Raw genomic sequence first — 57,392 nt, 5'->3', positions numbered from 1 at the left:
TTCATCAGGGACAGGCGCCAGGCCGAATCCGGGTCCTTGCGTGCGTCGCCGCCCTGCTTGAGATGCCGGTGGACGTAGCCGACGACCTTCTTCATCGCGGCGTAGTCGTCGTCGGTCAGGTCGGACTTCTTCTTGTCCTTGATCTCCAGGATGCGCCGGCCCATCGCGTGTCCGGTGGATTCGCCGCCCCCCTTCTTCTGGCCGACCTCCTTGCTCTCCTCGCTGTCGAGGTGCTTGCGGAGGGCTGCCGGGGTCATGTTGACCGCGTCCTTGAACTCGTCCCAGATCGTCGCGTGATCGTCCGCCATATGGCCCTGCCTGCCTGCTGGAGTGTGAAATCCAGCGGGCAACGTCCGACCCGCCCGGCGGTCCCCGCGATGCGCCGCCGCAGGGTCGGGCCGCGGGGTTAGGCTACCAAGTCAGACTGCCAAGACACGCTGCCAAGTCACGCTGCCTTGCGGCGCTCTGGATAGAGGCCGAGCAACCCCTCGGCACTGGCCTCGCAGACACCTCGTTCGGTGATGATCCCCGTCACCAGCCGGGCCGGCGTCACGTCGAAGGCCGGGTTGGCGACCGGGCTGCCGGGAGAGACCACCTGCACCGTGGCGAAGCCGCCATCCTCGGTGCGGCCGGTGAGGTGGGTCACCTCCCGGGCGTCGCGCTCCTCGATGGGGATCTCGGCGACGCCGTCGCGCAAAGTCCAGTCGATCGTCGAGAAGGGCAGGGCGGCGTAGAAGGGCACGCCGGTATCCCGGGCCGCCAGGGCCTTCAGGTAGGTGCCGATCTTGTTGCAGACGTCGCCCTCGGCCGTGGTGCGGTCCGAGCCGACGATGCAGAGGTCGACCTTGCCGTGCTGCATCAGGTGGCCGCCGGCATTGTCGGCGATGACCGTGTGCGGCACCCCGTGGCCGTGGAGTTCGAAGGCGGTGAGCGCCGCACCTTGGTTGCGCGGGCGGGTTTCGTCCACCAGCACATGCACCGGCACGCCGTTCTCGTGGGCATCGTAGACGGGGGCCAGGGCCGTGCCCCAATCGACGGTGGCGAGCCAGCCGGCGTTGCAATGGGTCAGCACGGTGATCGGGTGGCCCTTCGCCCGGTGCAGGTCGGCGATGAGCCGTCCGCCATGGGCGCCGATGGCCCGGCAACTCGCCACGTCCTCCTCGGCGATCCGCCCGGCTTCGGCGAAGGCGCGGGCGAATCGCTCGTGGGGCTCGCTCAGCCGGAGGTTGGCCGACACCCGGTCGAGCGCCCAGCGCAGGTTGATGGCGGTGGGCCGCGTGGCGGCGAGAGTGGTGCAGGCCCGGTCGATCCCCTCCAGGGAGGGATCCTCGCGCATGGCCAGTGCCAGCCCATAGGCGGCGGTGACGCCGATCAGCGGCGCCCCGCGGACGATCATGGTGCGGATCGCCACGGCGGCGTCGTCGAGGGTGGCAAGCCGTCGTAACTCGAAGGCGAAGGGCAGCCGCGTCTGGTCGATGACCTGGACGCTCACCCCGTCGGCATCGGGGAAAATGGTACGGTAGGGTCGGCCGTCGATCTTCATGGGTCGGGATGTGCCACAACGGCGGCGGGTTTGCACGCGGAGGCGGAGCCGGCGCCCGGATGCGGCATCCCCGCAAGCCTTCCTCAACCTTAGCCGCTCGTTAAGCCCTCTCTGCCAGCGTTCACGGCGAGTCCTTCGTTTCGCGTCCGGTCCCGCATGCGCTCGCTTCGCCGTCCCGCGTCGCCCTACGAGACCTTCGTCGATGGTGTCCGCCCGTTCCTGGGCAAGCGCCTGACGGAGCTCGGTGGGCTCGTGCTGTTCACGGGTGCCGTCGCCATGACGGTGGCCCTCGCGACGTGGTCGATCGACGACCCGAGCCTCAACCACGCCACCGAACAGGCGGCCCATAACGTCCTCGGCCAGCCGGGGGCGGTGGTCTCCGACCTCGCCATGCAGCTTCTCGGGCTCGGCTCCCTCGCCTTCGTTCTGCCGCCGGCCCTCTGGGGCGTGCGGCTGATGCGCGAGCGCACCCTGCCCGATGGCGGGGCGCGGCTCGTCCTCTGGATCATCGGCTTCTGCGCGGCGAGCGCGGTGGCGAGCGCCCTGCCGCCCACCGCCCGCTGGCCCCTGCCCACGGGCCTCGGCGGCGTCGCCGGCGACGGGATGCTGAACATCGCCCGCCGCATCCTCGGCACCGTCTTCTCCGGCCTCATGCCGCTGGCGGGCTTCGGCTTCGCGGCGGCGGCGATCATCAGCCTCACGGCCGCCTGCCGGTTCGCCCCGGTCGAGGAGGAGGTCCCGGACGAGCCCTACCCGGTCCGCCGGGCGCCCGAGCGGAGCCGGGAGCGCCACGAGGACGATTCCGACGAGCCCGGCCTCGGTCTCGTGGGAATCGGTGCCCTGGCCCAGGGTCTGATGCGGGCCCGTGCGTCCGTGGCCGGGCGGGTCGAGACCTGGCGCGGCGGCCGGGGCGAGGATCTCGACGGCGCCTCCCCGACGCTCGCCGCCCGCCGGGCCTTCTCCGATGCCGACCTGCCCTGGGCGGATCAACTCCCGGAGGCCGAGCGTGCTGCGCCCCGGCGGCGCGAGCCCGTCTTCGATGCCGGCTCCCGCCCCGAGCCGGAGCACCCGGCACCGGCGTTCCACGACGAGGACGCCTACGAGGAGCCGGAACAGGACATGGCTCCGGCGCCCGCCCGGCCGGTGGCCGCGCCCGCGCCGGTGGCGGTGCCCTCGCGGGTGGCCGCGCCCCCGGCGGCGCCGGCACCCGCCCGGCGTCCTGCCCCGCCCCGGCAGCCGCAGGATTACGAACTGCCCGCCCTCGACCTCCTCGCCGAGCCGAAGGGGCCGTCGCAGGCGAGCCTCGTCTCCGCGGATGCCCTGGAGCAGAACGCGACCCTGCTGGAAGCCACCCTGGGTGACTTCGGGGTGCGCGGCGACATCCTGGCCGTGCGTCCGGGCCCTGTCGTGACCCTCTACGAACTGGAGCCGGCGCCCGGCACCAAGTCGAGCCGGGTCATCGCGCTGGCGGACGACATCGCCCGGTCGATGTCCGCCGTCTCGGCCCGCGTCGCGGTCGTCCCCGGCCGCAACGCCATCGGCATCGAGCTGCCCAATACCCGCCGGGAAATGGTGTTCCTGCGCGAACTCCTCGCCTCCGAGGATTTCGTGGAGACAAAGCACAAGCTCGCCCTGTGCCTGGGCAAGAATATCGGCGGCGAGCCGATCATCGCCGACCTCGCCCGGATGCCCCACCTCTTGGTGGCCGGCACCACCGGCTCGGGCAAGTCGGTGGCCATCAACACGATGATCCTGTCGCTGCTCTACCGGATGAAGCCGGAAGAGTGCCGGCTGATCATGGTCGATCCCAAGATGCTGGAACTGTCGGTCTACGACGGCATCCCGCACCTGCTCTCCCCCGTCGTCACCGACCCGAAGAAGGCGGTGATCGCCCTCAAGTGGGCGGTGCGCGAGATGGAGGAGCGCTACAAGAAGATGGCCAAGATCGCCGTCCGCAACATCGACGGCTACAACGCCCGCGTCGCGGAGGCGGCCGCCCGTGGCGAGGTTCTGACCCGCACCGTCCAGACCGGGTTCGACCGGCAGACGGGGGAGGCGGTCTACGAGGACGAGGAGATGGACCTCGCCCCCCTGCCCTACATCGTGATCGTGGTCGACGAGATGGCCGACCTGATGATGGTGGCGGGCAAGGACATCGAAGGGGCGATTCAGCGCCTCGCGCAGATGGCCCGTGCGGCGGGCATCCACCTGATCATGGCGACGCAGCGTCCGTCGGTGGACGTGATCACCGGCACGATCAAGGCGAACTTCCCGACCCGGATCAGCTTCCAGGTGACGAGCAAGATCGACTCGCGGACGATTCTCGGCGAGATGGGCGCGGAGCAGTTGCTCGGCCAGGGCGACATGCTGTTCATGGCCGGCGGGGGTCGCACGACCCGCGTCCACGGGCCGTTCTGCTCGGATGCGGAGGTGGAGAGCGTCGTGGCGCACCTGAAGCGCCAGGGCCGCCCGAGCTACCTCGACGCCGTCACCGCCGACGACGAGGAGCCCGCTTCCGAGAAGGGCGGCAAGGGCAAGGGGGGCGCGTCGGCCGACCTGGAGATCGACGGCGCCGTGTTCGATGCGGGGGCCTTCGGCGAGGCCGGCGGCGATCTCTACGACCAAGCGGTGCAGGTCGTGCTGCGGGACGGCAAGGCCTCCACCAGCTACATCCAGCGCCGGCTGCAGATTGGCTACAACCGCGCCGCCTCCATCATGGAGCGCATGGAGACGGAAGGCCTCGTGGGCCCGGCCAACCATGCGGGCAAGCGCGAGATCCTGGTGGAGGGGGCATCGGCCTGAGGGCGCGGGCCCTCCCGGTTTGCACCGTCCTGGCCCCTCCCGCTCCGTCCTTGCGAGCGCAGCGAAGCAACCCAGAGCAGCGGGCCCTCTCAGGACGCGGCGCATCCCTGGATTGCTTCGCTCCGCTCGCAAAGACGGTGGTGGGGGTGGCCGCAGGCCGTTTGCCGGCTGGCCTCCTTCCCCTATGTGAGCACGACCACCGGAGCCGGATTCCATGCGGCGGCTGCTCAAGTTCCTGCACACGATGGGCTCCATCGGCCTGATGGGCGCCATGGCTGCCATGCTGGTGCTGTTTTCCGTGGCGCCGCCGCCGTCGTCCCTTGCCGGCTACGCTCTCATCCGCGGGGCCATGGGCGCGGTGGCGACCTGGATCTTCCTGCCCTCCCTCGCCCTGGTGCTCGTCGCCGGCCTCCTGGCCATGGCCCTCCACCCCGTCTACCGGGTCGCGGGCTGGGCGTGGCTGAAACTCGCCACGGGCGTGCTGATGTTCGAGGGCGGGTTCGTCTACATCCAGGGCCCGATGCAACGGGAGGCCGCCATGAGCGCCGCCGCGCTGGCCGGAAAGCTCGATCCGGCGGCCCTCGCGGTCACCCTTGGGCCGGAGCGCAACACCCTCTGGGTGCTGCTGGCCGTGGCGACGGCCAACGTGGCCCTGGGGATCTGGCGCCCCCGGGTGCTGCGCCTGCCCGCGACCTGAGGCGTCAGCGCCCGAGGACGGCGGTGAGACGCCGCACGGCCTCCTGCGCGAGCTCGGGGCTGATCGCGTAGCAGATCCGCACGAAGCCCTCGCCTTCCGGGCCGAAGGCGGTGCCCGGCGCGACCCCGACCTTCGCCTCCTCGAGGAGCCGGAAGGCGAGGGGAAGGCTCGCCTCGTCCTCCACCAGCCGGGCCATCAGGTAGAAGGCCCCGTCCGGCGGGGCGACGGCCGCGCCGGGCAACCGCGACAGGCCCTCGATGAGGATCGTCCTGGCCACGCCGCAACGCTCCACCATGGTGCGGATGAATCCGTCCCCCTCGTCGAGGGCGGTGACGGCGGCGTGCTGCACGAAGGTCGGGATCGACGTGGTGTTGTACTGGCCGAGCTTGGCGAAGGTCCCGTCGAGGCCCTTCGGATAGATCAGCCAGCCGGCCCGCCAGCCGGTCATGGCCCAGTTCTTCGAGAAGGTGTTGGCGACGATCAGCCGGTCGTGCTCCGTGCAGATCTGCAGGAAGGACGGGGCGATGGCTCCCCCATAGGTGAAATGCGCGTAGACCTCGTCGGCGAGGATCCACAGGCCCCGCGCCCGGGCGAGGTCGCGCAGGGCCACCATCTCGTCCGGGGGCATGATCCAGCCCGTGGGGTTGGAGGGCGAGTTCACCATGATCACCCGCGTCCGCGGGGTGAGGGCCGCCTCGATGTCGGCCAGCGGCAGGGAAAACCGACCCTGCGCATCCACCCGGTAGGGCACGCTCACGGGCACCCCGCCCGTCACCCGCACCGCCTCGGCGAGGTTCGGCCAGGCGGGGGAGGGGATGACGATCTCGTCGCCCGGCTCCAGGAGGGCCTGCGCCGCTTGCATGATCGCGTTCATGCCCCCCGCCGTGACCGTGAAGCGGTCGGGCGGGATCTCCACACCCCAATGGCGCGCGTGGTAGGCCCCCAGCGCCTCCCGCAGGCGCGGCAGGCCGAGGGACGTGGCGTAGCGGGTGTGCCCCGCCTGCATGGCCCGGTGGGCGGCCTCGATGATGAAGGGCGGCGTCGGAAGGTCGCCCTCGCCGATCCACAGCTTCACCACCCCCGGATCGTCCCGGCCGCGGTCGGCGACGAGGCCGATCTGGCTCGCGCGGATGCCGCGCATCCGCGGGGACAGGAGGGTGGAGACGTCGAGAGCCCCGGGCGAGCAGGCCGGTCGATCCATCAGCGAGGGGCTCCCGTTCGTCACGGGCGAACCTTCCCCGCGCACGGGCAGGGCGTGCCGGGTTTTGTCCCGGACCGCAACCGGGCCGTCATCCGCCGGCCCGGTCAGGGGAGCTTTCCTACCAGCAGGCCCGGGGGAGCCTGGCCTTCCAGCGCTGGCCGGCGGGGAGCGCGGCCCGGCCCGTGCGGTCGGCCCGCAGTGGCATGCGAAGGGAGGGCGCCGCGGCGATCTCGGTCTTGCGCTCGATGGGGGCGGGCGGTCGGGGCGGGGCTGCGGCCGGGGGCTCCGGGGGAGCGGCAGGACGGGACGCGGCGGGACGGGACGCGACGACCTTGGCCTTCACCCGGCGGACCCGGGGCAACGGTTCCTCCCGGGCGGGGGCCTCGGTTTCCGGCTCTGTGGACGGCTCGGGCGGTGTCATGATGTTGGGGAGGATCCGCCGGGCTGCTGCTGCCGGCTCCGGCGGTGCCGTGACGGCGGCCCAGGGGTCGAAGAGGGGGCGGGCGGCCTTGGCGGCTGCCAGGGGCTGAGACTGCGGCGAGGGCGGAACCCGCTTCGGGATCGCGATGGAGCCGCTTTCGCGGTTGCTTCCACGGGATTCGACGCTGAACGGACGCCGCACGCGAGGGTGGCGCATGGACAGAATGGTCTCGATGATTGGAGGTTGAGATCCGCGCCTTTGCAGCGCGGGACGCCGCTTAACCGGAATGGTGTCAGGACAAAGCTTGCAAAAAAACTTTGATGAAATCAAGCCATGAGCCTGAGTCGAGATCCAATTAACTCAATTATCAACGTTCAAATGGGTCGCTGAGGATATTCAGGCGCCGCCTGCTTCAAGTTCGGGCAGGGCGCATGCATTGCCGGTGGCGCCGCCGCGCCCATTCCGCTCGCCATCGCCGCATGACCAGTGATGCACCGCGGCGTTTCGCCCGGCCTCTGTCTTCCAACGGCACAAGTGGCGACTTCTACTGCAATGGATGCAGTGGCTGTCTATGGTGCGGTGTGGGTGATGGTGCATCGACTGCCGGCCGGCCCCCGGCGCGGTGGCGTCGCGCATCCCCGCCGCGTCCGACCGTGACTGACACGGCGACACGAGCTCGGATTGTCTGGAACGATCACTGGGGCAAGCCGCACTCGGCCTCGCCACCGTCATGCACCGACTGTTGCTCGAAGAACAGTTGGTGCGGCCAAGAGGACTCGAACCTCCACCCCTCGCGGGACTAGCACCTCAAGCTAGCGCGTCTACCAATTCCGCCATGGCCGCATCGGACAGGACCGAAATCCGTCCGGAACACCGTCGTCGCGCGCCCCGGAGGGCGCCGTTTCGTCCGGCGCGGCAGGCGATAACAGATCGGTCCCGCCCCGACAAGCGAATGTTGTCCCGCCCCGTCAGCTCGTCAGCGCGGTCTCGTCGAGGAATGGCGCCGCCCCGTCGCCGATGGTCACGGTCGGGTCGACGATCGCGACTTCCTTCCGGATCAGCTCCGTCACCTCCACGGAGATCTTGTCGCCGGTCACGACGATCTGGCCGCGGGCCACGGGATGGTCGTTGGCCAGGATCTCGACCATGTCGGATTCCGAGGCATCCAGGGCGATGACCGCCCCGCGTCCCATGCGCAGCAGCATGTGCAGCGGCATTCGCGCCCGGCCGAGCACGACGGTAAGATCGACCTTGAGGGTCTCGAACACGCCCACGCCCAAACTGACCTTGCCACCGTTAACCGGAATGATCATGAGATCCTTCCTGAATGAAGGTGAAGTCTTGGTAAACGCCGCCCGTCTTGCGGTCGCTCCGGCCGCATTTCTTCCCTCGCCGGGCTCGCCCCCCGTCGCATGGCGGGTGAGCGAGGCACGTGTCGGCTACGACGAGGCGGTGGCCTGGATGGAGGCGCGGGCGGCCGCCATCGCGGCGGGGCGCGAGGCGGAATGCGTCTGGCTCCTCGAGCACCCGCCGCTCTACACGGCGGGCACCTCGGCCCGGCCGGAGGACCTCGTCGGCCCCGGGCGCTTTCCGGTCCATCCCAGCGGGCGGGGCGGGCAATACACGTATCATGGCCCCGGCCAGCGGGTCGCCTACGTGATGCTCGATCTCACCCGCCGCCGTCCGGATCTGCGCGCCTACGTGGCGAGCCTGGAAGCGTGGCTGATCGCGACCCTGGAGGCGTTCAACGTCCGCGCCGAACGGCGGGAGGACCGGGTGGGCGTCTGGGTGCGGCGCCCGGAGAAGGGCGAGGGCGTCGAGGACAAGATCGCGGCCATCGGCATCCGGGTGCGCCGCTGGGTGAGCTTCCACGGGGTCAGCCTCAACGTCGAGCCCGACCTCGGCCATTTTGCCGGCATCGTGCCCTGCGGCGTGCGCGAGCATGGGGTCACGAGCCTCATGGACCTCGGCCTGCCCGTGAGCATGGCGGAGGTCGACATGCAGCTGCGCGCGGCCTTCGAGGCGGTGTTCGGGGAGACGATGGCGGAGGCGTGACGGGGCGGCGCTCAGCGCACCAGCTCGATCCTCACCTCCGTCTCGGCCGGCGGGCGGGCCCCGGCCCTGTCGGCGGTGAGGGCCGGCACCCCGCACAGGCGCGCCGTGGCAAGGCAGACTCGATCTCCCAGGGAGAGGCCGGCGGGGCGCGTCAACGGGCGCAGACGGGCGCTGTCTTCAGCAAGGGCGGCCTCGAAGGGCAGGATCGTGAGTTGAAGGCCTTCGACGATCGCCGCAATCGTGGTGTCCGGCATGCCGAGGTCGCGGAGCTTCGCCAGCACTTCGGCAAGGTTGACGGCCGAGATCGCTGCGCCCGGAAGATGCGCCGCCACGGGGTCGGAGCCGGCCTCGTCGAAGTTCGCAGCCAGTACTGCCGAGGCGTCGAGCACGGGGCCGGGCACCGTGGCGTCCTCAGTCCTCGCCACTGTCGGCACGGCGCTCGGCGATGAACTCATCCACGACCGAGCCGGAGCCCCGGCGGAACGGGGCGGCCAGCTCGCGGACGCGCCGCAGGGAATCCGCGGCCGTCGTCAGATGGATCCCGTCTTCGTCCTGCATCAGGATGATCCGGCCGGCGCCGCTCAGGCCCAGGACGCGACGGATGTCGGCCGGGAGGTTCATCCTCCCGTCCTCCGCCACCTGGATCGTCCGGCGTTGCGGCATCGTGGCCCTCGCAATGCGGATTGCTCAATCGCTCGAGTATAATGGCAGTCAAACCGCCTTCTGTCACGGCGGCGATCACTCCGCTCAGAAATCCGCGTGCAATCGCGAGGCGAAGAAGTGCGCCGGGCCGCGGTCGCGGTTGTATCCGGGGTTGTCGATGAACTGGTAATCGAAGGTCAGGGTCACGAACTTCGTGAGGTTCATGGCGTAATAGGTCTCGAGCGCCCGCTCGGTGCCGTAGCGGAGCTGGCCGTCGCCGATCAGCAGGCCGTAATAGCCGTTGGCGAAGGCGGCCCGGTGGGAGGGCGAGAGGCCGTTCATCGCGGCGCCGAGGCCGATCGTGTCGTCCGGACGGTCCCAGGCTTTGCCCTTCAGGGAGAGGCCGCCGGAAAAGCTCTGGTCGATGTCGGTGAAAGAGATGTTCTCGTTGCGCCCGTCCCCGAGGCTCGCCCGGGCGAACAGGCCGAGTTCCGGCGTGAGGGCCTGCTCCAGGTTGATGTAGCCGCCGCTCTTGCGCCGGGGGCGTCGGGTCGCCGCCGCGGCGTCGTTGATGTCATCGAACACTCCGAGCTGGGTGAGGGTGACGATGTCGCGGTAGTTGGCCGAGTTGCCCTCGTTCGAGAACAGGCCGATGCGCACCTTGCCCGGCTGGTCGAGGATCGGCAGCACATGGCGCTCCTCGAACTCGATGTTGAGCCCGGCCCGCTCGAACACCCGCGGGTCCAGGACGTCGCTGGAGGGCTGCTTGGGCACCTGGGTGTAGGCGGCGCGCACGGCGAATTCGGGCCGGTTGTACTCGGCGTAGACGCCCTGCGTGAAACCGGGGAGGTTGGCCGGGAAATCCCAGGCCGACGAGCCCCAGAGGGACCAGTTGAAGAAGTCGACCCGCGGGTCGTGAGCGTAGACGTTGCCGTCGAAGAAGTCCCCGAGGGCGAACTTGCCGGCGATGAGGGTGATGCGCTCGGAATCGTAGCGGGTCGCCACCTGGTTCGGCCCGTCCGGCACCTCGACGGTCTCGCCGCCGAGCCCGATCGTCTGCTTGATGTAGTAGCGGTTGGAGCGGAGCTTCGGGAACGGGGCGCCGGCCTTCTGCGCCTCGCCGTTGACGAAGCCCGCGACGCCCAGCGTCCGCGACAGGCCGAAGCCCTGGCTGAATTCCGGGTTGTAATAGAGCTCTGTGCCCTCGGCGAGCTTGAAGCCGAGGAAGATCGTCGCCGTCGTGGTCTGGCGGGCCTGATGGGGGATCAGGCTCTGGTCGCCGATATAGGGGGAGCGGAAGCCTGGCACCCCTTGCGCGATCAGGGTGGTCTGTCCGTGCAGGGAGTAGCGGCCGGTGTCGCCGTTGTCGGGGTCGTGGGGGGCGGTCTCGTCCGGATCCGGCGGCACGGTCAGTCCGCCCGGAAACCACATCAGCCGCAGGAACATCTGGTTGGAGGTGAAGCTCGCCCGGCTCGTCACCGGGCCGAGGCCGGGCACGCTGCCGAGGGAGAAGCGACCGCTCCCGCCGAGGTCGACGTAACGGTAGTCGAGGCCGAGCGCGAGGTTCTCGGTGATGGCGTATTGCACGCCCGCGCCGAGGGTGAAGCCGAGATAGCCGAGGTCGGCCTTCGCCGTGACGAGGCCCCCCGTGCCGAGGTCGGGGTAGTTGGCGAGCACCCGGGCGTTGGCCCCCGCGAGGCCGAAGGTGGCGTAGACGAGGTAGCGGTCGAAGCTGTAGCCCAGCCGGGCCCGAAGGGTGCCGTAGACGTCGGTCTTGGCACGAATGATGTCGAAGGCCGGGTCCACCGCCTGATAGCCGAAGCCGGCGATGGTGGAGGGAACCGGCCGCTTCAGGTTGGCCGCGTCGAGGGCGGCCTCGATGCCGTAGAGCCAGGGCCCGCTCTGCCAGTTCCAGCCGGCATAGGCGCCGCCGACCGCCGTGGTCGCGTCGCGGCCCCGGTCGCTGCGGCCTGTCGAATCGCCGCTCTTGAAGGCCGGGACCGGGCGTCCCCCCACCGTGGAGGGGCCGAACTCATACGCGCCGTAGGAACCGCTCGCGCTGCCCTCCAGGCCGAGATACGGCCCCGACCAGTCGGTGTAGGACGCAGCCGGGGCGGGCGCTGCCGCAGCAAGGTCGGCGGCTGAGGCGGCCCGGGGGCTTACCTGGCCGACGAGGGCGGCCCCCAGCATGAGGCGAACCATCAGGCCGTGGCTACCCGCCAGGGATGTGGTCGCGCCCTGCATGCCCGCCCTTCGATTCAAAAGATATAGCATTTGCTATAATCGACGTTCCTAGCGTCACCGTTGGATGACCGCAAGGGCGAAGGCGCCGGCAGGGTCCCTCATTCCCCGCTGGCAGCATCGTCCCATTCGTACGACGGTGCGGTGACGCTTGCCCATCATCCCCAGGCAAGGCCACGCTTCTAGTGACGGCATGCCACAGGGATGGGATAACGGCTATTCACGTGTCGGCAAGCACACAATTCTTGAGCAATTCTAATCCATCGTTGTCGATAACTTCCGGGGCCCGCCTTCTTTAGAACTGTTATGATTTTTTTGTACGCGATAGGGTCTTTGAACTTCGCGCGGGTCGGCTTATGTGGCGAGGCCATGTCAGCCATCGCCTCCCTCCGACTCGCCCTTGCCGCTCCCGCGCTGCTGTTCGCCGTCGCGGCGGCGTCGGCCAAGGAAGTGCCGATCGGCCCGCACATGACCAAGAACGGCCTGGAGGTCGCCGCCGTCTATCTCCAGCCCATCGAGATGGATCCGCCGGACATGATGCGTCCGGCTGCCCAGTCGGACATCCACCTTGAGACCGATATCCGCGCTGCCAAGGACAACCGCAACGGCTTCGCCGAGGGAGACTTCGTGCCAGCCCTGGCGGTGCGCTTCACGGTGGTGAAGCTCGATGGCGACAAGCCGACGGACCAGAAGGCCGAGGGGGCGCTGATGCCGATGGTGGCCAACGACGGGCCGCATTACGGCGACAACGTCAAGCTCTTCGGCCCCGGCCGCTACCGGCTCACCGTCTTCGTCGCTCCCCCCGGCAAGGGCAGCCATTTCGGCCGCCACGTCGACAAGGAGACCGGCGTCGGACCCTGGTTCGAGCCCTTCGACATGACCCAGGACTTCACCTTCGCCGGCACCGGCAAGAAGGGATCCTACTGAGGAACCGCACGCCGTGACCGCGCCCCGCCGCCTCGCCCTTGCCGCCCTCCTCCTGCTCTCGACGGGGGCGGCCGCTCGCGCCGACGACATGCCGGTGATCAAGGTGGAGATGCGGGACGGGGTGATCCTGCCCGCGACCATCGAGGTGCCGGCCAACACCCGCTTCAAGCTCGAAATTTCCAACACCGGCCAGTCGCCGGTGGAGTTCGAGAGCCTGGAACTGAAGCGCGAGAAGGCCCTCGCCGCGGGCTCCACGTCGGCCATCGTGTTCCGCACCCTGGATGCCGGCAGCTACGACATCTTCGACGACTTCCACCCGGAGGCGAAGGCGAAGCTGGTCGCCAAGTGAGACATTAAGTGAGCACTCGGGCAGGCGGATCAGTGGGTGCCGATCTGGCGCTGGCCGGCAGGGCGATGGCCCGGCCCCGCGCCCGTGCGCTCGACATCCGCGTCGCCCGCTTCGGCGATTGGCTGCGCGCCCATGCCGGCGCGATCCGTGCGGTGCAATGGATCGTGGTGGCGGTCTACGCGGTGCTGGTGGCGGTGCCCGCCTTCCTGCCCCTGCCGGACAATTCCCAGCACATCTGGACCAACCTGACGCTGGCCGCCCAGTTCGCCTTCTGGGGCATCTGGTGGCCCTTCGTGCTGGTGAGCATGGTGCTGGTGGGCCGCGTCTGGTGCGGGGTGTTCTGCCCGGAGGGCGCGCTCACCGAAGTCGCGAGCCGCTGGAGCCGGGGCTATGCGGTGCCCCGCTGGATCACCTGGAGCGGCTGGCCGTTCATCGCCTTCGCCGGCACCACCGTCTACGGGCAGATGACCAGCGTCTACGGCTATCCCAAGCCGGTGCTGGCCGTGCTTGGCGGCTCGACCCTGGCGGCGATCGTCGTCGGCCTGCTCTACGGGCGCAACAAGCGGGTGTGGTGCCGTTATCTTTGCCCGGTCAACGGGGTGTTCGCGGTGCTCTCGAAGCTGGCGCCCCTCAGCTTCCAGGTGGATCGGGCCGCCTGGGCGGCCTCGCCGAAGCCGGCCCGGGGCGGGGCGAGCTTCAACTGCGCGCCCCTCGTCCCCGTGAAGACGATGCGCGGCGCCGGGGCCTGCCACATGTGCGGGCGCTGCTCCGGCCACCGGGGCGCCGTGCGCCTCGCCCTGCGCTCGCCCAACAGCGAGATCGTCCACGTGGCCGGCGACCAGCCCTCGTGGGAGCAGACCGTCCTCATCCTGTTCGGGATGCTCGGGCTGGCGGTCGGCGCGTTCCAGTGGTCGTCGAGCCCCTGGTTCCTCGACATGAAGCAGGCGGCGGCCACGTGGCTGATCGAGCGCGGCACCACTTGGCCCCTGGACCATTCGGCCCCGTGGTTCGTCCTCACTAACTATCCCGACAAGAACGACGTGATGACGCTCCTCGATGGGGCGATCCTGCTGTTCTACATGGGTGCGGCCACCATCGGGCTCGGCCTCGTCCTGTCGGCCCTCGTGGCGGCGGCGGCCCGGTTGCTCGGGCCGGGCTCGCTCCGGCGCTTCCACCATCTCACGCAGACGCTGATCCCGATCGCCGGGTGCGGCGTCTTCCTCGGCCTGTCGGCGCTCACGGTCACCTTCCTGCGGGGGGACGGGATCGTCGTGCCCTACGTGGCGGAGATCCGGGCCGCGCTCCTCGCCGGGGCGGCCCTGTGGAGCGTGTGGCTGGCGTGGCGGGTGGCCGGGCTCTCCGCGGGGGGGCTGCGCCGGGCGGCCGCCTGTGCCTGCATCGCCTGCGCGGCGGCCGTCTCGGTCGCCAACTGGGTGTTGCTGTTCTGGATCTGGTAGCGCGGGTCCCGCGCACATACGGGAAATCGCATCATGATCGGTGCCTTCGTTATCGCCTTCCGCGAGGTCATCGAGGCGGGCCTCATCATCTCCATCGTGCTCGCGGCGACGCGGGGCATTCCCGGCCGGATGCGCTGGGTGCTGCTGGGCGTCGCCGGGGGGCTCGGCGGCGCGGCCCTGGTCGCCCTGTTCGCGGAGAGGATCTCCGACGCCTTCGAGGGCAGCGGTCAGGACCTCCTGAATGCGGCGGTGCTGATCGTCGCCGTGCTGCTGCTGATCTGGCACAACACCTGGATGAGTAAGCACGGCCGGGAACTCGCCGGCGAGTTGCGGGCCGCCGGAGAGGCCGTGCGTAGCGGCCAGCGGGAGGCGGCGGCTCTGGCCATCGTCGTCGGCGCCGCGATCCTGCGGGAGGGGGCGGAGCTGGTGCTGTTCCTCTACGGTCTCGTGGCCTCGGGCACGTCCGGCGCCGACATCCAGTTCGGCGCGCTGGCGGGCGTCGGCGCGGGCATCCTGCTCTCGGCGGTGAGCTATCTCGGCCTCGCCTCGATCCCGGCACGCCACGTCTTCACGGTGACCAGCGTGCTCATCACCTTCCTGGCGGCAGGCCTCGCCTCTCAGGCGGCGCAGTTCCTCGCCAATGCGGGCGTGATCGACATCCTCGGCCACACGGTGTGGAACAGTTCGGGCCTGATCGCCGAGAATTCCTGGACGGGTCGCGTGCTCCACGCCCTGGTCGGCTACACGGACCGCCCCACCGCCCTGCAGCTCGCCGTCTACATCGCCACCATCGTGGTCATGGTGGTGCTGATGCAGTGGGTCGCCGCCGACAAGCGCCGGGCCGACAAGCGCCGGGCGGTGCGGACGGCTTAGGGTCCGTTCGCGTTCCTCCCCCCTTCGCGGGGGGGGGGGGAGAGGAGGCGTTCAGCCCTTCTCCACCGGTCGCGTGGTGTCCGCCCCCCATTCCGACCACGAACCGTCGTAGAGGCTGCGGGCAGGGTGGCCCATCGTCTCCAGGGCGAGGCTGATGATCGCCGCGGTCACGCCCGATCCGCAGGTGGTCATCACCGGCCGGGCCGGATCGACCCCGTTGGCGGCGAACACCTCCGCCAGCTCGTCCGGGCTCTTCATCCGGCCGTCCTTCTGAAGCGCGGCGTAATGAAGGTTCTTCGCCCCCGGCATGTGACCGGGGCGCACGCCCGGGCGCGGCTCCGATTCCTCGCCGCGGAAGCGGGGGCCGGACCTCGCATCGACCACTTGGGCCGATCCGCTCTCCAGGGCGCGGGCGACGTCGTTCCCGTCCGCCACGGCGCCGTGGTCGAGGCGGGCGGTGAAGTGCCGCCGCTCCCGGGGCTGCGCCTCGCCCTCCTCGGTGGGGTAGCCGGCGGCGATCCAGGCGGGCAGGCCGCCGTCGAGGACCAGGGCGTCGCGCATCCCGAAGGTCTTGAGCATCCACCAGACGCGGGGGGCCGAGAACAGCCCCTGGCCGTCGTAGACCACGACCTGCTGCCCGTCGCCGATGCCGAGCGCCCGCATCCGGGAGGCGAAGACCTCCGGCCGCGGCAGCATGTGCGGCAGGCTCGATTCGGTGTCGCTCATGGCATCGAGGTCGAAGCGGATGGCCCCGGGGATGTGCGCCGCCCGGTATTCGGCCTCCGGATCGCGCCCCGCGGCGGGCAGGTACCAGGAGGCATCCAGGACGACGATGTCCGGCGCGGAGAGGCGCTCGCGCAGCCAAGCGGGCGTCACGAGGGGCTGGTGCGTCATGATAGGTCCCGTGCGGTTTCGTCAGGGCGAACAAACCACATGGGGCGGCCCGATGCACGGGGGCGAAGCTCAATCGGCTGAGGCCGAGCTCGATCCGTCATCGACGAGCGGTCAGCTACGCACCCACCACTGTGGTCAATTGCGCTGAGCGCAGGACGCACTTGTTTTCAAGGCATTCTACCCCAGCTACGACAATACGATGACAGCTCTGTGCCGGTCATGGATCGGTGCCGGGGTCTTTCCAGTGCGTTGCACCAGGGGCAACCCGCCGGAAAGGCCCACGGACGGCAGGGCGTTTCACCTCCGCAGCTACAAGGGGCGGCCCCGCGGTCGCCGTTCAGGACACGACCGATGAACCAACTCGTCCGCATGTCGCAGATTGGAGACGCCGAGACCGTCGAGGAGCCGTCGGCGGACCTGCGCGTGCCGTTCGCCCAGTCGGGCGCCTTCGTGTGCAAGTACATCATCGGCGAGCCGAGCGATCAGGCCGTCTGCTGCGGGGCGCCCGTGGCCGACGGAAAGAGCTGGTGCGCCTTCCACCGGCGGATCGTGTTCGAGCCGGCCCGCCCCGGCCGCATTCGCTGATTCTGCGGGTGCGTTTGCGTCGCGTCATGTGCATCGGGCAAGGTCCGCGTCGTCCGCGACGGATGCGGACCGACCGGAGATGCGCACCGTGACCCTACCCCAGCCCCGCCGGCCCGACCATGAGATCGATCCGATCTTCGTCGAGCGGCATTCCCCCCGGGCCTTCACCGGGGAGGCCGTGCCGGAATCCGAGCTGATGCGGATGGTCGAGGCGGCCCGCTGGTCGCCCTCGGGCTACAATTCCCAGCCCTGGCGGTTCCTCTACGCGCTGAAGGACGATGCCCACTGGCCGACGTTCTTCGACCTCCTCGTACCCGGCAACCAGCGCTGGGTCGCGGAGACCGGGGCGATCGTGTTCATCGTGTCCAATGGCCGGATGCGTGTCGGGGACGAATTGAAGCCTTCCTACAGCGCCTCCTTCGACGCGGGCGCCGCCTCCCTCGCCTTCCAGCTCCAGGCGATCCGCCAGGGCTGGCACGCCCACGGCATGACCGGGTTCGATCACGCCCGGGCGCCGGACGTGCTGCGCCTGCCGGAGCATCACCGGATCGAGGCGGCCTTCGCGGTGGGCCGCAAGCGGGCCGAGGCCGACCTCTCCGAGGAGCAGCGCTCCCGGGAGGCGCCGAACGGACGCCGCCCGATCACCGATTTCGTCGTGGCCGGTCCGTTCCCCGCCGGCATCGATTGACCCGGGGCGGGCGGCTGCGGCCGTGTCCATCCTGTCCTCTCTTCGGGTGATGCTGGAGGCCGCCATGACACGGATCGGTGTGGATTCTTCCTCGGACGACACCGGCTTCCTCGATGGCGGCGGGTTCGAGCATGCGTCGGGGCTTCAGACGGTGGCCGACCGCCACGGCGTCGGCCTGGACGCGGTCAGGCATCTCCTGCGCGCCCTGGAGCGCGGCCACGGTCGGATGGCCCAGTTCGACCATCCCGATCTCGGTGGGATGGGACAATGGACGGAAGGCGGCATGACAATGGTCGGCCGCCTGTTCGACGAGGAACTTCGGGCGCGGGTCGCCTCCCTGTGCGCTGAACTCGCCGCGACCCTGCCGGCGGAGGGCTTCGCCTCGACGTCATTAGGCGGGCGGCCCTTGGGCGCGGGGGAATGGTGGCCCGGCGGCCTCGGGCGTCCCTCCGCCACCGGGTCGCAGGACGGCATGCGCTACGCCTATTTCCCCGAAAGCCGGCGTCTGGCCGTCGATGAGGGGGCGGGCGTCATCGTCTACGACACGGGCGACCAGGATATCTCGGGCGTCTCGCAGTCGAACGGCCTGCTGCGCTTCAGCGGCTCGGCGGGTCCGGTCTCCCTCGACCGGCTAAGCCGCATCGGCGCGGAGGCATCCGCCCCGCCGCCGGCGCCGGAGCCGGTCCGTGCGCCGCAAGGGGCGTCCGGACAGGCGGGTGCCGATGACATCCTGGCCACGATCGAGCGCCTCGCCGACCTGCACGCCCGCGGCGTTCTCACTAGCGACGAGTTCCAGAGCAAGAAGGCGGAGCTTCTGGCACGGCTTTGACCGCGCCTCTTCGCCTTCGGCGATCAGAGCGAAGCAACCCAGGGGCGCGCTATTCCGGCGGCACCCCGTAGTCTTTCAGACGTCGCCTCAGACGATGCCGGCGCGCAGCAGGTCGTGGACGTGCAGGATGCCGACGGGGCGGCCGTCGGCCACGGCGAAGACTGCCGTGATGAGCCGGCGGTTCATCAGCTCCAGGGCGGCATGGGCCAGCTTGTGCGGCTCCAGGGTAATGGGGTCCCGGGTCATCACCTTGTGGACCGGGGTGTCGAGGATCGCCGGGCCCATGTGGCGGCGCAGGTCGCCGTCGGTGACGATGCCCACGAGGCGCCCGTCCGGCCCGGTGACGCCGACGCAGCCGTAGCGCCGGGCCGCCATCTCGATCAGCACCTCGGACATCAGCGCGTCCTCGTGGACGAGGGGCATCTCGGAGCCCCCGTGCATCAGGTGCTGCACGGTCTTCAGCCGGGCGGCGAGCGTCCCGCCGGGATGGAGCGTGTGGAAGCGGGCCGAGGTGAAGCCCCGCCGCTCCAGCAGGGTCACCGCCAGGGCGTCGCCCAGGGCCAGCTGGATCAGGCTGGAGGAGGTCGGCGCGAGGTCGTGCGGGCAGGATTCGCGCACCCGCGGCAGTTCCAGCACCACGTCGGCGGCCTTGCCCAGGGTGCTCGCCGCGTTGCGCGTCACCGCGATGAGCGGGATCGAGTAGCGCCGGGAGAAGCCCACGAGGTCGGACAGTTCGGCCGTCTCGCCGGACCATGACAGGGCAAGGATCACGTCGTCGCGGGCGATCATGCCGAGGTCGCCGTGGCTCGCCTCCGTCGGGTGGACGAAGAAGGCATGGGTGCCGGTGGAGGCCAGCGTCGCCGCGAGCTTGCGCCCGACATGGCCGCTCTTGCCGATGCCGCTGACGATCACCCGTCCCCCGGTGCCGAGGATCATGTCCACGGCGCGTTCGAAGGCCTCGCCTAGGGCGCCGTCGAAGGCGGCGGTCACCTCCTGCAGGGCGCTGATGCCGAGATTCAGGCTGCGCAGGCCGAGGTCCCGCGCGCCGTCGGCCTGCACGGCCGTGTCGGCGTCGAAGGCGTGGTCGAGCAGGGCGGTCGCGGCCGAGGGCGTCATGGCGTTCCGGTTCGTGCGAGGGGGCCCACGGGTCCTCCCCCACGGGTCCGCGCCTCGGAAGCTGCGACGCTTAGGACCCGGCCGTGGCCGGATTGTGACCCGGCTATCGCCGTTGCCGAGGGGAGCGGCCCGGGTGCATGATGCGGGTACGCCCGATCACCTCGCGACACGAGGGACCCCGAGACCCCATGACCATCCGCTTCCCCGATCCCGATCCGTCCGTCCTCGCCCGGCGGGATGAGATCATCGCCGGCCTCGCGCCCCTGGTGGCCGCCGAGGCGCTGATCACCTCCGAGGACGAGCGCCGGGCCTTCGAGACCGACGGCCTCACCGCCTACCGGCAGATGCCGCTGGCGGTGGTCCTTCCCTCCACGACGGAGGAGGTCTCCAAGGTGATGGCCTATTGCCACGCCCACGGCGTGCGCGTCGTCGCCCGCGGGGCCGGCACCTCCCTGGCGGGAGGGGCCATCGCGCAGGGGGATGCCATCATCCTCGGCACCGCCAAGATGACGAAGATCCTTGACCTCGACTTCGCCGACCGGGTCGCCCGGGTGCAGAGCGGCATCACCAATCTCGCCATCTCCGGCTCGGTGGCCCACGAAGGGTTCTTCTACGCCCCGGACCCGTCGAGCCAGCTCGCCTGCACCATCGCCGGCAACATCGCCATGAATTCCGGCGGAGCCCATTGCCTGAAATACGGCGTGACGACCAATAATCTCATGGGCGTCACCCTGGTGATGAACGACGGCACCGTGGTCGAACTCGGGGGCGACCACCTCGATTCGCCGGGCTACGACCTCCTGGGCCTCGTCTGCGGCTCGGAGGGCCAGCTCGGCATCGTCACCGAGGCCACCGTGCGCATCCTCCGGGCGGCGGAGGGGGCACGGCCGGTCCTCGTCGGCTTCTCGAAGGTCGAGGATGCGGGCGATTGTGTCGCCGCGATCATCGCCGCCGGCATCATCCCCGTGGCCATCGAGTACATGGACCGCAACGCGATCCTGATCACCGAGGATTTCGCCCAGGCCGGCTACCCCCGGGATGCCGAAGCGATGCTGATCATCGAGGTCGAAGGGTCTGAGGCCGAGTGCGACGCCATGCTCGGCCGCATCGAGGCCATCGCCGCCGGCTTCCGGCCGACCAGCGTCCGCGTCTCCCGCTCGGAGGCGGAATCCGCGGCGATCTGGAAGGGGCGGAAATCCGCCTTCGGCGCCACGGGCCGCATCTCCGACTACATCTGCATGGACGGCACCATCCCCACCGGCCAGCTCGGGCCGGTCCTGGAGCGGATCGGCACCATCTGCGCCGGCCACGGCCTGCGCGTCGCCAACGTCTTCCATGCCGGCGACGGCAACCTGCACCCGCTGATCCTGTTCGACATCAACAAGCCGGGCGAGTTGCAGAAGGCCGAGGCCGCGGGCGACGAGATCCTGAAGCTCTGCGTCGAGGTCGGGGGCTGTCTTACCGGCGAGCACGGCGTCGGCATCGAAAAGCGCGACCTCATGCGCTTCCAGTACGCCCAGGCGGACCTGGAGCAGCAGATGCGGGTGAAGGCGGTGTTCGACCCCGATTGGATGCTGAACCCGGCCAAGGTGTTCCCGCTGGAGGGCCGGATCGCCGCGTGACGGGATTTCCCGCATCGGGGTGGGTCAGAGTCGCAACTGTAGATTGCTGACTTGTGGCCCGCCCCTCCTTCCACCGCGGGAGGGGACGGTCGTTGGGCCCCATGCGAACGACTTCAGATCATCATGAGCTACGGTGGGATAACGGTTGAACCCACCGCGCGATGCTTGTCGCGCAGTGGGTTCAACCTGTGAGTTCTTTAAGAAAAGTCCTGGTCCGGTGGCAGGCCCGGGGCGGCGGCGATGCCGCCCGTCGGGCTGTCCATCCGCAGGACCGCGTCTTCGCGAGTATTACTCGGCTTCGGCCGTCTTGCGGCTGGAGCGTCCCTTGGCCGTGGCAGTCGCAGCCTTGCGACGGCCGCGGGCGGCGGGAGCAGCCTCTTCCTCGACCTCGTCGATGGCGTCGGCCCCATTGCCGGAACGGCCGGGCTGGCCCAGGCCGAGGCTCTTCGCCAGAGCGGAGCGCTGGGCCGAGTAGTTGGCGGAAGTCGTCGGATAGTCGGCCGGCAGTCCATACCGCTCACGGTAGGTATGCGGATCGAGGCCGTGCTTCGTGAGATGCCGCTTGAGCGTCTTGTACGACTTGCCGTCGATGAAGCTGACCAGGCCGTCGGGGCGGATCGACTTGCGGATCTGAGCGGGGCTCGGCTTCTCGACGGACTCCGTGGTCTGGGCCACGGGGCCGGAGGCGACCCGGTTCAGGGCCTCGTGAACGCTCGCGATGAGCATCGGCAATTCGGCAGTAGGGACGGAATTGTTCGAGACATAGGCCGCGACCACGTCGACGGTGCGTTCGATATAGTCCAGTTGCGATGTCGGCGCGGCTTCAGACATTCCAGATACCCTCTTTCGATTTCTGAGAAGAGACCCCTCGGCGCCGAGTTATGGGTATGGGGGAAAAAAGCAAGGTGTTTTGTGAATGTCACCTGTGATTGGTTGATAGTTTACACACAGTTCCTTTACCGAGGCGGCATGCGCCGACGCTGGCGGGACGATGTGTCCGGATATTTCAGCGTGTGTCTCCAAGCGAATGCTCATCCCTTAGCCGAAAGAGTTTTCTGCTGAGAAAAGAGACCGTTACCGTATGGCCAAACCGCGTTCGTTCCGCGCGGACTTGCCTTTAGAATCCACTAAAAGTTGTATTGTCTTCATTTGGAACAATTGCGCACAATTGGGCATTGCACGCCCCCGGCAAGGTGCGTGCGTCAATATGGCTCATTTGGGTGTGGGATGAGCGTCAGGCGAAGGTCTTGCGGGGATCGAACGCGTCGCGAACGGCCTCGCCGGCGAAGACGAGGAGGCTCAACATCGCGGCGATCACCGCGAACCCGGTGAGGCCGAGCCACGGGGCCGTGAGGTTGTCCTTCCCCTGCGCCAGCAGTTCGCCGAGGGAGGGAGAACCGGGGGGCAGGCCGAAGCCCAGGAAGTCCAGGGACGTGAGGGTGGTGATCGAGCCGTTCAGGATAAACGGCAGGAAGGTGAGGGTCGCCACCATCGCATTGGGCAGGAGGTGGACGCGCATGATTCGCACGTTCGACAGGCCTAGCGCCCGGGCGGCGCGCACGTACTCGAAGTTGCGCGCCCGCAGGAATTCGGCCCGCACGACGCTGACCAGCGCCACCCAGGAGAACAGCAGCATGATCCCGAGCAGGACGAAGAAGCCGGGGGCGATGAAGGCCGAGATGATGATGATAAGGTAGAGGGTGGGGATGCCGCCCCACACCTCGATGAACCGCTGGAAGGCGAGGTCCACCCATCCGCCGAAATAGCCCTGGACCGCCCCGGCAAGGACGCCGATGGCCGAGGACACGGCGGCGAGGATCAGCCCGAACAGCACGGAGATCCGGAAACCGTAGATCACCCGGGCAAGGACGTCGCGGGTGGTGTTGTCGGTGCCGAGCCAGTGCCACGGGATGTCGGCGCAGGTCGTCCCGCCCAGGCGCTCGGCCACCGGCCGGCATTGCGCGTCGGAGAGCATCCAGGTCGGCGGGGAGGGCGAGGGCGTCGGCAGGTTCTCGTTGATCGTGTCGTAGGAGAACGGGATCGGCGGCCAGATCGCCCAGCCGTTCGCGGCGATCTCCTTGCGGATCTCCTCCGAGCGGAAATCGGTGACGGCGAGGAAGCCGCCGAACTTCTCCTCCGGGTAATCGACGAAGACCGGCGTCAGCCACTCGCCCTTGTAGGAGACGAAGATCGGCCGGTCATTGGCGATCAGCTCCGCGAAGAGGCTGATCACGAACAGGGCCATGAAGATCAGGAAGGACCACGAGCCGAGGCGGTTGGACCTGAAGTTCGCGAGTCGCCGCCGGTTCAGGGGCGAGAGGCCCCCGCGGATCAGCGGTGCGGCCGGCGGAGGGCCGAATTCCGGCCTGACGTCGGCGGAGGGCCGCTCGTCCGGGCGCAGGGGCATCGGCTGGGCGCCGGGCATGGGCGCGGCGACGGTCGTGCCGCGGGGCGGCGGGGCGGCGTCGTTCATGCCAGCGGACTTGCCGCCGGGGACGCCGATGTCAAGCGGCGCCCGGAACCGCCGCGCCGGTCAGCCGGCAATCCGCGTCGCGGTGCCCTCGATCTCGACAGGCCGCACCGCGCCGCTGCGCTCCAGCCACCGCCGGAGCAGGCGGACGTTGCGGCGGTTCGCCTTGAAGGCGGCGTCGAAGATGTCGCCCGCCACCGGGACCGCGCCGATCACCCCGTCGAAGGCGACGTTCAGGGCCATCCGGCCGATCAGCCAGCGGGGCGCGCCGAGGCGGCGGGCCTCGTAGACGATGAAGGACGAGATCACCATCCCCGCCACGTCGCCGACGAGGGGTACGAGGCCGATGAGGGCATCGAAGCCCACCCGCCGGTTGATGCCGGGGATGACGAAGGCGGTGTCCATCAGATGCGCCAGGGCCTCCAGCCGGGCGAGGCTGGCCTCGCGGCCGAGGTCGATGGCCCCGAAGGTGGCGTCGTGCGGGATGTCCCGGCGGGGGAAGTCCTGCGGCGGAATGCGGGTGGCGGACATGGTCATGGAAGACGATGTGGCCGTGCCTCCGGTTCCCCGCAAGGAGGCCCGGCCGCTCAGGATGCGAGGCCGGCCATGCGGTCGAGGGCCGCATCGAGGGTGGGGTCGGCCTTGGCGAAGCACAGGCGCACGAGGTGCCGCACCGCCCCGTCCGGGTAGAAGGCGCTGACGGGGATTGCAGCGACGCCATGCCGGGTGACGAGCGCCTCGCAGAAGGCCACGTCGTCGTGCTCGCCCAGGGCGGCGATGTCGATGTTGAGGAACCACGTCGCCCCCGACGGCAGCACCGTGAAGCCCCGCTCCCGCAGGCCTCCGGCGAGGCGGTCCCGGGAGCGCGCGTAGCCGGCCCGCATGGCCTCGAACCACCCCTCTTCCTTGCGCAGGCCCAGGGCGACGGCCGCCTGAAGGTTCGGCGGCGTGGTGAAGGTGAGGAACTGGTGTGCCTTGGCGAGCACCCGCATCAGGGGGGCCTCCGCCATCACGAAGCCGACCTTCCACCCGGTGAGCGAGAAGATCTTGCCCGCCGAGCCGACCTTCACCGTGCGCCCGCGCATTCCGGGCATGGCCATCAGCGGCGTGTGCCGGGCGCCGTCGAACACCACGTGCTCCCAGACCTCGTCGCACAGGGCCACCGTGTCATGGTGGCAGCAGAGGCGCGCCAACAGGGCGAGGTCCTCCCCGTCGAACAGGGTCGCACTCGGGTTGAGGGGGTTGTTGAGCAGGACGACCCTGGTCCGGTCCGTAAAGGCGTCCGTCAGGGCTGCCTCGTCGGGGCGGAAGGCGGGCGGCATCAGGTTCACGATCCGCGGCACGCCGCCCGCCCGCTGCACCAGGGGCAGGTAGGCATCGTACATCGGCGCGAAGAGGATCACCTCGTCCCCCGGCTCGATCAGGGCCAGGAGGGCCCCGGCCAGGGCCTCGGTGGCGCCCGACGTCACCATCACCTCCGTCTCGGGGTCGAGGCTGAGCCCCTGGTGCCGGCCGTAATGGGCGGCGATCGCCCCGCGCAAATCCGGGAGCCCCATCATCGGCGGATATTGGTTCGGGCCCTCGATCAGGGCGCGGGCGCCCGCCTCCCGGATGTCGGCGGGGCCGGGATCATCCGGAAAGCCCTGGCCGAGGTTGATCGCTCCGTAATCCCGGGCGAGCCGCGACATCGCCTCGAAGACCGTGGTGGGAAGGTTTGCGAAGACCGGGTTCATCCCGCGGCTCCTACCATGCGGCGCATACGGTGCCGAATGTGTGGTTCCGCACGGCGCCCCCAACCGAACGCACCGGGACGGCTGACGATTGTTGACATTCATCACCCGGGGAATAGGTTCGTCTCACGACCCGGGCGGCGCCCGGATCCGGCGGGGCTCTGCCCCCTCGCTCCGCTTCAAAACGGTGCGCCGCGCGGGTTTCGTGTAGAGGGCCATCGGCTAATCGCCGGTGGCCCTTTCCGCGTGTGGCGGCTAAGAACCTCGAACCCCTGGAACGGGCTGGTCGTCGATGGCGCGGAGTGTCCTTATAGCCCTGACTTTGGCTTCGGCCTGGGCCGGTCTCGGCCTGGTCCTCCGGTTGTCGCTGACACCGCTGCCAGTCGATGGGCCGTTTCGCGACGTCCTGCGGTCCTATGGCGCCGGGGTCAGCAATACCTCCGAAACGTCGTCGCCCTAGTACAGGCTCATTGGCGGCCTAACTCACCCAACGTAACCGAAGGTGCCGTGCACCGAAGCGAGCCGCACCGGTCGTCTGCCGGACCGGTTCCCCGGATCGATCGTCCGCCCACGCGGCGATACTGCGGATGGGTGAGGCGGCCGGAATGTGTTTGAGTCGGGAATGAACGAGAGTTCGCCGATCCGTACCGATACCGCTCGTGCCTACGAGCCAGGGCCGATTGAGGCTCCGGCCCGCACGCGGCGTCGTTTTCGCCCCATCCGCTGGCTGGTCCTGCTGGTGGCGCTGGCAGCTGTCGGCGCCGTGGGCCACCGCTGGTACGATGCCCGCACTGCGAAGGGCACCGAGCAGGCGGCCGCGCCCGCGGGCGGACGGCATGGCGGCAAGCGCGGCGGCACGGACATGCCCCAGGCTGTCGGCATCGCGGCGGTGACCACGGGCGACATGCCGGTGGTGCTCCAGGGCCTCGGCACCGTGACGCCGCTCGCCACCGTGACGGTGAAGTCGCAGATCAGCGGCTACCTCATGGAGGTGAAGTTCCGCGAAGGCCAGATGGTCAAGGCGGGCGATCCCCTCGCGCAGATCGATTCGCGGCCCTACGAGGCGCTGCTGTCCCAGTACCAGGGCCAGCTCGCCCGGGATCAGGCCCTGCTCCAGAACTCGAAGCTCGACCTGCAACGCTACCAGACCCTGAATCGCCAGGATTCGATCTCGAAGCAGAACGTCGACACCCAAGCCGCGCTGGTGAAGCAGAACGAGGGCACGGTCGCCGCCGATCAGGCCCTGGTCGACCAGCAGAAGCTCAACATCGCCTACACGCACATCACCTCGCCGGTGGACGGGCGGGTCGGCCTGCGGCAGGTGGACCAGGGCAACTACATCTCGGCCGCATCGACGGCGATCGTGGTGGTGACGCAGCTTCACCCCATCTCGGTGATCTTCACCCTGCCGGAGGACGACGTCGCCCGCGTCATGCGCCGGGTGCGGGCGGGGGCGAGTCTTGCGGTGAAGGCCTACGACCGGGGCGACGCCCACGAGATCGCCACCGGCAAGCTCGACACGGTCGACAACCAGATCGACACGACCACCGGCACGGTGAAGCTGCGCGCCCTGTTCGACAACGGCGACGAGGAGCTGTTTCCGAACCAGTTCGTCAACGCCCGCCTGACCGTGGACACGATCAAGCAGGCCACGCTCGTGCCGAACGGCGGCATCCTCCACGGCAGCCCCGGTGCCTACGTCTACCTGATGGACGGGGACGACAAGGTCACCGTCCGCCCGATCAAGACCGGCGAGACGGACGGCAACACCACCGTGGTCCTCTCCGGCCTGAACGCCGGGGACCGGGTGGTGACGGACGGCACCGACCGCCTCAAGGACGGGGCCAAGGTGCGCATTACCGAAGGCGCGCAGGCTTCCGCCGCGGGCGGCAAGGAGGCCCAGGCCGCCGGCCCGCAGGGCACCGGCGCCGACGCGGCCAAGGAGGCGGCCGCCGAGGGCGCCCCGCAGCAAGGCCAGCACGAGGGCGGCCGCCGCCGGCACCGGCAGGGGCAGTGATGAGGCGGATCTGCATCCCCTCTCCCCGCCGGCGGGGAGAGGGCCGCGACGACCCCGTCGTCGGCGCGGCGAGGCGGCAGCCGGGGGTGAGGGCGGATGACGGACGAGCCTTCTCCGGCGCGCCCGCTCACCACCGCTCCGGCTTCGCCTGCGCTTCCCACGGACACGACAAGGTGTCCGGGGGCCTCTCCCCGAAAGACGGGGAGAGGGGGAACACCGCGACCATCCCCTTTTCTCGTAGGCGGGGAGATGGGATGTACACCTCGCGCGGGATGAGGCGGCCATGAATCCGTCCCGCCTGTTCATCCTGCGCCCGGTCGCCACCACGCTGCTGATGCTGGCGATCCTGATCGTCGGCGGGGTGTCGTACCTGAACCTGCCGGTCTCGGCCCTGCCGTCCGTCGACTACCCGACCATCCAGGTCCAGACCTTCTATCCCGGCGCCAGCCCGGAGGTGATGACCTCCTCTGTCACCGCGCCGCTGGAGCGGCAGTTCGGCCAGCTCGCCAACCTCAACCAGATGACCTCGCAATCCTCGGCGGGGGCCTCGGTCATCACCCTGCAGTTCAACCTCGACCTGCCCCTCGACATCGCCGAGCAGCAGGTCCAGGCGGCGATCAATGCCGCCGGCAACCTCCTGCCCTCGGACCTGCCGGCGCCCCCGGTCTACGCCAAGGTGAACCCGGCCGACGCCCCCGTCCTGACGCTGGCGCTCACCTCCAAGACCCTTCCGCTCACCCAGGTGCGGGACCTGTCCGAGACGCGTCTCGCCCAGAAGATCAGCCAGGTGGCGGGCGTCGGCCTCGTCAGCATCTCGGGCGGGCAGCGGCCGGCGGTGCGGGTGCGTTTCAACGCTCGGCAGCTCGCCGCCTACGGCCTCAACATCGACGACCTGCGCACGACGATCACCAACCTGAACGTCAACACGCCCAAGGGCACGATCGACGGGCCGAAGCAGTCCTACGCGATCAACGCCAACGACCAGATCCGCGACCCGAAGGCCTACGATTCGGCGATCATCGCCTATCGCAACGGCGCCCCGGTGCGCCTGTCGGACGTCGCCGACGTGGTGGACGCCCCCGAGAACACCAAGCTCGGCGCCTGGGCCGATGAGACGCCGGCGGTCATCCTCAACATCCAGCGCCAGCCCGGCGCCAACGTCATCGCCACCGTCGACAAGATCAAGCAATTGCTCCCCCAGTTGCAGGCGAGCCTGCCCCAGGCCGTGACGGTGGCCCCGCTCACCGACCGCACCACCACGATCCGCGCCTCGGTGGAGGACGTGCAGTTCGAACTCGGCCTCGCCATCGCCCTCGTCGTGCTGGTGATCTTCCTGTTCCTGCGCAGCCTCTCGGCGACCCTGATCCCGAGCCTGTCGGTGCCCCTGTCGCTGATCGGCGCCCTGTCGGTGATGGACCTCTACGGCTTCTCCCTCGACAACCTGTCGCTGATGGCGCTGACCATCGCCACGGGCTTCGTGGTGGACGACGCCATCGTGGTGATCGAGAACATCGCCCGCCACGTGGAGGAGGGGGATACGCCCCTCGAGGCCGCCCTGAAGGGCAGCCGCGAGATCGGCTTCACCATCATCTCCCTCACCGTGTCCCTGATCGCGGTGCTGATCCCGCTGCTCTTCATGGGCGACGTGGTGGGACGCCTGTTCCACGAATTCGCGATCACACTCGCGGCGACCATCGTCATCTCGGCGGTGGTCTCCCTGACCCTGGTGCCGATGCTCTGCGCCCGGCTCCTGAAGCACGTCCCCGAAGGCGCGGCCGTCCGTAAGGAGGGTCCCCTGGCGCGGATGGGCCGGCGGGCGACGGAGGGCACCATCGCCGCCTATGCCCGGGCTTTGCGGGTGGTGCTCGACCACCAGGGCCTGACGCTCCTCGTCGCCCTCGGCACGGTGGCGCTCACCGCCTACCTGTTCGTGGTGATCCCCAAGGGGTTCTTCCCCATCCAGGACACGGGGGTGATCCAGGGCATCACCCAGGCCGACCAGTCGGTCTCCTACGCGGCGATGGCCGAGCGGCAGCAGCAGCTTGCGGCGATCATCGTGAAGGACCCAGACGTGGCGAGCCTGTCCTCGTTCATCGGGGTCGACGGCCAGAATGTCACGCTCAACACCGGGCGGATGCTCATCAACCTGAAGCCCCGGGACGAGCGCACCAGCACCGCCAGCGAGATCATCCGCCGGATCACCGCGGCCACCGCCTCAGAGCCCGGCATCCGGCTCTACATGCAGCCGGTCCAGGACCTGACCATCGACACGGCGGTCTCGGCGACCCAGTACCAGGTGATCCTGGAGAGCCCGAACCTGGAGGATTTCGAGACCTGGGTGCCCCGCTTCACCGCAGCGCTCGCCGCCTCGCCCGCCGTGGTGGACGTGACCAGCGACCACCAGGGCCAGGGGCTCGCCGCCTACGTCACGATCGACCGGCCGACGGCGGGCCGCTACGGCATCACCCCCGCGACCATCGACAACGCCCTCTACGACGCGTTCGGCCAGCGGATCATCTCGACGATCTTCACCCAGTCCAACCAGTACCGGGTGATCCTCGAGGCCGACCCGGACCTGCACAAGACCCTGGAGAGCCTGAACGGCATCTACCTGCCCTCGTCCACGGCGACGAACGGGCAGGTGCCCCTGTCCTCCGTGGCCCGGGTCAGCGAGCGGCGGGCGCCGCTCCTCATCTCCCATCTCGGCCAGTTCCCGGCCACTACGGTCTCGTTCAACCTCGCCCCCGGCGCGGCCCTGGGGCAGGCGGTGGACGCGATCGATGCCGCCAAGAACGCCATCAACCTGCCGCCGTCGTTCCGGGTGGTGCCGCAGGGCTCGGTCTTCGCCTTCCAGGGGGCACTCGGCAACGAGCTGTTCCTCGTGCTCGCGGCCATCGTCACGGTTTATATCGTGCTGGGCGTGCTTTACGAGAGCTTCATCCACCCGATCACCATCCTCTCGACGCTGCCGTCGGCGGGGATCGGGGCGCTCCTTGGGCTGATGCTGTTCGGGCTGTCGCTCGATATCATCGCGATCATCGGCATCGTCCTGCTCATCGGCATCGTTAAGAAGAACGCGATCATGATGATCGACTTCGCCCTTCAGGCGGAGCGCGAGGACGGCATGGCGCCCCGGGACGCCATCGAGCAGGCCTGCCTGCTCCGCTTCCGGCCGATCCTGATGACGACCCTGGCGGCACTGTTCGCGGCGGTGCCGCTGATCCTCGGCACGGGGGTGGGCTCGGAACTGCGCCAGCCGCTCGGCATCTGCATCGCGGGCGGCCTCATCGTCAGCCAATTGCTGACGCTCTTCACCACGCCGGTGATCTACCTCGCCTTCGACCGCCTGGAGCGCCGCATCGCCGGCCGAGGCCCGGGCCTGCAGGGCGGCGAGGTGGTGCCGTGAGGGGCCGCGACGCCTTCCCTCCCCCCTCTGCGGGGGAGGGCCGCGACAACCTCGTCGTCGGGGCGGCGAGGCGGCCGCTGGGGGTGCGAGGAGCTGACCGGACGAGGCTCATCCGGCATCGCCCCCTTACCATCGCTGCCGCTCGGCTCGCCCCCGGCAAGGGGGGCTCGCCCCTCTCCCCGCAGGCGGGGAGAGGGGATTCCCGGTGAACGTCTCCGCGCCCTTCATCCGGCGGCCGATCGCGACGACGCTGCTCACCATCGGGGTGCTGCTGGCCGGCGTCTTCGCGTTCCTGAAGCTGCCCGTGGCGCCGCTGCCGCAGATCGACTTCCCCGTCATCCTCGTCCAGGCGCAGATGGCCGGCGCCAGCCCCGAGACCATGGCGACCACCGTCGCCGCGCCCCTGGAGCGGCGGCTCGGCGTCATCGCCGACGTCAACGAGATGACCTCGACGAGTTCGCTCGGCACCGTCCGCATCGTGCTGCTGTTCGGCCTCAACCGCGACATCGACGGCGCCGCCCGGGACGTGCAGGCGGCCATCAACGCCGCCCGCGCCGACCTGCCGACCTCGCTCCGGCAGAACCCGACCTACCGCAAGTTCAACCCCGCCGAGACGCCGATCATCATCCTCGGCATGACCTCCGACACCCTGACCCGGGGGCAGGTCTACGATTCCGCCGCCACGGTGGTGCAGCAGAAGCTGTCGCAGCTGCCCGGCGTCGGCAATGTCGATGTCGGCGGGTCGTCCCTGCCGGCGGTGCGGGTGGAGCTCGATCCGACGGCCCTGTTCAACTACGGCATCGGCCTGGAGGGCATCCGCGCGGCGCTCGCCTCCGCCAACGCCAACTCGCCGAAGGGCGAGATCGATGTCGGGCCCCGCCGCTATCAGCTCTACGCCAACGACCAGGGCCGCAAGGCCAGCGACTACCGCGACATCGTCGTGGCCTACCGCAACGGCGCGGCGGTGAAGCTCACCGATGTCGGGCAGGTGGAGGACGGCGTCGAGGACAAGCGCAACCTCGGCATGGTCAACGGCAAGCCGGGGGTGCTGCTGTTCGTCTACAAGCAGCCCGGCGCCAACGTCATCGACACGATCAACGGCGTGAAGGAGGCCCTGCCGCAGATCATCGCGGCGCTGCCGGGCGGCATCGACATCAAGCTCACCGGCGACCGCAGCGCCACCATCCGCGCCTCCCTGGAGGCGACGGAGGAGACGCTGATCGTGGCGGTGGGCCTCGTCATCCTCGTGGTCTACGCCTTCCTGCGCTCGGGGCGGGCCACCCTCATCCCCGCCGTCGCGGTGCCGATCTCCATCGTCGGCACCTTCTCGGCGATGTACCTCCTGAACTACTCCCTCAACATCCTGTCGCTGATGGCGCTGATCATCGGCACCGGCTTCGTGGTGGACGACGCCATCGTCGTGCTGGAGAACATCCAGCGCCACATCGAGGAGGGTAAACCCCGGTTCGAGGCGGCGCTCATCGGCGCGCAGGAGGTCGGCTTCACCGTCATCTCCATGAGCCTGTCGCTCATCGCGGTGTTCCTGCCGATCCTGCTGATGGGCGGCCTCGTCGGGCGCATCTTCCAGGAATTCGCCGTCACCCTGTCGCTTGCGATCCTGATCTCCCTCGTCCTGTCGCTGACCACGACGCCGATGATGTGCTCGCGCCTGCTCCGGCGGGAGGGGCACGGCACCCCGGCGGGGCAGCGCCGCAACCTGTTCGTGCGCGGCCTGGAAGGTGGGTTCGACGCCCTCCTCGGCGGCTATGCCCGCACCCTGGAGATCGCCCTGCGCCACCCCCGGCTGGTGCTGCTGATCCTGCTGGCGACGGTGGGGCTGAACGTCTACCTCTATATCATCGTGCCCAAGGGCTTCTTCCCGGAGCAGGATACGGGGCAGATGATGGGCGGCATCCAGGCCGACCAGCGCATCTCCTTCCAGTCCATGGAGAAGAAGCTCAAGGAGGCCACGCGGATCGTGGGAGCGGACCCCGCCGTCGAGAGCGTCGTCGGCTTCACGGGCGGGCGCGGCACCAACTCGGCCAACGTGTTCGTGGGCCTCAAGCCCCTCAGCGAACGGGCATCCATGAGCACGGTGACGGGCCGCCTGCGCCCGAAGCTCGCCCGGGTCGCCGGGGCGCGGCTCTACGTCTTCCCCCGGCAGGATCTGCAGATGGGCGGGCGCCAGAGCTTCGCCCAGTACCAGTACACCCTGCAGGGCGACACGCCGGAGGAACTCTACACCGCCGCGCCGAAGCTGCTGGCGGCCCTGCAGAAGGACCCGACCTTCGCCGACGTCACCTCCGACCAGCAGGAGGGCGGCCTGGAGAGCCGGATCGTCATCGACCGGGCGACGGCCTTCCGCTACGGCATCACTCCCGACAAGATCGACCAGACCCTCTACGACGCCTTCGGCCAGCGGCAAGTCTCGACGATCTACAACCCGCTTAACCAGTACCACGTCGTGATGGAGATCGCCCCGCGCTACCTGGAGACGCCGGAGACGATCAAGCGCATCTACGTCTCGACCTCCGGCGGCAACGCCCGCGGCTCCGCCACCACCAACGCGGTGGCGGGAACCGTGGCGGCGGGTGGTGCGGTGAACACCAACGCCGCGACGGGGACGAGCACCCCCGGCGGCACCGCCTCCGCCACCGTCGGTGCGGCCTCCGGGACCGGGGCCGTCGGGAGCGGGACGGCGGGTGCCCTGGCTGCGGCCACGGCGGCGACGTCCACCGCCAGCACCGATGCCAGCACCAACGCCTCGGCCATCGCCTCCGATTCGGCCAGGAACGCGTCGGCCAACGCCTTGGCGGCCAGCAAGGGCGGCGCCTCGTCGAGCGCGCCGGTCTCCTCGGCCAAGGAGACGATGGTCCCCCTCTCGGCCTTCGCCCATTTCGAGACCGGCAACGCGCCGGTGCAGATCAGCCACCAGGGCCTGTTCGTGGCGACCACGATCTCGTTCAACCTCACCCCGGGCAAAAGCCTGTCGGATGCGACGGCGGCCATCGACAAGGCGATGGCCGACCTGCGCTTGCCCGCGAGCATCCACGGCGAGTATGCCGGCGCGGCCAAGAACTACGTGTCCTCGGCCTCGCGCCAGCCGCTCCTGATCCTCGCCGCGATCCTGGCCGTCTACGCGGTGCTCGGGATCCTCTACGAGAGCTTCGTGCACCCGCTCACCATCCTCTCGACCCTCCCCTCCGCCGGCGTCGGCGCGGTGCTGGCCCTCCTCGTGACCGGGACGGAGTTCACGATCATCGCCCTGATCGCGGTATTCCTGCTGATCGGCATCGTGAAGAAGAACGCGATCATGATGGTGGACGTCGCCCTCGACGCCGAGCGCACCCGGGGCGCGAATCCGGTGGATGCGATCCGGGAGGCCTGTCTCCTGCGCTTCCGGCCGATCATGATGACGACGCTCGCCGCGCTGCTCGGCGCCGTGCCGCTCATCGTCTCGACGGGGGAGGGCTCGGAGCTGCGCCAGCCGCTGGGCATCGCCATCGTCGGCGGCCTCATCGTGAGCCAGATCCTGACCCTCTACACCACCCCCGTCGTCTATCTGTCCCTCGACCGCCTCCGGCACCGGTGGATGGCCCGCCGCCGCGCCCGGGGCGGCGGCACCGCCGCGTTGCCGGCGGGGGAATGATGCAGGTGTTTGTGTTGGAGAGGCTGATCGGTGCCGCCGGGCATCCCCTCGCCCCTCTTCCCGCAGGCGGGGAGAGGGGGGGGCTCCGCGCCCTCCTCGCCGCGACCCTTCTCGCCACCGCCCTCGGCGGCTGCGTCGTCGGCCCGGACTATTCCCGTCCCTCCGTCGAAACTCCGCTGGCCTACAGGCAGGGCGGCGTGCGCGAGGACAGCCCCGGCTATGTCGCCGCCCGGAAGAAGGGCTGGCGCGAGGCGAGACCCGCCGACGCCGTCGAGCGGGGCGACTGGTGGCGCGTGTTCCACGACGCGACCCTCGATCGGCTGATTCGCCTCGTCGATGTCGACAACCAGTCCCTCCGGCAGGCCGTGGCCAATTACCGGCAGGCCCGCGCCCTCGTCGCCTCGGCCCAGGCGGCGCTCTATCCCACGGTGATCGGTGCGCCCTCGATCACCCGCGCCCGCACGGGTGGCTTGGAGCGGACCAGCGTGTCGCTCCAGGGGCAGGCGAGCTGGGAACTCGACCTGTTCGGCGGCGTCCGCCGGAACATCGAGAGCGAGACGGCGCTCGCCCAGGCCGACGCCGCCACCATCGCCCTGACCCGCCTGTCGATCCAGGCCGAGGTCGCGGCCGACTACTTCTCCGTGCGCTACGCCGACGCCCTCCAGAAGGTGCTCGACGAGAACGTCGAGAACTTCCGCAAGACCCTGAAGATCACCGAGAACCAGTACGCGGCCGGTGTCGCCGCGCGCTCGGACGTGATCACCGCCCAGACGCAGGTGCAGACGATCGAGGCCCAGGCCATCGCCGTACGCCTCACCCGCGTCCAGTACGTGAACGCCATCGCCACCCTCATCGGACGGCCGCCCTCCGAGGTGAGCATCCCCGTCGCGACGCTGGGCCGGACCCCACCGCAGGTCCCCGCGGGCATCCCGGCCGACCTGCTGGAGCGGCGGCCCGACGTCGCCCAGGCGGAGCGCCTCGTCCAAGCGCAGAGCGAGCGGATCGGCGTAGCCGTGGCGGCCTTCTTCCCCACCGTGACCATCTCGGCCTCCGGGGGCATCTCGGGCCTGACAAGCAACGGCATCCTCTCGCCGGTCAATCAGGTCTGGGCGGTGACGGCGGCCGGCAGCGAGACCCTGTTCGAAGGAGGCGCCCGGGTGGCCGCGGTCCGCTCGGCCGAGGCGGGCTACGATGCGGCGGTGGCCAATTACCGGCAGGTGGTGCTCGCCGCCTTCGCCGAGATCGAGACCCAGCTGGCCGCCCAGCGGATCCTGCGCCAGCAGCAGGGCGCGCAGGACGCGGCGGTGGAATCCTCCCGTAAGGCGGTGGAGATCACCCTCAACGAGTACCGGGCCGGCACGCAGAACTTCACCACCGTCGTCACGGCCCAGGGCCTCCTCGTGAACAACGAGGTCACCGCGCTCCAGGTGCTGCTCAACCGCTACACGGCGGCGGTCACGCTGATCCGCGGCCTCGGCGGCGGCTGGGATGCGCGGGCGCTGCCGAGCGATTCGGAGCTGAAGGGTCCGAGCCTGCCCATCGACTTCGGCGGGCAGGCGGTGCGGCCGGACGAGTAGCCGTCTCCGGCCCTTGCCGCGGTCGCGTGCGGCGCAGTGGACCGGGGGCTTCCATGACGAGCGGGTGATCGCCGGAACGCCTCCCCGCACGCCGGGTTGTCTCGCCGGTTTCGCTGCACCGCCCATCGAAGGAAGTCCCGATGCCCGAAAGGATCACATCCCTGAAAGACGGGGCGGCCTGCGGGACCAAGCCCGCCCCGCCCTGCACCCTCGTCATCTTCGGCGCGGGCGGCGACCTGACCAAGCGCCTGCTGATGCCCTCGCTCTACAACCTCGCGGGGGCCGGGCTGCTGCCGGAGGGATTCTCGATCCTCGGCGTGGACCACGGCGAGGGCAGCGACCAGACCCTCCGCGACGGTCTCACGAAGACCATGGAGGAGTTCAGCAAGGACCCGACCTCCGAATTCCATGCGGCGAGCATCGACCCCAAGAGCTGGGGCTTCGTCCGCGACAGGCTCCACTACCTGAAAGGCGATTTCGAGAAGCCGGAAACCTTCCAGGCGGTGAAGGATAAGGTGAAGGGCAGCGCGGTGTTCTACTGCGCGGTGGCGGCGCGCTTCTTCGGCACCATCGTCGACGGCCTCGGGCAGGCCGGTCTCCTGAAGCAGGAGGAGGGCACCTTCCGGCGGGTGGTGATCGAAAAACCCTTCGGCTCCGATCTCGCCTCGGCGCAGGACCTCAACGCCCGCATCCTGAAGCAGGGCGACGAGAGTCAGTTCTACCGGATCGACCATTTCCTGGGGAAGGACACGGTACAGTCGATCATGGCGTTCCGCTTCGCCAACGGCCTGCTCGAACCGGTCTGGCGGCGGGAATACATCGACAGCATCCAGATCACCGCGGCCGAGACGGTGGGGGTCGAGGAGCGCGGTGGGTTCTACGAGCCCACCGGGGCGCTGCGGGACATGGTGCCCAACCACATGTTCCAACTCCTGTGCATGGTCGGGATGGAGCCGCCGAACTCCTTCGACGCCGAGGCTGTGCGCACGGAGAAGGCCAAGCTCGCCCAGGCTGTGCAGCCGATCCCGCCGGAGGATGCGGTGCGCGGCCAATACACCGCCGGCACCTGCGAGGGCCGGCAGGTTCCCGGCTACCGGGACGAGCCGCACGTTGACAAGTCTTCGGTGACGGAGACCTATATCGCCCTCAAGCTCCACATCGAGAATTGGCGCTGGGCAGGGGTGCCGTTCTACATCCGCACGGGCAAGCGCATGACTGGACGCCGCACCGAGATCGCGGTGCTGTTCAAGCCGGCGCCCTACAAGTTGTTCGAGGACACCCCCACCGACGACCTGCGCCCGACGGTGATGCGCATCACCATCGACCCTGAGCACGGCATCGGCACGGAATACAACGTGAAGGTGCCTGGGCCGGAGATGAAGATCGGCCGGGTCAGCACGTCCTTCCGCTACAACGACTTCTTCGCCGACACGCCCAATGTCGGCTACGAGACGTTGCTCTACGATTGCATGATCGGCGACGCGACCCTGTTCCAGCGGGCGGACAACATTGAGGCCGGCTGGGCGGCGGTGGACCCTCTGCTGAAGGGCTGGCCGCAGGCGGACGTGGCCTTCTATCCCGCCGGGAGCGCCGGCCCGAAGGAGGCGGACGAGTTGCTCGCCCGCGACGGCCGCCACTGGCTCGGGATCGACGGGAAGACGGACTAGCATCGTCCCTCTCCGTCATTGCGAACGGAAGTGAAGCAATCCAGCAGCGCCACGTCTTGGACCGTCCCGCTGCCCTGGATTGCTTCGCCTTCGGCTCGCAATGACGGTGCTTGGAGAAGCTATCGCCGCTTGAACGGCGCCATCGCGGCCACCGCCAGGGCATCGACCCGGTTGTTCAGGGGGTCGCTGGCGTGGCCCTTCACCCAGTGCCACTCCACCTCATGCCGATCCCGGGCCGCATCGACCCGGCGCCAGAGATCCTCGTTCTTCACGGGTTTCTTGTCGGCGGTGCGCCAGCCCCGGGCCTTCCAGTTATGGATCCAACCGGTCACGCCCTGCCGCAGGTACTGGGAGTCGGTGAAGAGATCGACGCGGCAGGGCCGCTTGAGCGCCTCCAGGGCCTCGATGGCGGCGAGCAGCTCCATCCGGTTGTTGGTGGTGTGGGCCTCCCCGCCGGAGATTTCCTTACGGGTCTCGCCGTAGATCAGGATCGCCCCCCAGCCGCCCGGCCCCGGGTTCCCGGAGCAGGCGCCGTCCGTGTAGATCTTGACCCGGCCCTCGTCGCTCATGCCGCGCGCCCGTAATCGGCGGCGCTGCGGGCCTGCCGGTGGAAGGTCAGGCGGCGGTCGTATTCCAGGGGGTCCTTCGGCTTCACCAGAGCCCCCGGCGGCACGTTCAGCCAGTCCACCAGCCGGGTCAGCATGAAGCGCAGCGCCGCGCCGCGGCAGAGCATCGGCAGGGCCTCGACCTCGGCGGGCTCCAGGGGGCGTTGGGATTCGTAGCCGGCGATCATCGCCGTCGCCATATCCCGGTGGAAACTGCCCCGGGCATCGAAGCACCACGCGTTGAGGCACACCGCGAGGTCGTAGGCGAATGCGTCGGTGCAGGCGAAGTAGAAGTCGATCAGTCCCGACAGCGCGTCCCCGATGAAGAACACGTTGTCGGTGAACAGGTCGGCATGGATCACGCCGCCGGGCAGGTCCCGCGGCCAGCCCGCCTCCAGCACGGCGAGGTCGGCCAGCGTCCGCTCCGTCAGGCCGGGCGACACGGAATCGGCCTGCCCGCCGGCCTGCTCGAAGAGGGGTCGCCAGGACCCGACCGAGAGGGCGTTGGCCCGCACCATCGCAAAGTCGCGGCCCGCCGCGTGCAGGCGGGCGAGCGCCACGCCGACCTCCCGGCAATGCTCCGGCCCCGGCGAGGACAGGGAGACGCCTTCGAGGAAGCTGACGAGGGCGGCGGGCCGTCCGCACAGGCGCCCGAGGGCGGTGCCGCTCCGGTCCCGGATCGGCTGCGGGCAGGCGAGGCCGCGCCGCGCCAGATGCTCCATCAGGCCGACGAAGAACGGCAGGTCCTGCTCCTGCACCCGCTTCTCGTAGAGGGTGAGGATGAAGGAGCCGCCGGTCGTGTGCAGGAAGTAGTTCGAGTTCTCGACCCCCTCCGCGATCCCCTTGCACGAGAGGAGGGTGCCGATGTCGTAGGCCGCCAGGAACTCAGCGAGCGCCGCGTCGGATACCTCGGTGTAGACGGCCACGTCGTGCGCTCGTTCGGTTCGGGTCGTGCGGGTGCGATGCGTCGGCACCCCGCGGGTGATCGGGCAATACCGCTGCGGTTCGCTGGGCACCACCCCCGTCATCGCGAGCGCAGCGAAGCGACCCAGGGCAGCGGGCCGCTGGCCGGCGTCGCGCGTCCCCGGATTGCTTCGCTGCGCTCGCAAAGACGAGGCCGCCGGGGCCGGGGGAAACCGCCTACTCCGCAGCCTCGCTGCGCAGTTCGCGGGGCAGGGGGAACACCATGTCCTCGACCACCGTCGAGACCGTGTCGACGGTCACGTCGTACCGGGCGGCGAAGGCCTCGATGATCTCCTCCACCAGCACTTCCGGGGCCGAGGCGCCGGCCGTGAGGCCGAGCTTCGCGATGCCCTCGAAGGCCGGCCAGTCGATCTCCTCGGCCCGGTTCAGGAGCCGGGTGATCGGGCAGCCCACCCGCTCGGCGACCTCACGCAGGCGCTGCGAGTTCGAGGAGTTGGAGGAGCCGACGACGATCAGGGCGTCCACCAGGGGCGCCACCTGCTTCACCGCTTCCTGGCGGTTGGTGGTCGCGTAGCAGATGTCGTCCTTGTGCGGCCCCGTGATGTTCGGGAACTTCCGCTTCAGGGCCTCGACCACGTGCCGGGTGTCGTCCACCGACAGGGTGGTCTGCGTCACCCAGGCAAGGTTGTCCGGGTCGGCCGGGGTCAGGGCCTCGATCTGATCGACGTCCTCGACCAGGGTGATTGAGCCCTTCGGCAATTGGCCCATCGTGCCGACCACCTCCGGGTGCCCGGAATGGCCGACGAGCAGGACATGGCGCCCGCGCTTGTGGTGGATCTCCGCCTCCCGGTGGACCTTGGTCACCAGGGGGCAGGTGGCGTCGATGGTGGTGAGGCCGCGGGAATCGGCGTTGGCCGGCACCGTCTTGGCGACGCCGTGCGCCGAGAAGATCACGGGGGCATCGCCATCCGGCACCTCATCCAACTCGCGGACGAACACGGCGCCCTTCCGCTTGAGGCTTTCGACCACGTACTTGTTGTGGACGATCTCATGGCGCACGTAGACGGGCGGGCCGTGGATCGCGAGGGCGCGCTCCACCACGTCGATCGCACGCACCACGCCGGCACAGAAGCCGCGCGGCGCGCAGAGCAGGATGTTGAGCGGCGGCTTGGCCGCCTGCGTCGCGGCCTGGCCGGGCTCGGAAGATGTCAGTTCGGCGTTCATGAGGGGGATGTGGCGAGGGCGGGGCTATCCTGTCAACGGTCATCGCCCCGGAACCGGGCAGGAACGAGGCCACGGATGCAATCTGTAGCCAGTTTGCCGCGCCGGGGCCGGCCAATATCCCCGCTTTCCCGTCAATCAACCCGTGCATGATCGCTGGACGAAGGGTAGACCCCGCCCCGGGAATTCACGATGATGCGATCTGACAGGACCATTGCGGCCGCAAAAGGTCTTGGCGAGCGCAAGTCTTGGCGGCCGGGACCCGTTGCGATGACAGCGAAAAGGCGTACGGGGTTGCCCCGGAACGCTCCGTCCCGGCGAATGGACGCTCCGCCCACCCGCCACATCATTCGAAAACTGCCGTGACGGTGGAAAGCCAGGATGCCGTGCACGGCTCGGTCGCCGTCTTGCATGCCGCACGGAATTTGCTCGTCCGGCTCGACCGTAGCGCCCTGCGCGGGTGGCACCTGCGCCTGCTGGAGCGCCTGAGCCAGCGTGCGGACTGCCGACTCCGGGTGGAGACCGTGGAGGGTGCGGCCGGGTCGCTTCCCCCGAATGCCGAACTGCTGTTCCGGCTCGAGGCGACGATCCACGGCCTTCCCCGCCCGGGCCTGGCCACGCCGGCCGCCCCCATCGCCCTGTCTCCCTATCTGGACGGGGCGGCGGACGCCCCCGACCTCGTCCTCGACCTGAGCGGCGGCGAGGCCGACCCTCGGACGCCGACGTGGCGGCTCGATGTCGATGGGATCCCCGGGGAGGCCGGCCTCCTCGCCTGCCTGTTTTCCGGCCGCGTCCCGTTGGCGGTTCTCCGCGACGGGGAGGGGGCGGCGGTGGCCGCCGGGCGCCTGGGCGCCGAATCACAGACGGTGATGCTCGTGGCCTTCGAGGATTACCTCGCCCGCACCATCACCCTCATCGAGGCCGCCCTGTCCGGGGCGGCCTCTCCCGGGTTGGCCGAAGGCGCCCTCGGTCCGCTGCCGGCGGCCCGCGCCTTCGATATCGGCGGATGGACCGCCCGCCGCCGGGCGGCGGAGACCCTCGCCCGGCGGATCGCCCGGCGGCTCTACGGCCTGTGCTTCCACGGCGAGCGGTGGCGGGTCGGTTGGCGGCGGATCGCCGGGCCGGACCTCATCGACCTGCGCCGCCACCCGCCGGAGGGCTGGACCGACCTGCCCGATGACGGGCGCCGGTTCTACGCCGATCCCGTCGCGATCCAGCGGAACGGGGCGGTGACCCTGTTCGTGGAGGAGTTCGACTACCGCCGCGCCAAGGGCGTGATCTCGGCCGTGCGTTTCGGGCCCCGGGGCCCGGTGGGACGGCCCGAGCCGGTCCTGGAGCTCGATACGCACCTGTCCTATCCCTTCGTCTTCGAGGCGGGCGGGGAAGTCTGGATGATCCCCGAATCGAGCCGCTCGGCCACGATCGATCTCTACCGGGCGACCCGGTTTCCCGGCGGCTGGGTCCACGAGGCGGTCCTCGTGGCCGGCGTGGTGGCGAGCGACGCCACCCTGCTGCGCCACGGGGGGCGCTGGTGGCTCTTCGCCACCGTCCGGGAGGGGGGCGGGTCCTATTCCGACACCCTGCACCTCTGGCATGCCGATGATTTCCGCGGCCCCTGGGCGCCCCATCCCGGCAACCCCGTGCTCATCGATGTGGCCTCCGCCCGCCCGGCCGGCCCCATCGTCCTGCGCGACGGGGCGCTGATCCGCCCGGTGCAGGATTGCCGCGGCGGCTACGGGTCGGCGCTGGGCCTCGCCACGATCCTGCGCCTCGACCTCGGCGGCTTCGCCCAGCGCGTCGAAACCCGGCTCGCGGCGGGCGCCGCATGGCCCGGCTCGCGGCTCCACATGTACAGCGCAGCCGGGGGCCTGGAATTCATCGACGGCTCCCGCCGGCCCCGGATGCGCTTGCCGATCTGAAAGGGCCGGCTTCGCCCGCCTCTGGCCGGGGTTCCGTCATCGAACGGTCACAGACCGTCCGACAAGGCACGGGACGAACCGTCGATCAGGGGCTCCCGGGCATGGACTTCCACCGCCGCTTTACCGTGCTGATGTGCACCCCGGCCTTCGACCCCGACGACCTTGAGGGCGCCCGGGTCAACCAGATCGTCTCGGCGGTCGAGCAGCGGGGCTTCGAGGTGGTGCGGGCGAGGCGCGTCGAGGACGCGGCCATCGCCGTGCAGACCGACGCGGCGGTGGGCTGCCTCGTGGTCGATTGGGGCAAGCGCGGACTCGACGGCAAGGCCGCCGCCCTCATCGACATGATGCGCCGCCGCGGCCTGGAGATGCCCATCGTCATCATGGTCCGCCGCAAGCGGCTGGAGGACATCCCCGTCGAGCTGCTCGACTTCATCGACGGCTACATCTTCCTGGCGGAGGAGACGCCGGAATTCATCGCCCGGGGCCTCGTCAGCCGGGTGACGCAGTATGCCGAAACCCTGAAGACCCCGTTCTTCGGCGCGCTGGTCGACTACGCCGAGAAGGGCAACCAGCTCTGGACCTGCCCCGGCCACAACGGCGGCATCTTTTATAATCGCTCGCCGATCGGCCGGATCTTCGTCGAGCACCTGGGCGAGGCCATCTTCCGCGACGACCTCGACAACTCGGTTCTCGACCTCGGCGACCTGCTGACCCACGAGGGCCCGGCCCTGAAGGCCCAGAAGGAGGCCGCCGCGATCTTCGGCGCGGAGAAGACCTACTTCGTCCTCAACGGCACCTCGGCCTCCAACAAGATCGTGCTCTCCTCCCTGGTGGCGGAGGACGACCTCGTCCTGTTCGACCGCAACAACCACAAGGCCGCCCACCACGGCGCCCTGTTCCTCGGCGGCGGCATCCCGATCTTTTTGGAGACCGACCGCAACGCCTTCGGGCTCATCGGCCCGATCTGCCACGAGGCCCTGGACGAAGGGCGGATTCGGGAAAAAATCAGAAGAAACCCCCTGGTGACCGACCGGGAGGCGTGGCGCCGGGAGCGCCCGTTCCGCGTCGCGGTGATCGAGCAATGCACCTACGACGGCACGATCTACGACGCGCGGATGATCGTGCAGAAGATCGGCCACCTCTGCGACTACATCCTGTTCGACGAGGCCTGGGCCGGCTTCATGAAGTTCCACCCGCTGTTCCAGGGCCGCTACGCCATGGGGCTGACCGGGCTCGACGAGACCTCGCCCGGCATCGTCGCCACGCAATCGACCCACAAGCAGCTCGCGAGCTTCAGCCAGGCGTCGCAGATCCACACCAAGGACAGCCACATCCGCGGCCAGACCCGCCGGGTGGAGCACAAGCGCCTGAACGAGAGCTTCCTCGTCCACGCCTCGACCTCGCCGTTCTATCCCCTGTTCGCCTCGCTCGATGTCGGCGCGCAGATGATGAAGGGCCGCTCAGGGATGATCCTTTGGGACGACACGATCCGGCTCGGCATCGAGTGGCGCAAGAAGGTCCGCGCCATCCGCCGGGAGTTCGAGGAGCACGAGGCCGACCCCGCCCGGCGCTGGTTCTTCGACCCCTTCGTGCCCGACCGGGTGAACGGCCCGGACGGGGAGCAGACCTGGGAGAGCGTGCCCACCGACCAGCTTGCCTCCGATGCCCGCTTCTGGGAGCTGGCGCCCGGCGCGTCGTGGCACGGCTTCACCCATGTCGCGCCCGGCTACGCCATCACCGACCCGAACAAGCTGACGGTGCTGACCCCCGGCTTTGACCGGAAGACCGGCGCCTATGCCGAGCACGGCGTTCCGGCCCCGATCGTGGCGCAATACCTGCGTGAGAACCGGATCGTCGCGGAGAAGAACGACCTGAACTCCCTGCTCTTCCTGCTGACCCCGGGCGTCGAATCGTCCAAGGCCGGCACGCTGATTTCGGGGCTCGTCGCCTTCAAGCGCCTGCACGACGACAACGTCCTGCTGGAGGAGGCCATGCCGGAATTCGTGAAGCGCCGGCCCAACCGCTACCGGGGCGTGCGCCTGCGCGACCTCTGCGCCGACTTCCACGCCTTCCACCGGGAGCACGGCACCTCGGCCCTCCAGCGCAAGCAGTTCATGCCGGAGCACCTGCCGGAGATGGTGATGCCGCCGAAGCAGGCCGCGCAGATGCTGACCCGCAACAAGGTCGATTACGTGCCGATCGCCGAGGCCGAGGGGCGGATCGCCACGACGCTGATGCTCGTCTACCCGCCGGGCATCGGCACCGTGCTGCCGGGCGAACGCCTGGACGAGCGGGCGAAGCCCATGCTTGACTACTTCAAGATGTTCGAGGCCTCAGCAAACCTGTTCCCCGGCTTCGAGGCCGAGATCCAGGGCGTCTACCGGGAGGTCGAGCCGGACGGGCGCATCCGCTTCCACACCTACGTCCTGCGAGAGGGGGCCTGATGGCGCCGGACGGTAGCCCCGAATCCTGGCCGGAGATCGTGATCCGCCCGTCCTCCGACGCGGACGTGGCGGCGATGATCGCGATCTACGAGCACCACATCGCCAAGGGCGTCGGCGACACCGGGGATTTCGAGGAGGAGCGCCTCCTCCCCGACGACCTGAAGCGCCGCCGCAAGACCATGCGCAAGAAGCGCCTGCCGCACCTCGTGGCGGAGCGGAACGGGGAGGTGGCGGGCTATGCCTATGCCGTGCCGTTCCGCAAGCGCCCCGCCTACCGCTACACGCTGAAGCACTCGATCTACGTGCATCACGGCCACCTGCACGCGGGCATCGGCCGGCGCCTCCTGCCGGCGTTGATCGAGGCCTGCGCGGCGGGGGGCTACCGGCAGATGATCGGCTACATCGATGCGGCCAACGAGGCGTCGCTACGCCTGCACGAGACTTGCGGCTTCCGCCGGGTCGGGTTCCTGCCCTCGGTCGGCTACAAATACGGCCGCTGGACCGACAGCGTGATGGTGCAATGTGCGCTGGGCACCGGCTCGGCCGACCAGCCGCAGCCGCGGGCGGTGCCTCCCGAGCCGGTGGGCTTGTAGGCCACAGAGCCCCTCTCCCCGCCCGCGGGGAGAGGGCTTCGGCGACCTTGTCGTCGCCGGAGCGAGGCGGCAGCCGGGGGTGAGGGGGGCTCACAGGGCGAGACTCCTCCGGGAAGCCCCCTCACCTCCGCTCCGGCTTCGCCTCTCGCTTCCCACGGACACGACGAGGTGTCCGTGGGCCTCTCCCCGCAAGCGGGGAGAGGGGAATGCGCGCAGGGCATCAAATCCCCCGCGTGCCGCTTGGCACGCGGCCACGCTCGCATCGGCGGCGGCGACGGGTTAAGCGGAACTCCCATCGCGGAGAAGGCCCGAGCGGAACGGCATGGCGAGCCCCGGCGAACACGCGAGCTTTCTGCCCCCGGTCCTAACCTTCCTGGCCGCGGCCGTCGTCGGCGTGCCGGTGTTCCGGTGGCTCGGGCAGAGCGCCGTGCTCGGCTACCTCGTGGCGGGTGTGCTGATCGGACCGTCGGGCCTGTCGCTCATCGCCGAGCCGGGAACCGCGGCGAGCGTCGCCGAGATCGGCGTGGTGCTGCTGCTGTTCATCGTCGGTCTCGAATTGCATCTCTCCCAGCTCGTCTCGATGCGCAGGGACATCTTCGGCCTCGGCGCCGCGCAGCTCGTGCTGTGTTCGCTGGTCCTTGGGGGGGCGGGCGTCCTGGCCGGGCAGCCCATGGGGGCGGCGGCGGTGGTGGGCATCGCCCTCGCCCTCTCGGCCACGGCGGTCGCCCTGCAACTCCTGGAAGAGCGCGGAGACCTCGGCAGCCCCTATGGCTCGCGGGCCTTCGCGGTGCTCCTGTTCCAGGATCTCAGCGTGGTGGGCATCCTCGCCCTGATGCCGCTCGCCGCCTCGGCGGGGCACGGGACCGGCGGCCCGTGGCTCGGCGAGGCCGCGGCCTCCACCGGGCGGGTGCTCGCCGCCATCGCCGCCGCCGTGCTGGTGGGGCGATACGGCCTGAATCCATTCTTCCGCCTGCTGGCCGCCAGCGGCGCCCGGGAGGTGATGACCGCCGCCGCCCTCCTCGTGGTGCTCGGCACCGCGATGCTGATGGAGAAGGTCGGCCTGTCCATGGCCATGGGCGCCTTCCTCGCCGGCATCCTCCTGGCCGAGTCGAACTTCCGCCACCAGTTGGAGGCCGACATCGAGCCGTTCCGCGGCATGCTGCTCGGCCTGTTCTTCATGAGCGTGGGCATGTCCATCGACGGCAGCCTCGTGAAGGCCGTCTGGCCGCTCCTGTTCGGGGCGACCTTCGCGGCGATCCTCGTGAAGGTGGCCTTGGTCGCGGGTCTGTTCCGCCTGTTCGGCTCGGACACCGTCAGCGCCCTGCGGGGGGCGGCGGTGCTGGCGCCGGCCGGGGAATTCGCCTTCGTGCTCCTGCCCCAGGCGGCCGATCTCGGCCTGACCGGCCCCACGGCCACCCGCTTCGCCGTGGCGCTGGCGGCCCTCACGATGCTGATCGGCCCGATCATGGCCAAGGGCCTCGACCGGCTGGTCGATGCCCGGCTCTCGCGGGAGGCGCACGAGGCCGCCGCCGAATCCCCCGCCGAACTCGCCGAGGGCGCCGCCGACGCGCGGGTGCTGGTGATCGGCTTCGGCCGGTTCGGACAGATCCTCACCCAGGTGCTCCTGGCCGAAGGCGTGCCCGTCACCGTCATCGACAAGGACGTGGCGCAGCTGCGCGCGGCGACCCGCTTCGGCTTCCGCATCTATTACGGCGACGGCACGCGCCTCGATGTCCTGCGCGCCGCCGGCATCGGCAAGGCGGAACTCGTCTGCATCTGCGTGGACGACCGGGACGCCGCCCTCAAGATCGTGGATATCGTCCACGAAGAGTTCGTCTCCGTGCGGACCTTCGTGCGCGCCTACGACCGGCTGCACGCCGTCGAACTGATGAACCGCGACGTGGACTATCAGATCCGCGAGACATCCGAATCCGCCCTGGCCTTCGGCCGGGCAGCCCTCGAAGGGCTCGGCCTCTCCGCCGAGGCCGCCGCCGCCCGGGCAGAGGACGTGCGCAAGCGCGACATCGCCCGCCTCGTGCTCCAGCAGGCCGGCGCCCTCCCGGACGGGGCGACGTGGCTCGGCGGCTCGGATTCTGCGGAGGTGCGTCCCGAGCCGCTCACCGAACCGGTGCGCCCGGCCCGTGCCCTCAACGCGCAGACCCGCGACCTCCTCGGCCAGGACCGGACGGAGGCGGCGGAACGACTCCTCGCCAAGCCGGTTCCCCGCCCTGCCGATAACGGCGAGGCGGAGGCCGGGGTGGAGGACGACGCCGAACTGGAAGCCGAAGGAACCGCCCGCGATGTCTGACGGCCTGCCCCCGCCGGCCTTCGCCGGGCCGGGGCGCTTCGTCACCGGCTCGGTGATGCGGCACGTGCTCGTCATGAGCGGCACCGGCTCCATCGGGCTGATGGCGATCTTCGTCGTCGACCTGCTGTCGCTGCTCTACGTGTCGCGCCTCGGCGATCCGGCCCTCACGGCAGCCGTGGGGCTCGCCTCGGTGGTGCAGTTCTTCGCGACGGCGGTGAATATCGGCCTGATGATCGCCGCGGGCGCCCTGGTCGCCCGGGCAATCGGGGCCGGGGACCGGGTCCTCGCCCGGCGGCTCGCGGCTTCGGCGATAGCCTTGGGCGTCCTCGTCGCGGGCATCCTCGCCGCCGCGATGCTGCCCTTCGCCGGCCGGCTGCTGAGCCTCGTCGGCGCCAAGGGCGAGGCCCTGCGCGTGGCCGACCTCTTCCTGACCATCACCCTGCCGTCCAACGTGCTGTTGGGGCTCGGCATGTTGTTCACCGGCCTGCTGCGCGCCACCGGGGATGCGGTGCGGGCCATGTGGGTCACCCTCGGGGGGGCCATCGTCACCGCTTTCCTCGATCCCCTGCTGATCTTCGGCGCCGGCCTCGGCGTCGAGGGCGCGGCGATCACCGTCTGCGTCGCCCGGGCAACCTTCGTCATCATCGGCTGGCGCAGCCTCGCCCGGCACGGCCTGCTGCGGATGCCCCGGCCCGCGGAGGTCGTCGCCGACGCCCCGGCCATGGCGGCCATCGCCGGGCCGGCGGTGCTCACCAACCTCGCCCCCTCCGTCGCCGCCGCCTTCCTGACCCACCTTTTCGCCGGCTACGGACAAGATGCCATCGCGGCGGCGGCGGTGATCGACCGGCTGACGCCCGTGGCCTTCGGTGGCCTCTTCGCCCTGTCCGGGGCGATCGGGCCGATCCTCGCCCAGAACTGGGGGGCCGGCCGGTTCGACCGGATGGAGGCGACCCTGGGATCCTGCGTGAAGGCGACCCTCGTCTACGCCGCCGGCGTCTGGGTGCTGTTGATCCTCCTGCGCGGGCCGCTGGCGGGGCTCTTCGGCCTGCGGGGGATCGCGGCGGAGTTGTTCCAATTCTTCTGCCTCGTGGGCGGGGCGATCTGGTTCTTCAACGGCCTTCTGTTCCTCGGCAACGCGGCATTCAACAACCTCGGCTTCCCCCTGCGCTCGTCCCTGTTGAACTGGGGCCGGGCGACCCTCGGCACCGTGCCCCCGGCCTATCTGGGCAGCGCCCTGTTCGGGCCGAAGGGGATCATCGCGGGGATGGGCATCGGCTCCCTGGTCTTCGGGCTGGCCGGGCTGGCCCTGGCCCGGCGGACCGTCTCGCGCCTCGCGGAGCGCTCCGCTCTGCCGGTTTCCGGCGAGGGATCGACAGGGATTGTTACGGGGGAACTGGCATTTCCGCCCGGGGCGGGCCACGATACCCGCGGAAGATGAGCGGTTTGCCGCCCGTCGATGGGAAGCTTTGCCGCCTCAGCCCTGGGCTCCGGCGCTGAGCATGGGGCCCTTCCGGGCGACCGGGTCGGGGCAGGATCGAGGCGTCATGTTCACTCCCCTCGACATGGTCCAGGCCGCCAACGGCCCCGAGATGCAGGCCATGGCCCGGCAGTTCGGGCTGACGGTGGACCAGACCCAGCGGGCCTTCGAGGCGCTGATGCCGGCGTTGACGCTGGGCCTCCAGCGGGGGGGCGGCCTCGATCCGGCCGGCTTCGCGCGGATGTTTTCCGCCCCGGAATCCGCCCGGGCCGCCGCCCCCCTCGGGCTGGACGCCCTCGGCCAGATGTTCAGTTCGGCCCAGTTGATGCAGGCGGTCCTACAGCAGGCCTCGACGGCGAGCGGCGTGGGGTCGCAGGTGCTGCGGCAGATGCTTCCGATGATGGCCGGCGCGGTGGTGGCGAGCATCGTCCACGTGATGCTCAACCAGCCCCAGGCCGAGGCCTCCCGGCAGCCCGCTCCGGCCCCCGCGGCGTCGCCGTTGCCCTTCGTCGCCCTTTGGACGGACATGGCCAAGGCCTTCATGGCCCCGCCGGAGCAGACGGCGGCGGCCCCGTCGCCGTCCCCCTCTCCCGCGCCGAACCGACCCCGGATGGAGGCCCCCCGCCCGCCGAAGGACGAAGCCTCCGGCGCGGAAGCCGGGTCCGAGGTGCTGCGACAGATGATCCGCACCGGGGCCGAGGTTCAGGAGCAGAATCTCAGGGCCATGCAGCAGCTGTTCGAGGCGTTCTGGTCCAGCGCCGGCCAGCCGCCGAAGTCTCCCGCCACAGGGCCCGGCACCGCTCCACGCGAGCGTCAGTCGCCGCGCTCCCGACGGGGGCGGCCGGGGGACACGGTCTGAGCGATCGCGGCATCGGCCCAAGCCGTATGGGGGCGGACTCGTCCCGGTGAGTTCAGTCCGGAGGATGCACCGCGGAGCGGATCGACAACGCTCCGCAAAGGTCCCATTGCGGGCCCGGGGCGCTCCCTTTCAATTTTTCTCACCCACGGCGAAAAATGCCTGCGCTTGGCCTCGCCCGGCCTGCCGTGTAGGTATCCAGGTTGAGAAACGCCCGCCCACGCCCGCACAGAAGGCCGGGCCCCCTACAGAGCAGAGGCACGCCATGAGCGCCGGGACCGCCACCGACCATCACCTCTCCAACAGCTTCTTCGCCGCCCCCCTCACGGAGACCGATCCCGAACTCGCCCGCGCCATCGAGCAGGAGCTCGGCCGGCAGCAGCATGAGATCGAGCTGATCGCCTCGGAGAACATCGTCTCCCGTGCGGTGCTGGAGGCCCAGGGCTCGGTGCTCACCAACAAGTACGCCGAGGGCTATCCGGGCCGGCGCTACTACGGCGGCTGCCAGTTCGTGGACATCGCCGAGGACCTCGCCATCGACCGCGCCAAGCGCCTGTTCGGCTGCGGCTTCGCCAACGTGCAGCCGAACTCGGGCTCGCAGGCCAACCAGGGCGTGTTCCTGGCCCTTCTTCAGCCGGGCGACACCTTCCTCGGCCTCGACCTCGCGGCCGGCGGCCATCTGACGCACGGCGCCCCGCCGAACGTCTCCGGCAAGTGGTTCAAGCCGGTCTCCTACACCGTGCGCCGGGAAGACCAGCGCATCGACATGGAGCAGGTCGAGCAGCTTGCCCACGAGCACAAGCCGAAGGTGATCATCGCCGGCGGCTCGGGCTACCCGCGCCATTGGGACTTCGCCAAGTTCCGGGAGATCGCCGACGCGGTCGGCGCCTACTTCATGGTCGACATGGCCCACTTCGCTGGCCTCGTGGCGGCCGGCGTCCACCCGTCGCCGTTCCCCCATGCCCACGTGGCCACCACGACGACCCACAAGACCCTGCGCGGCCCGCGCGGCGGCATGATCCTCACGAACGACGAGGCGCTGGCCAAAAAGTTCAACTCGGCGATCTTCCCCGGCATCCAGGGCGGCCCGCTGATGCATGTCATCGCCGGCAAGGCGGTGGCCTTCGGTGAGGCCCTGAAGCCCGAGTTCAAGATCTACGCCCGCCAGGTGGTGGAGAACGCCAAGGCGCTCGCCGACACCCTGATGTCGGGGGGCTACGACATCACCTCCGGCGGCACCGACAACCACCTGATGCTGGTCGATCTGCAGCGGAAGGGCCTCACCGGCAAGGCGGCGGAAGCCGCGCTGTCGCGGGCGCACATCACCTGCAACAAGAACGGCGTCCCCTTCGACACGCAGAAGCCGACGATCACGTCGGGCATCCGCCTCGGCACCCCGGCGGGCACCTCGCGGGGCTTCGGCGTCGCCGAGTTCAAGCAGATCGGCGGCTTCATCGTGGAAGTGCTGGACGGCCTCGCCGCCAAGGGTGAAGCCGGCGACAGCGCCGTCGAGGAGAGCGTGAAGCAGAAGGTCCACGCGCTCACCGACCGCTTCCCGATCTACGGCTGAGTCCGGGATCCCAAAGGACCAAGTCCTTTGGTGGGGTCCAGGGGCAAGGCCCCTGGGAATGGCGGGGCTCCACCCCGCTCCCCGCCAAAGGGCTCGCCCTTTGGGAACCCCTTTGTTACGAGACGGCCGCGGATCATCCCGATCCGCGGCCGTCTTCGTTTTTCCTGAGAGAACCCGCCCGATGCGGTGCCCCTATTGCGGCGGGTCCGACACGCAGGTGAAGGACTCGCGCCCTTCCGAGGATGGCGCCGCCATCCGCCGCCGCCGGGTCTGCCCGGATTGCGGCGGGCGCTTCACCACCTTCGAGCGGGTGCAGCTGCGCGAGCTGACGGTGGTCAAGCGGTCGGGCAAGCGGGTGCCCTTCGACCGGGACAAGCTGCAGCGCTCCATCGACGTGGCCCTGCGCAAGCGCGCCGTCGAGCCGGAGCGGATCGAACGCCTCGTCAGCGGCATCACCCGCCAGCTCGAGAGCGCCGGAGAGCCGGAGGTCGCCTCCGAGGCGATCGGCGAATTGGTCATGGCCGGGCTCAAGGGCCTCGACGACGTGGCCTATGTCCGCTTCGCCTCGGTCTACAAGAATTTCCGCGAGGCCAAAGATTTCGAGGAGCTGCTCGGCACGCTGGGCGGCACCCTGGTGCCCGCCCTGGAGCCCGAGCCCGACCCGGATCCTGAGACGAAGCCCCCCATCCGCCGCCGGGCGAGCCGGCCATGAGCGGCGACGCCAACTTCATGCGCCTCGCCCTGGCGCTGGGGCGGCGGGGCCTCGGCCGGACATGGCCCAACCCCTCGGTGGGGGCGGTGGTGGTGGAGCCAGGCTCGGGCACGATCCTGGCGGCGGCCGCCACGGCGCCCGGCGGCCGGCCCCATGCGGAGCCGCAGGCCCTCGCCCAGGCCGGCGCCGCGGCCCGGGGGGCAACCCTCTACATCACCCTGGAGCCCTGCTCGCATCACGGTCGCACCCCGCCCTGCACCGACGCCATCGTCGCCGCGGGGATCGGCCGGGTGGTGACCGCCCTTGAGGACCCCGATCCCCGGGTCGCCGGCCGGGGCCACGGGCTTCTACGGGAGGCGGGCATCGCCGTGGAGACCGGCCTGTGCGGCGGGGAGGCCGCCCGGGACCATCGCGGCCACGTCACCCGTGTCACCTTGGGGCGGCCGATGCTGCACCTGAAGCTCGCCCGCACCCGCGACGGCTTCGCGGCGGGGTCCGGCGCCGAGCGTCTGCGGATCACCGGCGAGGTCGCGGACGGGGCGGTCCACCTCTGGCGGGCCCATGCCGACGCGATCCTGATCGGCATCGGCACGGCGCGGGCCGACGATCCCTCGCTGACAGTGCGGCTGCCGGGGCTGGCCGGACGGTCGCCCATGCGGATCGTCCTCGACTCGGCCCTGCATCTCTCGCCCGCCAGCGTCCTCGCCCGGACGGCGAGGGACGTGCCTGTACTGGTGCTCACCACCCGCTCGGCCCCGGCCCATGCAAGGCGGGCCCTCGAATCGCTCGGCGTCGAGGTGATGCCGGTGGAGGCCGGCGCCGAGGGGCGGATCGATCTTCACGCCGCCCTGGCCCTCCTCGGGGCGCGCGGTCTCACCCGCCTTTGCAGCGAAGGAGGGCCCCGCCTTGCGGAAGCCCTCGCCCAGGCCGATCTCATCGATGCCGTGACCTTGATGACCGGGCCGGATCCGGCGGTCCCGGCGGGGGGCCTGCCGGCCGTCGGCCCCACGCTGACCCGGCGGATCGCGGGCCTCGGCGTGGTCGAGGATCTCGTCCTCGGGCGAGACCGGGCCGTCACCTACGAGCGGAGCGTCTAGGCATGTTCACGGGTCTCGTCAGCGATGTCGGCACGGTCCTGTCCGTGGCGGGGGAGGGGGACCTGCGCCGGATCGCCATCCGCTGCGCCTACGACCCCGCGGGGATCGCACTCGGCGCATCCATCGCCTGTTCCGGCCCGTGCCTCACCGCCGTCTCCATCGCGCCCGAGGGGGACGGCTGCGTCTTCCAGGTCGATGCGGCGGCCGAGACCCTGGCGCGGACGAATGTCGGCGAATGGGCGCCGGGCCGGCGGATCAACCTCGAACGCTCCCTGAAGATCGGCGACGAACTCGGCGGCCACCTCGTTACCGGGCATGTCGATGGCTTGGCCGGGATCGTCGCCCGCGACACGGTCACGGACGGTGCGTGGGGCCCAAGCGAGCGGTTCACCCTGCGGGCCCCATCGGGTCTCGCGCGGTTCATCGCCGAGAAGGGCTCCGTCTGCCTCGACGGCACGTCGCTGACGGTGAACACCGTGGAGGGCGACCTGTTCTCCGTGCTCCTCATCCCCCACACCCTGCAGGTCACCACCTGGGGTGATCGCCGGGCGGGGGATGCCGTGAACCTGGAGGTCGATCTCATTGCCCGTTACGCGGCGCGCCTCAGCGAGGCGCGGACCTGAGGGGCACCGCCGTCCTTCCCCGTGGAACGAAGGTGTCCCGGGACACGCGCCGACCCTCAGCGCCTTATCGGGGCGGGATCGAATAGGTGCCCGTGGCGTGGCAGACGAGGTCATCGCTGCCCACGCCCGTGATGGCGACATCCCCCACCGCCAGACGGCGCCCAAGCTTAATGAGCCGGCAATCCGCCAGCAGATCGCCCGAAGCCGGCTTGCGCAGGAAGTTGAACGTGAGGTTCGTGGTCACCGCCAGGGCCACCGGACCGATATTGGCGAGGATCGCCGCGTAGAGGGCATAGTCGGCCAGCGCCATCATCGCAGGGCCGGACACGGTGGCTCCGGGGCGGAGGAAACGCTCATGCGCCTCCAATCGCATTCGCGACGTGAGGGGCCCCACGGCCTCGAGGTGGTAGGCCCGGCCCCCCGCCTGCATCTGAGGAAATTCCTGGTCAAGGAAGGCCTGCGTCTCGGCAAGGCTCATGGTCGTCGGGGTCATGCGGACCATGCTGCCCGCTGGCGGTGGATCGCGCAATCACGTTCCGCAGGAGGGGTGCCTGTCGACGACATGTGGTCGACACGGTAAAATAGCCGGCAAAATGAAAGGTTTTAGCGCTGTTTGGTCTACTCACGATGGCATTTATAGGACGGGTTTCACGTCTCATTCGGTGATTGCTTCTATAGCCTTCCCCAGGCTGCCGGGACGGAGCCGTCAGGTTCTGGCGGGCATCCGGCGCCGAATCGGGATGGTATGGCTGCGTCGGTCCGAATTCAGTACCTCCAATGGGTGGCCGGTGCCGTGGCGGCCTGCGGCTGCGCCGTGCTTGGGGGAATGCAGCTCACCCATGCCTTCGCCGAGCTGAACCGCGCCGACCGGGCGGTCGCCGAGGCGTCGCGGTTCGGCCTCGTCCTGGCGATGACCGACATGATTTCCGCTGAGCGCGGCCCTTCGAACGCGGCGATGGACCCGTTCGCCGCCTCTCCCGAGGAGGGCGCCCGAAGGCTCGCGGCCATCCGTGCGACCACCGACCGGCGGATCGCGGAGGTCAGGGCGGCCTCGGAGCCCGGCGAGGCAGCCCAGCTGGCCTCCGTGTTCGACGTCGTCGGCCAACGCCTCGCCGAGGCCCGCGCAAAAGTCGATGCCGTCTGCGCCCGCCCGCCGGAGGAGCGCCGGGGGGCGGCGATCGCGGACGCGATCCGCGCGATGTTCGCCGTGGCGGACGAGGCTGCACTCCTGCGGTCCGAATACGGACGGCGCCTGTTACAGAGTGCGCCGGAGGTCGGCGCCGAGGTGCTGCTCCAAGCCCATGCGAGTGCCTTGCGGGAGGAGGCGGGACGGCTCGGCTCCTATGCCGTCATGAAGCTCACCGGAGGTGTCACAGCCGAGGAGGCCCAGCGCGCATCCCGCCAGACGGAGGACCGGATCCGGTATCTCTGGCAGCTTCTCGCCCCCTACGGACGGAACTACGCTGACGATCCCGATGTCGTCCGGGCCCTGGGCGAGATCGAATCGGAGTATTTTGCCACGAGCCTGCCCCTGGTGCGGGATGTCTTCGCCGACCCGACCCGGCGTGGCAGCGCCGCGGACTTCACCCGACGCTACGTGCCCGGCCTCGCCGCGCCGACCCGGTTGAAGGACGGCCTCCTCTCCCTGACCCTGCGCAGGATCGAGGGGTTCCGCTGGGCCGTCCTCACCGACACCCTCGTGTCCGCCGCCATCACCGCCGGGGTGCTTCTCACCCTGCTCTGGCTCGGGCTCGTCTTCCGCAGACGCCTGTTCCGGCCGCTGATTGCGGTCCGCGAGGAGATCCTGGCCCTCGCCGTGGGACATCTCGACGACCCCGTGCCCGTGGCGCGGTCCGGCCCTGAGATCGACGAGATGTTCGAAGGCCTCGCGATCCTGCGGCAAGAGTTGCGGCGCAAGCTCGTCCTCGAACGGGCCCGCCACCGCGTGACCCGCAACCTGAAGGTGCTGGCCGAGACCGATTCCCTGACGGGCCTCCGGAACCGCCGCGCCGTGTCGTCCCAGGCGCCTACGATGATCGAGGCCGCGGAGAAGGCAGGGCAGCCCCTCGGCGCGATCGTCGCGGATATCGACCATTTCAAGATGGTGAACGACCTCCACGGCCATGCGGGCGGCGACGCCGTCCTCCAGCGGGTCGCCGGGTCGCTGCGGTCACTTGCCGGCTCCCGCGATCTCATCGCCCGCTATGGCGGGGAGGAATTCCTGATCCTCGCTCCGGGCCTCGATGAGGTGGCGACCTATGCCCTGGCGGAACGGATGCGCCAGCGCCTCGCCATGGAGCCCGGGGAGCCCGCCGTGACCGGCAGCTTCGGCGTGGCCTGCCGGCCGCCCGGCTCCGGTCTCGATTGGGAGGCCCTCGTGGCGCAGGCCGACGGCGCGCTCTACCGGGCGAAGCGCCTCGGTCGCAACCGCGTCTGCGCGGACATGCGCAAGGTCATGATCGCGCCGGGGCCGATCGCCCAGCGCGCCTGAGACCCAACCGCAACGATCACCGCCGGGTCCGCCCTGGAGCGCCTTGGTTCGCCTGCGGTGACGGGTCCCTCAGAAGAAGACCGGCCGGGCGCTCGCGCCGATCTCGCCGAGCACCGTCCCGGTCGCGGAGTCCACCTCCTTGAGCACCACGTCGTAGCCCCACAGGTCGGCGAGGTGCTGGAGCACCCGCTTGGCGTCGTCCTTCTGCAGGGTGACCTTGTTCAGCGTCTTGTGGTGGAGGATGAGGCGGCGGTCGCCCTCAAGATCGACATCCACCACCTCGATGTCGGGATCGAGCCAGGCCACGTCGTACTGGCGGGCGAAGGCCCGGCGCAGACGCCGGTAGCCGCGCTCGTCGTGGATCGACTCCACGCGCAGGCTCTGCTCGTCCGGATCGTCGATGACGTGGAACAGGCGCAGGTCGCGCATCAGCTTCGGCGACAGGAACTGCGCGATGAAGCTCTCATCGCGATAGTTCTCCCAGCAGTCGCGCAGCACCTCCATCCCGTCGCCCCGGCCGGCGATGTCGGGGAACCACTCGCGATCCTCGTCGGTCGGCGTCTCGGCGATGCGGGCGATGTCCTGCATCATCGCGAAGCCGATCGCGTACGGGTTGTGGCCGCCATAGGACCGGTCGTCGTAATTCGGCTGGCGGATGACGTTGGTGTGGGATTGCAGGAATTCGAGGTAGGCGGCCTCGGTGATCTGGCCGGTCTCGGAGAGGGCATTCATGATCCGGTAGTGGACGGAGGTGGCGCAGCCCTCGTTCATCACCTTGGTCTGGCGCTGCGGATAGAAGTACTGCGCCACGAGGCGCACGATCCGCAGGATCTCCCGCTGCCAGGGGCGCAGGCGCGGCGCGACCTTCTCCAGAAAGTAGAGGATGTTCTCCTGGGGAAGTTCCAGCAGGGCCCGGCGGCGCTCGGCGGCCATATCGGAGGGGGCGGCGCCCGGCTTGTTCGGCAGGGTGCGCCACAGGTCGTTGTAGATCTGCTCGCCATGCTCGACCCGCTCCCGCTCCCGGCGCTGCTCGGAGGCGAGGTCGGGCCGCTTCTTGCGCGGGTAGCGGTGGACGCCCTGATGAGCCAGGGCGT

General features: G+C 69.8%; 46 protein-coding genes and 1 tRNA gene (1 of these 47 running past the window's edge). 27 read left to right on the top strand and 20 right to left on the bottom strand.

Annotation, left to right across the window (positions count from 1 at the left end; translation table 11 throughout):
• Together MFF22_RS00235 and mtnA are read right to left on the bottom strand one after the other, a co-directional pair.
• Positions 1-308, bottom strand: partial view of a DUF3140 domain-containing protein gene (locus MFF22_RS00235; protein WP_238247007.1) — the 5' portion only. It extends 28 nt beyond the left edge of the window; the window shows 308 of its 336 coding nt (coding positions 1-308); its start codon is at positions 306-308; its stop codon lies beyond the left edge, outside the window.
• Between the two features lie 137 nt (positions 309-445).
• Positions 446-1,543 carry an S-methyl-5-thioribose-1-phosphate isomerase gene (gene mtnA / locus MFF22_RS00230; protein WP_238247005.1) on the bottom strand — a complete coding sequence of 366 codons (1,098 nt, stop codon included), beginning with the start codon at positions 1,541-1,543 and terminating at the stop codon, positions 446-448.
• A 156-nt stretch (positions 1,544-1,699) separates the two neighbouring features.
• On the opposite strand from mtnA, the gene MFF22_RS00225 reads away from it, so the two are divergent.
• Positions 1,700-4,345: a DNA translocase FtsK gene (locus MFF22_RS00225; RefSeq protein ID WP_238247003.1), complete on the top strand. Its 2,646-nt coding sequence runs from the start codon at positions 1,700-1,702 to the stop codon at positions 4,343-4,345.
• Positions 4,346-4,559: 214 nt separating this feature from the next.
• Positions 4,560-5,042 (top strand): hypothetical protein, encoded by a 483-nt coding sequence (locus MFF22_RS00220; protein WP_238247001.1) that lies wholly within the window; start codon positions 4,560-4,562, stop codon positions 5,040-5,042.
• A 4-nt stretch (positions 5,043-5,046) separates the two neighbouring features.
• Here the strand turns inward: MFF22_RS00220 and MFF22_RS00215 are convergent, their stop codons facing one another.
• The 4 genes from MFF22_RS00215 to MFF22_RS00200 form a co-directional block, all read right to left on the bottom strand.
• Positions 5,047-6,243 (bottom strand): pyridoxal phosphate-dependent aminotransferase, encoded by a 1,197-nt coding sequence (locus tag MFF22_RS00215; RefSeq protein ID WP_238246999.1) that lies wholly within the window; start codon positions 6,241-6,243, stop codon positions 5,047-5,049.
• 118 nt (positions 6,244-6,361) lie between these two features.
• Positions 6,362-6,880, bottom strand: a complete 519-nt coding sequence (locus MFF22_RS00210) for a hypothetical protein (RefSeq protein WP_238246997.1) — start codon at positions 6,878-6,880, stop codon at positions 6,362-6,364.
• A gap of 542 nt (positions 6,881-7,422) precedes the next feature.
• A tRNA-Leu gene (locus MFF22_RS00205) sits at positions 7,423-7,507 on the bottom strand.
• Positions 7,508-7,632: 125 nt separating this feature from the next.
• On the bottom strand, positions 7,633-7,938 hold the full coding sequence (locus MFF22_RS00200) for a FliM/FliN family flagellar motor switch protein (protein ID WP_238247042.1): 306 nt from the start codon (positions 7,936-7,938) through the stop codon (positions 7,633-7,635).
• 67 nt (positions 7,939-8,005) lie between these two features.
• Here MFF22_RS00200 and lipB point away from each other — a divergent pair, with 67 nt between their 5' ends.
• Complete coding sequence (gene lipB, locus MFF22_RS00195) at positions 8,006-8,719, top strand: lipoyl(octanoyl) transferase LipB (RefSeq protein ID WP_238247040.1); 714 nt, start codon at positions 8,006-8,008, stop codon at positions 8,717-8,719.
• A gap of 11 nt (positions 8,720-8,730) precedes the next feature.
• Here the strand turns inward: lipB and MFF22_RS00190 are convergent, their stop codons facing one another.
• The 3 genes from MFF22_RS00190 to MFF22_RS00180 all read right to left on the bottom strand — a co-directional run bounded on the left by MFF22_RS00190 (position 8,731) and on the right by MFF22_RS00180 (position 11,563).
• The gene (locus MFF22_RS00190) at positions 8,731-9,120 is read right to left on the bottom strand and encodes a type II toxin-antitoxin system VapC family toxin (RefSeq protein WP_238246995.1); all 390 of its coding nucleotides are present in this window, start codon (positions 9,118-9,120) and stop codon (positions 8,731-8,733) included.
• 10 nt (positions 9,121-9,130) lie between these two features.
• Positions 9,131-9,382: an AbrB/MazE/SpoVT family DNA-binding domain-containing protein gene (locus tag MFF22_RS00185; RefSeq protein ID WP_238246993.1), complete on the bottom strand. Its 252-nt coding sequence runs from the start codon at positions 9,380-9,382 to the stop codon at positions 9,131-9,133.
• An 84-nt stretch (positions 9,383-9,466) separates the two neighbouring features.
• Entirely contained in the window at positions 9,467-11,563 is a 2,097-nt protein-coding gene (locus MFF22_RS00180; RefSeq protein ID WP_238247038.1) for a carbohydrate porin, read from the bottom strand.
• Positions 11,564-11,971: 408 nt separating this feature from the next.
• Here MFF22_RS00180 and MFF22_RS00175 point away from each other — a divergent pair, with 408 nt between their 5' ends.
• The 4 genes from MFF22_RS00175 to MFF22_RS00160 all read left to right on the top strand — a co-directional run bounded on the left by MFF22_RS00175 (position 11,972) and on the right by MFF22_RS00160 (position 15,208).
• Complete coding sequence (locus MFF22_RS00175) at positions 11,972-12,529, top strand: iron transporter (protein WP_238246991.1); 558 nt, start codon at positions 11,972-11,974, stop codon at positions 12,527-12,529.
• Between the two features lie 13 nt (positions 12,530-12,542).
• Entirely contained in the window at positions 12,543-12,878 is a 336-nt protein-coding gene (locus MFF22_RS00170) for a cupredoxin domain-containing protein (RefSeq protein WP_238246989.1), read from the top strand.
• Positions 12,879-12,943: 65 nt separating this feature from the next.
• The gene (locus MFF22_RS00165; RefSeq protein ID WP_238247035.1) at positions 12,944-14,335 is read left to right on the top strand and encodes a 4Fe-4S binding protein; all 1,392 of its coding nucleotides are present in this window, start codon (positions 12,944-12,946) and stop codon (positions 14,333-14,335) included.
• Positions 14,336-14,368: 33 nt separating this feature from the next.
• The gene (locus MFF22_RS00160; protein ID WP_238246987.1) at positions 14,369-15,208 is read left to right on the top strand and encodes an FTR1 family iron permease; all 840 of its coding nucleotides are present in this window, start codon (positions 14,369-14,371) and stop codon (positions 15,206-15,208) included.
• Between the two features lie 51 nt (positions 15,209-15,259).
• On the opposite strand, the gene sseA is transcribed toward MFF22_RS00160, so the two are convergent.
• On the bottom strand, positions 15,260-16,102 hold the full coding sequence (gene sseA / locus MFF22_RS00155; protein WP_238246985.1) for a 3-mercaptopyruvate sulfurtransferase: 843 nt from the start codon (positions 16,100-16,102) through the stop codon (positions 15,260-15,262).
• 219 nt (positions 16,103-16,321) lie between these two features.
• Here sseA and MFF22_RS24640 point away from each other — a divergent pair, with 219 nt between their 5' ends.
• The 3 genes from MFF22_RS24640 (at position 16,322) to MFF22_RS00140 (ending at position 18,204) form a co-directional block, all read left to right on the top strand.
• On the top strand, positions 16,322-16,687 hold the full coding sequence (locus MFF22_RS24640) for a GcrA family cell cycle regulator (protein ID WP_283206140.1): 366 nt from the start codon (positions 16,322-16,324) through the stop codon (positions 16,685-16,687).
• An 88-nt stretch (positions 16,688-16,775) separates the two neighbouring features.
• Positions 16,776-17,375: a nitroreductase family protein gene (locus tag MFF22_RS00145; RefSeq protein WP_238246981.1), complete on the top strand. Its 600-nt coding sequence runs from the start codon at positions 16,776-16,778 to the stop codon at positions 17,373-17,375.
• Positions 17,376-17,439: 64 nt separating this feature from the next.
• On the top strand, positions 17,440-18,204 hold the full coding sequence (locus MFF22_RS00140) for an SHOCT domain-containing protein (RefSeq protein WP_238246979.1): 765 nt from the start codon (positions 17,440-17,442) through the stop codon (positions 18,202-18,204).
• An 87-nt stretch (positions 18,205-18,291) separates the two neighbouring features.
• Here MFF22_RS00140 and MFF22_RS00135 read toward each other — a convergent pair whose 3' ends face one another.
• Positions 18,292-19,320, bottom strand: coding sequence for a KpsF/GutQ family sugar-phosphate isomerase (locus MFF22_RS00135; RefSeq protein ID WP_238246977.1), 1,029 nt, complete (start codon positions 19,318-19,320; stop codon positions 18,292-18,294).
• 188 nt (positions 19,321-19,508) lie between these two features.
• On the opposite strand from MFF22_RS00135, the gene MFF22_RS00130 reads away from it, so the two are divergent.
• Positions 19,509-20,942 carry an FAD-linked oxidase C-terminal domain-containing protein gene (locus MFF22_RS00130; protein WP_238246975.1) on the top strand — a complete coding sequence of 478 codons (1,434 nt, stop codon included), beginning with the start codon at positions 19,509-19,511 and terminating at the stop codon, positions 20,940-20,942.
• 288 nt (positions 20,943-21,230) lie between these two features.
• Here MFF22_RS00130 and MFF22_RS00125 read toward each other — a convergent pair whose 3' ends face one another.
• The 4 genes from MFF22_RS00125 to MFF22_RS00110 form a co-directional block, all read right to left on the bottom strand.
• A complete protein-coding gene (locus MFF22_RS00125; RefSeq protein ID WP_238246973.1) occupies positions 21,231-21,773 on the bottom strand; it encodes a Ros/MucR family transcriptional regulator in 543 nt (180 codons plus the stop codon).
• 403 nt (positions 21,774-22,176) lie between these two features.
• Entirely contained in the window at positions 22,177-23,349 is a 1,173-nt protein-coding gene (locus MFF22_RS00120) for an ABC transporter permease (protein WP_370877506.1), read from the bottom strand.
• Positions 23,350-23,475: 126 nt separating this feature from the next.
• Complete coding sequence (locus MFF22_RS00115) at positions 23,476-23,949, bottom strand: DUF4112 domain-containing protein (RefSeq protein ID WP_238246969.1); 474 nt, start codon at positions 23,947-23,949, stop codon at positions 23,476-23,478.
• A gap of 50 nt (positions 23,950-23,999) precedes the next feature.
• Entirely contained in the window at positions 24,000-25,145 is a 1,146-nt protein-coding gene (locus MFF22_RS00110; RefSeq protein ID WP_238246967.1) for an aminotransferase, read from the bottom strand.
• A gap of 619 nt (positions 25,146-25,764) precedes the next feature.
• Between MFF22_RS00110 and MFF22_RS00105 the strand changes: the two genes are divergently transcribed.
• From MFF22_RS00105 to zwf, 5 genes are all read left to right on the top strand, one after another.
• Entirely contained in the window at positions 25,765-27,159 is a 1,395-nt protein-coding gene (locus MFF22_RS00105; RefSeq protein ID WP_238246966.1) for an MdtA/MuxA family multidrug efflux RND transporter periplasmic adaptor subunit, read from the top strand.
• A gap of 283 nt (positions 27,160-27,442) precedes the next feature.
• The gene (locus tag MFF22_RS00100; RefSeq protein WP_238246964.1) at positions 27,443-30,565 is read left to right on the top strand and encodes an MdtB/MuxB family multidrug efflux RND transporter permease subunit; all 3,123 of its coding nucleotides are present in this window, start codon (positions 27,443-27,445) and stop codon (positions 30,563-30,565) included.
• A gap of 205 nt (positions 30,566-30,770) precedes the next feature.
• Positions 30,771-34,214, top strand: coding sequence for an efflux RND transporter permease subunit (locus MFF22_RS00095; RefSeq protein WP_238246962.1), 3,444 nt, complete (start codon positions 30,771-30,773; stop codon positions 34,212-34,214).
• Positions 34,214-35,791, top strand: coding sequence for an efflux transporter outer membrane subunit (locus MFF22_RS00090; RefSeq protein ID WP_370877505.1), 1,578 nt, complete (start codon positions 34,214-34,216; stop codon positions 35,789-35,791). The genes MFF22_RS00095 and MFF22_RS00090 overlap by 1 nt, the downstream gene beginning before the upstream one ends.
• A 140-nt stretch (positions 35,792-35,931) precedes the next feature.
• A complete protein-coding gene (gene zwf, locus MFF22_RS00085) occupies positions 35,932-37,458 on the top strand; it encodes a glucose-6-phosphate dehydrogenase (protein ID WP_238246959.1) in 1,527 nt (508 codons plus the stop codon).
• A gap of 119 nt (positions 37,459-37,577) precedes the next feature.
• On the opposite strand, the gene rnhA is transcribed toward zwf, so the two are convergent.
• The 3 genes from rnhA to ispH form a co-directional block, all read right to left on the bottom strand.
• Entirely contained in the window at positions 37,578-38,027 is a 450-nt protein-coding gene (gene rnhA, locus MFF22_RS00080) for a ribonuclease HI (protein ID WP_238246958.1), read from the bottom strand.
• Positions 38,024-38,989 carry a homoserine kinase gene (locus MFF22_RS00075; protein WP_238246957.1) on the bottom strand — a complete coding sequence of 322 codons (966 nt, stop codon included), beginning with the start codon at positions 38,987-38,989 and terminating at the stop codon, positions 38,024-38,026. Before MFF22_RS00075 ends, rnhA begins: the two co-directional genes overlap by 4 nt.
• Positions 38,990-39,203: 214 nt before the next feature.
• The gene (ispH, locus tag MFF22_RS00070) at positions 39,204-40,211 is read right to left on the bottom strand and encodes a 4-hydroxy-3-methylbut-2-enyl diphosphate reductase (protein WP_238246956.1); all 1,008 of its coding nucleotides are present in this window, start codon (positions 40,209-40,211) and stop codon (positions 39,204-39,206) included.
• Positions 40,212-40,576: 365 nt separating this feature from the next.
• On the opposite strand from ispH, the gene MFF22_RS00065 reads away from it, so the two are divergent.
• From MFF22_RS00065 to MFF22_RS00020, 10 genes are all read left to right on the top strand, one after another.
• Positions 40,577-42,127, top strand: a complete 1,551-nt coding sequence (locus MFF22_RS00065) for a glucosamine inositolphosphorylceramide transferase family protein (protein WP_238247034.1) — start codon at positions 40,577-40,579, stop codon at positions 42,125-42,127.
• Between the two features lie 101 nt (positions 42,128-42,228).
• Positions 42,229-44,571, top strand: coding sequence for an Orn/Lys/Arg family decarboxylase (locus MFF22_RS00060; protein WP_238246955.1), 2,343 nt, complete (start codon positions 42,229-42,231; stop codon positions 44,569-44,571).
• The gene (locus MFF22_RS00055; RefSeq protein WP_238246954.1) at positions 44,571-45,164 is read left to right on the top strand and encodes a GNAT family N-acetyltransferase; all 594 of its coding nucleotides are present in this window, start codon (positions 44,571-44,573) and stop codon (positions 45,162-45,164) included. Before MFF22_RS00060 ends, MFF22_RS00055 begins: the two co-directional genes overlap by 1 nt.
• A 322-nt stretch (positions 45,165-45,486) precedes the next feature.
• Positions 45,487-47,472 carry a monovalent cation:proton antiporter-2 (CPA2) family protein gene (locus tag MFF22_RS00050; protein ID WP_238246953.1) on the top strand — a complete coding sequence of 662 codons (1,986 nt, stop codon included), beginning with the start codon at positions 45,487-45,489 and terminating at the stop codon, positions 47,470-47,472.
• Positions 47,465-48,910 carry an MATE family efflux transporter gene (locus MFF22_RS00045; RefSeq protein ID WP_238246952.1) on the top strand — a complete coding sequence of 482 codons (1,446 nt, stop codon included), beginning with the start codon at positions 47,465-47,467 and terminating at the stop codon, positions 48,908-48,910. The genes MFF22_RS00050 and MFF22_RS00045 overlap by 8 nt, the downstream gene beginning before the upstream one ends.
• A 106-nt stretch (positions 48,911-49,016) precedes the next feature.
• The gene (locus MFF22_RS00040) at positions 49,017-49,808 is read left to right on the top strand and encodes a DUF937 domain-containing protein (protein ID WP_238246951.1); all 792 of its coding nucleotides are present in this window, start codon (positions 49,017-49,019) and stop codon (positions 49,806-49,808) included.
• Positions 49,809-50,070: 262 nt separating this feature from the next.
• Positions 50,071-51,375 carry a serine hydroxymethyltransferase gene (gene glyA / locus MFF22_RS00035; protein ID WP_238246950.1) on the top strand — a complete coding sequence of 435 codons (1,305 nt, stop codon included), beginning with the start codon at positions 50,071-50,073 and terminating at the stop codon, positions 51,373-51,375.
• A gap of 181 nt (positions 51,376-51,556) precedes the next feature.
• On the top strand, positions 51,557-52,087 hold the full coding sequence (gene nrdR / locus MFF22_RS00030; protein ID WP_238246949.1) for a transcriptional regulator NrdR: 531 nt from the start codon (positions 51,557-51,559) through the stop codon (positions 52,085-52,087).
• Positions 52,084-53,184: a bifunctional diaminohydroxyphosphoribosylaminopyrimidine deaminase/5-amino-6-(5-phosphoribosylamino)uracil reductase RibD gene (gene ribD / locus MFF22_RS00025; protein WP_238246948.1), complete on the top strand. Its 1,101-nt coding sequence runs from the start codon at positions 52,084-52,086 to the stop codon at positions 53,182-53,184. The genes nrdR and ribD overlap by 4 nt, the downstream gene beginning before the upstream one ends.
• A 2-nt stretch (positions 53,185-53,186) precedes the next feature.
• Complete coding sequence (locus MFF22_RS00020; RefSeq protein ID WP_238246947.1) at positions 53,187-53,807, top strand: riboflavin synthase; 621 nt, start codon at positions 53,187-53,189, stop codon at positions 53,805-53,807.
• A 64-nt stretch (positions 53,808-53,871) separates the two neighbouring features.
• Here the strand turns inward: MFF22_RS00020 and MFF22_RS00015 are convergent, their stop codons facing one another.
• On the bottom strand, positions 53,872-54,300 hold the full coding sequence (locus tag MFF22_RS00015; protein ID WP_238246946.1) for a PaaI family thioesterase: 429 nt from the start codon (positions 54,298-54,300) through the stop codon (positions 53,872-53,874).
• Positions 54,301-54,552: 252 nt separating this feature from the next.
• On the opposite strand from MFF22_RS00015, the gene MFF22_RS00010 reads away from it, so the two are divergent.
• Positions 54,553-56,298, top strand: a complete 1,746-nt coding sequence (locus MFF22_RS00010; RefSeq protein WP_238246945.1) for a GGDEF domain-containing protein — start codon at positions 54,553-54,555, stop codon at positions 56,296-56,298.
• A 69-nt stretch (positions 56,299-56,367) separates the two neighbouring features.
• Here the strand turns inward: MFF22_RS00010 and MFF22_RS00005 are convergent.
• The coding region (locus MFF22_RS00005) for a SpoVR family protein (RefSeq protein WP_238246944.1) at positions 56,368-57,392 on the bottom strand (1,025 nt) is incomplete at its 5' end.

Origin of the sequence: Methylobacterium persicinum (genome assembly GCF_022179525.1) — a bacterium.
Classification (GTDB): domain Bacteria; phylum Pseudomonadota; class Alphaproteobacteria; order Rhizobiales; family Beijerinckiaceae; genus Methylobacterium; species Methylobacterium persicinum.
This window is presented reverse-complemented; position numbering and strand designations above follow the sequence as displayed.

Excerpts from the sequence above, each read along its gene's own strand:
- MFF22_RS00060 (WP_238246955.1), top strand. The coding sequence starts at position 42,229 with ATGGACTTCCACCGCCGCTTTACCGTGCTGATGTGCACCCCGGCCTTC.
- MFF22_RS00040 (WP_238246951.1), top strand. The coding sequence starts at position 49,017 with ATGTTCACTCCCCTCGACATGGTCCAGGCCGCCAACGGCCCCGAGATG.
- MFF22_RS00020 (WP_238246947.1), top strand. The coding sequence starts at position 53,187 with ATGTTCACGGGTCTCGTCAGCGATGTCGGCACGGTCCTGTCCGTGGCG.
- MFF22_RS00105 (WP_238246966.1), top strand. The coding sequence starts at position 25,765 with ATGAACGAGAGTTCGCCGATCCGTACCGATACCGCTCGTGCCTACGAG.
- MFF22_RS00115 (WP_238246969.1), bottom strand. The coding sequence starts at position 23,949 with ATGACCATGTCCGCCACCCGCATTCCGCCGCAGGACTTCCCCCGCCGG.
- MFF22_RS00045 (WP_238246952.1), top strand. The coding sequence starts at position 47,465 with ATGTCTGACGGCCTGCCCCCGCCGGCCTTCGCCGGGCCGGGGCGCTTC.
- MFF22_RS00160 (WP_238246987.1), top strand. The coding sequence starts at position 14,369 with ATGATCGGTGCCTTCGTTATCGCCTTCCGCGAGGTCATCGAGGCGGGC.
- MFF22_RS00140 (WP_238246979.1), top strand. The coding sequence starts at position 17,440 with ATGACACGGATCGGTGTGGATTCTTCCTCGGACGACACCGGCTTCCTC.
- zwf (WP_238246959.1), top strand. The coding sequence starts at position 35,932 with ATGCCCGAAAGGATCACATCCCTGAAAGACGGGGCGGCCTGCGGGACC.
- MFF22_RS00210 (WP_238246997.1), bottom strand. The coding sequence starts at position 6,880 with ATGCGCCACCCTCGCGTGCGGCGTCCGTTCAGCGTCGAATCCCGTGGA.
- rnhA (WP_238246958.1), bottom strand. The coding sequence starts at position 38,027 with ATGAGCGACGAGGGCCGGGTCAAGATCTACACGGACGGCGCCTGCTCC.
- MFF22_RS00125 (WP_238246973.1), bottom strand. The coding sequence starts at position 21,773 with ATGTCTGAAGCCGCGCCGACATCGCAACTGGACTATATCGAACGCACC.
- MFF22_RS24640 (WP_283206140.1), top strand. The coding sequence starts at position 16,322 with ATGGATCGGTGCCGGGGTCTTTCCAGTGCGTTGCACCAGGGGCAACCC.
- MFF22_RS00225 (WP_238247003.1), top strand. The coding sequence starts at position 1,700 with ATGCGCTCGCTTCGCCGTCCCGCGTCGCCCTACGAGACCTTCGTCGAT.
- MFF22_RS00090 (WP_370877505.1), top strand. The coding sequence starts at position 34,214 with ATGCAGGTGTTTGTGTTGGAGAGGCTGATCGGTGCCGCCGGGCATCCC.
- ribD (WP_238246948.1), top strand. The coding sequence starts at position 52,084 with ATGAGCGGCGACGCCAACTTCATGCGCCTCGCCCTGGCGCTGGGGCGG.
- glyA (WP_238246950.1), top strand. The coding sequence starts at position 50,071 with ATGAGCGCCGGGACCGCCACCGACCATCACCTCTCCAACAGCTTCTTC.
- ispH (WP_238246956.1), bottom strand. The coding sequence starts at position 40,211 with ATGAACGCCGAACTGACATCTTCCGAGCCCGGCCAGGCCGCGACGCAG.
- mtnA (WP_238247005.1), bottom strand. The coding sequence starts at position 1,543 with ATGAAGATCGACGGCCGACCCTACCGTACCATTTTCCCCGATGCCGAC.
- MFF22_RS00015 (WP_238246946.1), bottom strand. The coding sequence starts at position 54,300 with ATGACCCCGACGACCATGAGCCTTGCCGAGACGCAGGCCTTCCTTGAC.
- MFF22_RS00220 (WP_238247001.1), top strand. The coding sequence starts at position 4,560 with ATGCGGCGGCTGCTCAAGTTCCTGCACACGATGGGCTCCATCGGCCTG.
- MFF22_RS00180 (WP_238247038.1), bottom strand. The coding sequence starts at position 11,563 with ATGGTTCGCCTCATGCTGGGGGCCGCCCTCGTCGGCCAGGTAAGCCCC.
- MFF22_RS00175 (WP_238246991.1), top strand. The coding sequence starts at position 11,972 with ATGTCAGCCATCGCCTCCCTCCGACTCGCCCTTGCCGCTCCCGCGCTG.
- MFF22_RS00100 (WP_238246964.1), top strand. The coding sequence starts at position 27,443 with ATGAATCCGTCCCGCCTGTTCATCCTGCGCCCGGTCGCCACCACGCTG.
- MFF22_RS00055 (WP_238246954.1), top strand. The coding sequence starts at position 44,571 with ATGGCGCCGGACGGTAGCCCCGAATCCTGGCCGGAGATCGTGATCCGC.
- MFF22_RS00010 (WP_238246945.1), top strand. The coding sequence starts at position 54,553 with ATGGCTGCGTCGGTCCGAATTCAGTACCTCCAATGGGTGGCCGGTGCC.
- sseA (WP_238246985.1), bottom strand. The coding sequence starts at position 16,102 with ATGACGCACCAGCCCCTCGTGACGCCCGCTTGGCTGCGCGAGCGCCTC.
- nrdR (WP_238246949.1), top strand. The coding sequence starts at position 51,557 with ATGCGGTGCCCCTATTGCGGCGGGTCCGACACGCAGGTGAAGGACTCG.
- MFF22_RS00135 (WP_238246977.1), bottom strand. The coding sequence starts at position 19,320 with ATGACGCCCTCGGCCGCGACCGCCCTGCTCGACCACGCCTTCGACGCC.
- MFF22_RS00215 (WP_238246999.1), bottom strand. The coding sequence starts at position 6,243 with ATGGATCGACCGGCCTGCTCGCCCGGGGCTCTCGACGTCTCCACCCTC.
- MFF22_RS00185 (WP_238246993.1), bottom strand. The coding sequence starts at position 9,382 with ATGCCGCAACGCCGGACGATCCAGGTGGCGGAGGACGGGAGGATGAAC.
- MFF22_RS00130 (WP_238246975.1), top strand. The coding sequence starts at position 19,509 with ATGACCATCCGCTTCCCCGATCCCGATCCGTCCGTCCTCGCCCGGCGG.
- MFF22_RS00110 (WP_238246967.1), bottom strand. The coding sequence starts at position 25,145 with ATGAACCCGGTCTTCGCAAACCTTCCCACCACGGTCTTCGAGGCGATG.
- MFF22_RS00050 (WP_238246953.1), top strand. The coding sequence starts at position 45,487 with ATGGCGAGCCCCGGCGAACACGCGAGCTTTCTGCCCCCGGTCCTAACC.
- MFF22_RS00165 (WP_238247035.1), top strand. The coding sequence starts at position 12,944 with ATGGCCCGGCCCCGCGCCCGTGCGCTCGACATCCGCGTCGCCCGCTTC.
- MFF22_RS00120 (WP_370877506.1), bottom strand. The coding sequence starts at position 23,349 with ATGCCCCTGCGCCCGGACGAGCGGCCCTCCGCCGACGTCAGGCCGGAA.